Consider the following 57,671-nt stretch of genomic DNA (forward strand, 5'->3'; position numbering starts at 1 on the left):
AAAAGACTCTTCCGAATACCGAATACTGAGTTTAATTTATTGCTGAGTGTTGACTACCAAAACAAGCTTAATTCTCCTAGAGAAAGATGTCTAATGGCTCAAATTTTGAGAAAATTTAAGTAATGGCAGGTTTTGTGGAGGTGGAGCGAATGACGGATACTAATGTGAGAATTGTTTCCCTGATTCCCGGTGGAACAGAGATTTTAGCGGCACTAGGCTTAGTTGATGCTATTGTGGGGCGATCGCACGAATGCGATTACCCTCCAGAAATCCTCAATCGTCCTATTTGTACTGAAGCACGCTTAAACTCCAATGCCTCTAGCAGCCAAATTCACGATCAAGTGAGCAATTTATTGCAATCTGCTCTTAGTATTTACCAAATCAAAACAGATGTTTTAGAGAAATTGCAGCCTACCCACATTCTCACTCAAGACCAGTGTGATGTTTGTGCTGTCAGCTTACACGATGTTGAAAAGGCAGTTGCTACACTCATTGACAGTAAACCGCAGATTATTTCTTTACAACCCAATCTTCTCCAGGATATTTGGGCTGACATTGAGCGAGTCGGTAACACTTTTAGCGTAGACTCTGTGAAAGTCATAGAAAACTTAGAAGCTCGCGTCAAAATTTGTCAGCAAAAAATCCAGGGACTTTCGTTAAATGAACAGCCTACCGTCGCCTGTATTGAGTGGACTGATCCTTTGATGGTTGCCGCTAATTGGATTCCTGAATTAGTTAACTTAGCAGGAGGACAGTCCTTATTTTGCACTACAGGTCAGCCTTCTCCTATATTGCCGTGGGAAACACTATTAACAACCGATCCTGATGTAATTGTTTTTATGCCTTGTGGCTTTGATTTAAACCGCACTCGCCAAGAAGCCAATTCATTAACTCAACATTCAGACTGGGAAAAACTGCACGCTACGAAAGCTGGTAGGGTATATATCACTGATGGCAATTCTTACTTTAATCGTCCAGGGCCACGACTGGTAGATTCTCTAGAAATTTTGGCAGAAATTTTGCATCCAGAAATTTTTCAATACGGCTACAAAGGAACAGGTTGGGAACTTTTGTAAAGAAGAATTCAGGAGCGGGGCCGGAGACTCCGAAAGCTCCGGTCATAACTCAGTATGAATTCGAGTTTGAGTGGGTGATATTATGTCTGTTTGATAGCTTATTAAACTCGGAGAACCCCACCCCGGCAAAGCTATGCTTTGTCTCCCCTCCCCGCATGCGGGGAGGGGTTGGGGGTGGGGTTCTTTTATTACGGTTAATTTTGCGTAGTTTCTTATTAGTTTAAAACCTTGGCGGTTTCCAATCCCCCACGAAGAATAATTCTGAATTCTTCTTTAAGGTGTTTGATCAGAATCTGTCGATGGTTCATGGTTAAATAACAGTAGGCGTGCAGCAAGGATGGCAAATCCCACAGCAGCGATCGCTTTTAACAAGCGCGTAGGTAATAATTCCGCTACTGCACCTCCTGCTAATGCTCCCAATAGACTTGTTAACAGCAATGCGCCTGCTGCACCAAAAAATACTGCACGCGGAGAATTACAACGCCCTGAAAGTGCGATCGCTGCTAGCTGACTTTTGTCACCCAATTCTGATAAAAAAACTGTAATAAAGCTCAGTCCTAAAAGATGCCAATCCATATTATTTAAGGGGGAGTGGGGAGTGGGGAGATGAGGGAGCAGGGGAGGCAGGGGGAGCAGGGGGGGATGAGGGAGAATAACTACTAACTGCTAACTCCTAACTTGTAACTAACCTTTGAATACATCCCAAAAGAGCATTAGGGAAATCACCAACAACATCACGCCTGCTGATTTTTCTACAGTTTTTGGGCTGAGTCGGGTGGCTATCCAACTACCTAAAAGCACACCTAATAAGCTGGTGGTTATTAGCGCAGCCGCAGATCCGATAAATACTACCCACGGGGAATGAGATTCTGCACTCATTAACAGGGTTGATAGCTGAGTCTTATCTCCAATTTCTGCTAGAAAAATGGTTATAAAAGTTGTACCAAAAACTACTAGTGCTGATTGCTGCTTCTGAGGACTATCGGCAACTACAGGCTGAACTGGTTTGGCGATCGCAGGAATTAAGTTGAAATCATTGCTGTCTTTCAGTTTTAGCTCGATCTCAGTCTGAGATATGCCAGAAATTTCCAAAGGAGCAGAATCAAGTTTCACAGGCAATAGTTTGGTTGCGAGGTTGTTTTCATATTTCTATCATATTCTCAGATTGTTGTAATAAATTGCAACTCCAGATATTAAAACGAGCAGTAGGGAGTTCACAGCCCAACAGCTTGATTGAAGCGTAGTATTTCCAAACTGCGATCGCCGTATACTCCTTCTATTTGCTGGCGACAGCAGTCAATAGCAAAATCGTTAACTTCTTCTGGCTCAACCCCATACATATCTTGAAATACTTCTGATTCCACACGACAGAAACGAGGACGATCTGAGTAGATGCGGCATTCTCGCGTGGTATGGTCGAAATTAACGCACCATCCGCCTTCGCCTACCATGCTGAGGTAAAGTTCTAGTTCTGGTGGAGAGAGATACTCATCCAAATCTGGACGATCTGCTGGATCAAGATTACAGCAGGCTCCACATTGTTTTACACATTGCCAAGTTGACATTTTAGATTGGGGAGTAGGGAGTAGGGAGATGAGGAAGCAGGGGGCAGGGAGCAAGGGAGAAGAGTTTTTCCCTCTGCCTCTTTTCCATGCCCAATGCCCCATGCCCCATTCCCAATTCCTCTATTTTACGTTTTTATGTCTTTTCTTATAATTTTGTTAAGTAAATTAAATCTAACAGGCCATGGCCAGATATGATCGATTGCGGGTTTTGTAATTAAGTTATTGAATTTTTTAAGGCAATTGGGAGGAGAAAAGGAAAAATGTTTGACGCTGTATCTGATTTGTTTAACGCTTTTACCAGTATCAATTGGGAAGTTATTTTCCAATTGCTTTCCGTGGCGCTAATTGTGATTGCTGGGCCAGTGGTAATCTTTTTGCTGGCATTTCGCAACGGCAATCTATAAGAGTTCTGAGTGCTGATTCAGAGTTAGGAGTGAGGAGTTAGGAGTGAGGAATTAAATTTTATTCTCAACTCATAACTCATAACTCATAAATCAGCACTCACAGTGTCACAGTCACAAGTGTTAATAATTTAAAATTAAAAATCAGAGACATTTCAGACGTGGATTTAAACTCCGATGGTTCCTGAGCAGTTCGGTAAGCTCAGTGTAAGATATGTCTTACCTCTATAGGGAGGCAAGTTACACATAGCGTACTGCTTTTTAAAGACTGAAACTGATGCTATGGGAATCCGATTTAATTTTTGAATCACTTCTAGAGGTAAAGGATTGGGGACTGGGGACTGGGGACTGGAAAGATGGAATAAGGGTGTACTGAGTTTTGTTCAAAAATCAAATATGAGTCCTATAGATGTAAATATAGGGGTCTTAAATCCTTTAATTTACAATAAGTTAATTAAGAACTCCTAACTCCTAACTGATAACGCCTGAAGGGCAGCTTGGATAATACAGTCATACTGTGGCTGAGAGATATCAACTTCTTTAGCATTCTGACGATTAGTGCCTAGTAAACCGATTATATGTCCTGGCTGCATTGCTAAGACTTTGCCTTCAGAGTTTTTAATTCTTAATTCTGCTTCAATACCGTTTTTATAGAAACCACAAGTATACTGTCGTTGGTTATATTCAAAAGTAGTGCTTGAGGGGGTAGGTGGCGCAGTAAAAAATTGTTGAAGCTGAATTGGCAGTCTGACTCCTATTAACTCTAACTCGATAGTAGTGTTACCGTTAAAGTAATTTTCTCGTAATTTGTAAGCTACATCCACTCGCGGTGGTAAGCGGAAATAGTCGCCCCAACGCCAAGCGATCGCTTTAATTTTATACTCCTGATTATCAATAGTTTGGGCAATTGTCAGCTTAATGTGACCCTTACCGACGATTTTTTGCTCAACCACTTGAACATTAGGTGTCCAAAAAATTGGATCGGGGTTGTCCATACCGCAGGGGTGCAGAGCATTAAGCTGTTGATAAAGCTGCTGATTGATGTGATTGAGGTTGACTTCAGCATCAATTTTGAGCAGAGGCTTGAGATGCTGGGATTCAAGACACTGGTTAGCAAACTCAATCAAACACGATCGCAACTCCTCTAAATTTTCTGCTGGTAAAGAGAATCCCCCGGCCGCTTTGTGTCCGCCAAATTTCCCTAGTAAATCGTGACAATATTCCAAAGCTTCAAACACATGAAACTCTGGAATTGAGCGTGCAGAACCGCGTATATGTCCCTCATCCTCATAAGTACCGATGAACACGGGAACACCGTAGCGTTCTACTAAACGGGAGGCGACAATCCCAATAACGCCATGATGCCAATTGGGTTGAACAACAATTAATATACGGTCATCTTGTAAAGACGCGATATATCGCGTCTCCACATAAGCGATCGCTTCTTGTTCAATTTGCTGACACATCTCCTGGCGAGAGGCGTTGACTTGTTCGCACTGCATTGCTCTTTCCAGCGCCAGCCCCATATCATCTGTAGTCAGCAATTCAATCACAGTTTGGGGATTACCAATCCGGCCAATAGCATTAATTCGTGGCCCCAAGCGAAAACCGATATCTTCAGGCTTTAGCGATTTTGGATTTTGGATTTTGGATTTTGGATTGGGGATTTTCTCCTCTGCTCCCCTGCTCCCCTGCTCCCCTGCTCCCTCATCTCCCCTCGCTTGCACACCACCTACCTGAATTAACGCCTGTATACCAGCTAAGTTGGATTTGGGTAAATGTTGTAAACCGCGTTTCACCCAACGGCGATTTACACCAGTTAAGGGGGCTAAATCTGCGATCGTTCCCAGCGTAAACAATGCTAGCATCGGTTGGATCAAGCCCTTAGTTTCCCCTAGCTGTTGTGCTAGAGACACTGCCAAAATGTAGGCAACACCAACACCAGCAACACCCCGATAAGGTGAGGATTCAGCTATTAGTTTGGGGTTGAGGATAGCGTTAGCTGGTGGTAATTTTTGGGGAATGTCGTGGTGATCGGTGATAATCACTGCAAGACCAAGTTCTCTAGCTCTAGCAACTGGTTCAAACGCAGAGATGCCATTATCTACAGTGAGAATTAATCCCACACCTTCGCTGTGAAATTCTTCAACTATGCGTTTATTGATACCGTAACCTTCGTGCATCCGACTGGGAATAGCATAATCTACTTGTGCGCCCAAAGTGCGGAGACTACGTAAAAGTAGAGCAGTGCTAGTCATCCCATCAGCATCATAATCACCACAAATAGCAATTTTTGTTTGAGAAGCGATCGCATTTTGCAACAACTCCAAACTAATCGCCAAATCTGGGAAATCTTCTAACGGCGAAGGTAAGACTAAAGACTCTGGATTTAAAAATGCTTGTACCTGTTCTGGTGTTTCCATACCCCGATTAATCAACAATTGGCTGATAATGGGTGAAATATTTGTCAAAACCGCCAGATTTTTGGCAAATTCTGGTTTTTGCGGATAAATTTGCCAGCGCTGGTTGGGTAAGCGTCTGCGAGGTTTTGAGAGTTCAGATACAGGTCGTTCTAGCACAATATAAGTTAGGAGTAGAGACGCGATTAATCGCGTCTGTTTTTAATTCAAAGTTGTTTCTTAACTCATAACTAATAACATTATTTGCTATCTAAAATACGTTTATCCTACCATCATCCATAATATATAACGAGCGATCGCCTGGAGAGCGCAAAGTCGGACGCAGTTCAAGCCGCAATGTGCCAAAGTTGGGTTTCGAGATAATTGCTTGTAGTGATAAACCCTTTTCGCTCCAAAATATCAAAGATGTATTTGGCTCTGTACCCTCTATTTCTTCAAAATTTAATTTTTGCCCTGGACTCAAGGATATTGCATCAGTCCCAGAAGGTTTTTGGATTTTTATCAGGTTAGGTGTGCTATTTACCACTTCAACCCGGATGTGTTGCCCAGGTGTAAACTGAATTGGGTGTGACCCACACTTAGAGGCACAAGTTCGAGCTAAAGTAGCACTGGGATTATTGATTGATGCAACTATAACGGTAGCTGTAACTAAAGCCAAGGACAAAAGCTTAAGCATAATACGCAGTATAAGTACTAAACTGAAATATTACTTCAAATTATTACTTTCAAGCCTCAGTATATTTTCCAGAATTACTTTGGTAATTCCCAGTTCTTAAATTACTAATTACGAATTACTTTTATAAACATCTCCTCTCGCACCAATAGCGTAAATTTCAATGTCTTTGGAATCAATATCGACTATAAAAATAATTCTGTTTTTACCTATACGTAGTCTGTAAAATCCTTCCCAATCACCTTTCATCTTTTTGATATATAGTTCTGTAAAAGGGATAATACCTTGGTCTTCGACAGCAATAACAATTCGCTTTATTTGCTCACGAATATTTTCGACATCTTCGGGATTTGCTTTTTATAAAAATTTAATCGCTTTTTTGCGAAATTTTATTGCCATATCTTACCCAATCGCTCATATCAATTACTTCATCCTCAGCATCATCTGAAGGTACACCAAACTCAGCTTCAAGTTCGCGTTGCTCATCATCATTTATATAAGGAATAAGAATTTGGCAAAGGCGAAGTCTTTCTTCTTGCAGAACTTCACGCATAGTTTCTTTAATCAATGCTTTTAATTCTTGAATTTCCACTGTATGCCTTTAATTTGTAGTTAGATGTATATATATTACCTAGTCTCAGCTTGTACGGGGGGAAAGGTTAAAGGGCAAAAGAATAATAGTAGTTCACAACTGAACTTGACTTTTATCTTTCCCCTTCTACTGTGATGCCTCTTTAACCGAAGCGTCCACTAATATAATCCTCAGCTTCTTTAGTTTGAGGAGAACTGAACATTTGGGCTGTAGGATTAAACTCAACTAATTTTCCGCGACGCTTACCATGCTCGTCAATTTCTGTATTGAAGAAAGCCGTGAAATCTGCCACTCTAGAAGCTTGTTGCATATTGTGAGTCACCATGATGATGGTATATTGCTCTTTGAGTTCTAAGCAGAGTTCTTCTACTTGACGGCTAGAAATTGGGTCGAGAGCAGAACATGGTTCATCCATTAATAATACATCTGGCTTCATGGCGATCGCTCTTGCTATGCAAAGTCGTTGCTGTTGTCCACCAGATAATGCAGTACCCTTCTCTTTGAGTTTGTCTTTAACTTCATCCCAGATAGCAGCGCGTCTAAGAGAATCTTCCACCAATTCATCGATGTTACCTTTATAACCGTTAGCCCGCGGCCCAAAGGAAATATTTTCATATATTGACTTGGGGAAGGGATTCGGTCTTTGAAAAACCATTCCGACTTGGCGGCGTAATTTTACAGAGTTTATCTTAGGATCGTAAATATTGCGATCGCGGTAATTCAGTCTACCCTCAACTTTAGCTCCAGGGATTAAATCATTCATCCGGTTGAAGCAACGCAGTAAGGTACTTTTACCACATCCTGAAGGCCCAATAAAAGCAATAATTTGCTTTTCAGGAATCTTTAGATATACATCTAAAAGTGCCAGAAATCCTCCATACAAAACCTTTACACCTTCAACATTAAAGACGCTCTTATCTTGGTCAATTGTGGCACTATCTGATTTACTTTTACTATTGCTATAAGTCATTTGGTTGAACTCCAATATCTGTGAATCTATCCAAATTAGATATTTAATTACCTAATTTATTGAGAAGCGTTGTCGAATATAAATTGCAACACCATTTAAAGCTAAAATCAAAATTAACAACGCAATAATTGTGGCTGCTGCTGCACTAGCAAAACCCGGTTCGGGACGAGTTATATAACTGTAAATTTGAATGGGTAATGCCATGAATCTCTGAAACAAACCAGGGTTAAAGGTGAGAAAACCCACAGCACCTACAACAATTAGAGAAGCTGCATCACCTATAGCACGGGATACAGAGATAATCACCCCCGTCAGAATACCGGGAACAGCATAAGGTATGACATGATTGCTGATAGTTCGCCATTTTGTGACACCTAATCCGTAAGAAGCATTTCTCAGAGAATCTGGAACAGCACGAATTGCTTCTCTAGCTGTCACAATAATTACTGGTAAAGACAACAAAGATAAAGTCAATGCACCGGAAATTAAAGCAGGGCCAAACCCAAGCAGATAATTAAAAACCCCTAAACCGAGCAATCCATAAACGATAGAAGGTACACCCGCCAAATTACTGATATTAATCTCAATAATCGCTGTCCACCAAGCTTTAGGTGCATACTCTTCTAGATATAAAGCTGCTCCAACACCAACGGGGACAGTAACTAAAATCACAATCAACCCTAAAAGAATACTGCTGATAATTGCAGGGCGGATACCACCTTGGTCAGGAAAACGAGAAGGAGTTTCGGTGAGAAAGCCGGGTGACAGAAATCTGCCTAATCCGTCTTTCAAAATATCAAAAAGTAGCAACGCTAGAACAAATAAACCAATCAGCAATCCTAACAAAAAAAGTACTTCAAATACTTTCCCTAATGTGTCTCTCCTTTCAACATTATCGGTAAATTCTGCCGCAGAATTTAGAGAATCATCTTGTTGATAACTTGTAGGCATATCTATTTAGTCGTATTTTTCTTTATAACGATTAGCAATCCAGAAACTAACAATATTCAAAGCAAGGGTAAGTAGAAATAAAACAGCACCTACAGCATATAATGTTTTGAAATTGAGGCTACCGCGCGGACTATCTCCACCAGAAATTTGTGCCATGTAGGCTGTCATTGTTTCTACTGATTCCGCAAAGTTGACAGTTAGTCTTGGTTGCTGTCCGGCGGCGATAAGTACAGTCATAGTTTCACCCACAGCTCGAGAAATACCCAAAATAATCGAGGCTATGATTCCAGAAAGCGCGGCTGGTAAAACTACTTTAAAAATGGTTTCTAGTTTAGTGATACCTAAAGCATAAGATCCTTCTCGCAAAGAACGTGGAACTGCTCGAATGGCATCTAAGCTGATAGAACCAACAGTGGGAGTAATCATCACCCCCATCATTAACCCCGCACTCAAAGCATTAAATATTTCCAAAGGGATAATATTTCGCAGCAATGGTGTTAGGAACAACAAGGCAAAGTAACCATATACTACTGTAGGTACTCCCGCCAAAAGTTCCACTGCTGGACGTAAAATAGCTGCTACTTTGGGTTGAGCATATTCACTCAAATAAATAGCAGAAGATAAACCCAAAGGGATAGCAACTGCCATAGCAATAGCTGTAGTTAAGAAAGTGCCATTAATCAATGGCCAAACGCCAAAATGTTTTTCGGCAAATAGAGGTGTCCATTTAGTATCAAGAAAGAATTGGGCAAAGGAGACTTCTTGGAAAAAACTGAATGTCTCCTGAAAAATAATTACGACAATACCAAAGGTAGTCAAAACCGAGACTAAAGCACAAGCAAATAAAATTACCGCAATAATTTTTTCGGAAATATCTTCAGATGCATTTTTCTCCAGTGATTCTCTAAATTGTAGATAATGATCGTCTTGAGAATTAGTATTTTGCATAAACAATTAACTCACTAAAATTAAACTACTATGCCTGAGACTTTATTTAAATAAAGTTTGTGATCGGTTCACCTGGTTTTGCTTTTTTAAACTTTGTCCCAGTTTCACCAGTAGCAAATTTTTGTTTGACTTTGAGGTAAGCTTCATCAGGTAATGCTACATAACCTACACTATCGACCCACTTCCAAGAATTTTCTAGATAAAAATCTACAAATTCTTTGACTGCTGGCTTGGTATCTAAAGACTTTTTACTGACATAGATGAACAGAGGACGAGACAAAGGTGTATAGATGTTTTTGATCACATTATCCACTGGCACTGGTTTTTCACACTTTCCTGTAGGGCTTTCTACAGCAACTAGATTCAGTTTTTCTTGATTTTGAATATAATAAGATATCCCTACATAACCCAAAGCTGTTGCATCACCTGACACTCCTTGTACGAGAAGGTTTTGATTCTGAGTCGCCGTGTAGTCTGTACGACCATTCTTGGCTTTGCCAGTCACCGCTTGAGTCATATAATCGAATGTTCCAGTATCAGAAGATGGAGCATACAGCTTCAGCTTTTCGTTAGGAAACTTGGGATTAACTTGATTCCATGCCAATATTTTGCCGTCTGATTTTCCGCCCCAAATCTTACCCAGTTCCTTAATAGTTAGACATTTGGCAAAGTTATTTTTACGGTTGGCAATTACGGCGATGCCATCTAAAGCTACAGGCAACTCGATAAATTCAATATTCTTACTTTTACATTTTTTGATTTCTTCATCTCTAATGGTTCGAGAAGCACCAGCTATATCAATATCGCCATTACAAAATTTACTGAAACCACCGCCAGTACCACTTGAGGCAACGCTAACTTGAGCCTCAGGCTTAACCTTACCGTATTCTTCTGCAACTGCTAAAGAAATCGGAAAGCCTACAGCTGCACCATCAATACTCACTTGACTTTTCAATTCTTGCCCGCCGTTACAACCACTGATACTGCTGGCAATAAGCATTAAAGATGTCAATAAAAAGCTATCCTTAAATCTGCTACGAAAGCTCATAAATTATCAATTTAACTAAAATGACTGGGAATTGCTTATGCTTGCCTATCTAAAAGTAGAGAATGCTGCATGAAAAAAATATATATCATGCTTTGCTTGAAGCTTGCACTTTGTCAAAAATTGCTCCATCTCCAAAAAACTTTTTCTGGATAATATCCCAGCCACCTAAATCTTGAGATGTGAATAAAGTTTTAATTAGTGGATATTTTGATGCTACTTCTTGGGTAACAGTGGGGTTAACAGGACGATATTGTAATTTTGCAAATTCCCGTTGAGCTTCTGTTGAGTAAAGAAAATCAACAAAGGCTTGTGCAACTTCTCTTGTACCGTGCTTATCAACGTTTTTATCTACTATTGCTACAGGATTATCAATGGAGATATTCACTTGGGGTACAACATAAGGCAACTTAGCCCCATTTTTACCCGCCAAAATTACCTCATTTTCGTAGTTAATTAAAACATCTCCCTGACCTTTTTGGAAAAATAAATCGCTTGCTTCACGGGCATCTTTTGTCAGAACAGGGGTGTTTTTATAAACTTTAGTTACATAATTTAATGCTGTGGCTTCGTCGCCTCCCGTTAGACTCACCGAACCCCAAAAAGCTAAGAATTCCCAAATAGCAATACCAGAAGTTCTTGGGTTAGCCGCAATCACTTTCACGCCATCTTTTGCCAAGTCTGCCCAAGTATTAATACCTTTGGGGTTGCCTTCACGGGTGACGATCGCAGCAACCGATTTACTAACAATACCATTTCTCGGAGCTTCGGTTTCCCAACCTGATTTAATCAAACCCGCTTGTTGAATTTTGCTGACATCCAGGGGAAGTGCCAAATGTACTATATCTGCTTCTTGCGAACCGTTAATGACAGCAGCCGCTTGAGCGCCAGAACCCCCATAACTTTGCTCAAAGGTAACGTTCTGGTTATGTTCTTGCTTCCACTTTTCGACAAATTTGGGGATTATCTGGTCATGAGCTGCTTTGGTGACAGAAAAAGAAATAAGTTTTAGCTTAACATCATTTTTGCTAGCTGAACTGCTTCCAGAGCAAGAGGCAACTGCTATACTCAAAAAAGCACCTATGAGAAACAGACTCACAAAGCTTTGAACAGTGTGTCTATTGAACCAACTCTTAATTGTGTGTTTATACGAGAGTTGTATAGCCTGCAAAGCTTTCATAACATAAGCCATTACCTCACTTAGTAATTTACTTAATTGTGTCAGTTGTTGCGACTTACTCATCAGAATCACCCCTAAATATACGGTATTTATAGGCAGATACCGTAATTAAGAAAATTATAGGGCATATAAAACAATAGTTATCATCTGGCTGTAATTATTTTTAGTACGTTTTCACTGAGTGAGGAGTTAGCGAGCAAAGTAGCAAAAAGAGTGTTTCATCTCTGCGCTTTCTCACTTCCAAAAGGCTGATTTATTTACAGCATACATACATATTTATGTATAAAATTATCATAATAATTTATTGTTAAGAATTTGGAAAAAACCCAAAACTTTCCTTTTTTGTCCGTGAGATGCCTCTGGGAAATTTTGCTATGCAAAATCTGTCCCTCTCGCCTGTTGTTGATAAGTTTGACGTTTATTTCAACACAGGGAGAGGTTCATCAAACTCACTTAACATTAGTTCAGTTAGTGGTTTAGACAATTCTGAAAAATCGATATAATTCGTAAGACAGATATAAGTATCTTCACTAGTTATTGCATCGTTTACTCTACCCGTATTGCTACAACCAGCTTAGGATAGACTAAAATCATTTTTTGCAAACAATGGTAGAAAAAATTACAGCTGTCTTTAATGGCAAAGTGTTCTATCCGGCTGAATCGATCGCACTGCCAATCAATACCCGCGTGCGAATCAGTATTGAAATTTTACCGCCAAGCGAGCATGAAACAGTATCATTTCTGCAAACGGCGCGATCGCTTAACTTAGATGGGCCACCTGACTGGTGTACCAATATAGATAAATATTTATACGGTAAGTAAACTTTCCATGCATTCTGAAGTCTTTCTTGATACATCCTTTGCCATTGCCTTATCTGCACCGAGCGATCGCTTGCACGACCGAGCCTTACATCTAGCTAGAATGTTACAAGCGGCAGAAACTCGTCTGGTGACAACACAGGCGGTAATGTTGGAAATTGGCAATGCCTTATCCCAACAACCTTATCGTCAAGCGGCAATCATATTATTAAATTCTCTAGTAGCAGACTCAAAAGTAGAAATTGTCCCTCTTTCTCAAGAACTCTACGAACGTGCTTTCGAGCTATATCGAGAACAAACAGAGAAAGAATGGGGATTTGGGGATTGCATATCTTTTATTGTCATGCAATATAGTGGAATCACTGAAGCCCTAACTGCTGATGAGCATTTTCAACAAGCAGGCTTTCGAGCATTACTGCGAGAAAATTTGCCTTAAAGACTAGGGATTGGGTACTGGAGACTGGGGACTGAGCATTAAATCATTAGTTATTCTCTTTTTCCCCTGCTGCCTACTCCCCACTCTCTACTCCTTATTATTTCGTTACAATCGGCTTATGCATTAGGCATTTAAGAGTTATCAGCCATGAAATTGATTTCCGATCCACCGATTCCTGTAAAAATTCAAAAGATGAAGGAACGGGTGCGGTGGATGCATCCAAGTTTTGTGCAACGGGGAATCGATCAAACCAGCATAGTTATTGATGATCGCAGAGAAGATAGTCCAGAATTTTCCTTTATGGTTATCGGTGATTCCGGCACTCAATCGCATTATCGGCAACATCCCCAACGAAAAGTTGCTGAACTAATGCTTTCTCACCGCGATGATTGCAGTTTTGTGTTGCACACAGGTGATGTAATTTATGTGGTGGGTTCCCAAGAGTATTATTCAACAAACTTTATTGAACCTTACCGGGAATTTCTTGTCGGTGGCGACAAGCCGAAAAATATTCCTTATGATCGCATGGTGTTTAATCTGCCATTCTTGCCAGTACCAGGTAATCATGATTACTACGATGTGCCGTTGATGTATCGTTTATTTACTGGAACAACATCTTCATTGCGTCGCCTGTTCCGCTACAAAGATGTTGAGATTGGCTGGCATGGATCGTATCAAGGTAATGCTTATGCACGGGCATTTATGGACTATACAGGGGCGATGTCTTCCCCAGAATTAGAACGTCATTTAGATCAACACTACACTGCTAAGACTGATACAGGGCGCTGTTTGCGTTACAAACCTGGACAGTTTACTCGTTTACCCAATCGTTATTACACCTTTCGTTATGGCGGGATTGATTTTTTCGCACTAGATTCTAATACCTTCAATACACCATCACCCTTACCTGCAACTCAAGAGGGGGAAATTTATCGCCGGGAATTGCAAAAGCGTCGCCAGGAAATAGATCGAGAAGAATTGCAGATATTGGGAATATATGATTGCCTCAACCCCGATAAACCCACTGAAGCGGAACAAATTGATGAACTTAGCGCCAAATTAGACCAAATAAACGAAATCAAAATCGACATTGAGAAACAATTGGCATCTCATAAAATGCCTGCGATCGATTTTGAACAACTCGAATGGTTGCGTAGCAGACTAATCGAATCTTGGAATACCTCCGAAGTACGCGGACGTGTAATCTTTTTCCACCATCCACCCTATGTCACAGAAGCTACCAAGTGGAATCAAGCACAAACCTTGGCGGTTCGTCACCGCTTGCGCTGGGTGTTTGAACAAGTGGCAGAAACTCTTTGTTCTCTAGTTAAAGAACGTCCCATAGTGGATTTGATTTTAAACGGTCACGCTCACTGTTTAGAGCATCTTTGCACAACTGACACCGGATTTGCTGACTCCCACATTAACTGCATTATCTCTGGTGGTAGTGGTCATCGTCCCCGCTATCAAAGGCGAGAGGGGACTGAATTGATGGAGACTTTTAAGGATATTGCAGGTAAACCCACTCGGAAAGTTGCCGATTCAAAGCTTTTTGTAGGTCGTCATGATTATAATTTACAAAACCGCCTGCCTTACTCATGTGTGCGGATTGATGTTCTAGATGGTAGTCCACCCAAGTTTGTCATTAGACCACTTATTACTGAACGGGTTGAAGATAAATGGTATAAGCGCGAACTTGAACCATTTGTGATTTAACAAGAAAGGCAGAGGGCAGGAGGCAGAAGGCAGAAGGGAATTCTGATTCCTACCAAGAAGCCCGTGACCGGAGCGAACTTGGGTTTAAGTCCCCCACCAAAATCTCTGCCACAAGTGGACTGCAATTAGTGTGGGTTGTGAGGCGCACACCATATTGCTACCTTCTGCTCTCAGCATAGCTGCCTTCTTCACAAGATTTCCAGTTAAAAAATATTCCATTGTAGAGTAGGTAGCATAGCTGCTGTGCCACCTTACAAATCTACAAATAATTTGGAATAATTTATTTTTTGCAAGTCTCTAAACAGAATGTGATCGCACCTTCAAAGTTGCACAATTATCTAAAGCTATGGTTATTGCAAGCGTTTATATTTTAATCTTAAATAGAGTTTTGATAATTTCAGATTATGGCAGGACATAGTAAATGGGCAAATATTAAGCGCCAAAAAGCGGTAGTAGATGCAAAAAGGGGAAAAACCTTCACTCAATTATCGCGGGCGATTATCGTTGCGGCTAGGAGTGGCGTACCAGATCCAGCGCTGAATTTTCAACTTCGCACGGCAATTGACAAGGCAAAAGCAGCGAGTATTCCTAATGATAATATTGAACGAGCGATCGCTAAAGGTGCAGGCACTTTTGGCGGTGATAATGCTACTTTTGAAGCGATTCGCTACGAAGGTTACGGCCCTGGTGGTGTAGCAATTTTAATCGAAGCCCTCACAGATAATCGCAATCGCACTGCTGCTGACTTGCGTGTTGCTTTTAGTAAAAATGGTGGCAATCTTGGTGAAACAGGTTGCGTTAGCTGGATGTTTGACCAAAAAGGCGTTTGTATAGTGCAGGGTGTGGTTGACGAAGAACAGCTTTTAGAAGCATCCCTCGAAGGCGGTGCTGAGTCTTATGAGATGACTGAAGATGAGATGGCTGAGGTATTTACAGACATTGGCAACTTAGAAACCCTTAGCCAGACACTCAAAAATCAAGGCTTTAAGGTAACTGATGCCGAATTGCGTTGGATTCCTAGTAATAGTGTAGAAGTTACCGATCCAGATCAGGCGCGATCGCTTTTCAAGTTAATTGATACTCTAGAAAGCTTGGATGACGTACAAAATGTCACAGCTAACTTTGATGTAGCAGAAGAATTGATGGCTTTGAGCATTTCTTAATTAAAATTCACACAGCCATCATAGCCAAATAATACTTCTTTGGATGATGTCCAAAATTTTACATTGTAATTGGAAATGCTAGCAAATATTCCACATAAGTCTTATTTTTTACGAACGTAAAAATAGACACGAAAGATTCATATCAATTACAAACTTATGACATACGCCTATTGGATAGTTAAGTTGTTGATTACCTGATGAGGATTTCCAAGTGAATAAGTTCGCTAAAGCTTTACTTTTGGCTTTAATCTTTGCTGCACCTGTAACCGTTTTTGCATCTCAAGCTCAAGCTAAAACTGTCCATCATAGTAACGTAAAAAGTGCTAAAGTTCATCATACTAAACATCACAGGCATCATGCTAAAAAGATAACTCATAAATAATTACTATTAGTTGTAAAAGTTTCTAATAGCTTTGTATTGAAGAATAATTCAGAAGTCAAAACTTAGGAGCAGAGCCGGAGACGCTCCGCCTTTGGTCAGAATGAAGACGCTCGATGACTCGCTAACGCTGCGCTATCAGTGGGGAATTCAGACCAGCCACAGATTAAAGACTACTAAATATGCAGATTTAGTGGGAGTCTTAAACCTCTGGATTCATCCACTCTTTCGTTCAAAATTCATTCTGAATTCTGGCTCCTGACTCCTGAATTCTGTTTCGATAAAGTTTAGTGTTGGTTTCTCCGAAAGTGTAATTGTATTATTTAACCCTGCTGAAATCCCTATCAATCAGCAGGTTTTTTTTATTAACTTGCTCAAGAGGGCGCGATCGCGTCAAAATAAGAGTTAAGATGCTGTAACTTAACTTAACAATGACCATAACGCAGCTTGAGCAAATTTCCCCTCAACCAACACCGCCAGACTTGCGGGGATATGAATATGATTTGGTAATTGTCGGCGGTGGGATTATTGGGTTAACTCTAGCCTCTGCTTTAAAAGATTCTGGCTTGAGTATCTTGCTGATTGAAGCGAAAGTGGCATCAGCAGCCGTAGCTAAAGGGCAAGCTTATGCAGTTCATCAGCTTTCGTCGCTAATTTACCAAGGAATTGGAGTTTGGGACAAAATGTTGCCTCAAATAGCCAAATATTACCGAGTTCGTCTTTCTGATGCCGATTATCCCAATGTGGTGGAATTTACCACAAATGATATAGATACAGCATTGGGTTATGTGGCGGAACACCAAGCGCTATTGCAGCCTTTGCAAGAGTTTGTCCAAGATTGTGCAAATGTGAATTATCTATGTCCGGCTGAAGTGGTAAATACGCAATACAACAAAGATATAGTAGCGATAGATATTAAAGTTGCCGATCAGTTATACTCAGTTCGCAGCAAATTACTGATAGCAGCAGATGGGGCGCGATCGCCAATTCGTCAAGCTGCTGGTATCAAAACCTCCGGCTGGAAATATTGGCAGTCTTGCATCGTGGCATTTGTCAAACCAGAAAAACCGCACAACAACACCGCTTACGAGAGATTTTGGTCTAGCGGCCCCTTTGCGATTTTACCTTTACCGGGGAACCGTTGCCGCATTGTGTGGACAGCCCCTCACGAAGAAGCAAAAGCTTTATGTGCTTTAGATGATGAGCAATTTTTAAGAGAACTTACCCGTCGCTATGGCGATCAGATGGGGAAATTGGAATTACTAGGCGATCGCTTTGTATTCCAGGTACAACTCATGCAAAGCGATCGCTATGTTCTCCCCCGACTGGCATTAATTGGTGATGCGGCACACAATTGCCATCCTGTGGGCGGACAAGGTTTAAATTTGGGGATTCGGGATGCAGCAGCTTTGGCGCAAGTAATCCAAACAGCGCACCAAGCGGGTAAAGATATTGGTGACATTAAAATTCTTAAAGGTTATGAACGCTGGCGCAAGCTGGAAAACCTGACAATTTTAGGTTTCACCGATTTATTAGATCGGATGTTTTCTAATAACTTCTTACCTGTAGTATTGGTGCGTCGCCTGGGTTTATGGTTTTTGCAGCGAGTACCTGTATTAAAGACTTTTATGCTGAAGTTGATGATCGGTTTGAAGGGACGGATTCCAGAATTAGCAAAACATAAACGCTACACCACAGCAGCTTGAAAAATCTGGTTTGGGGTAAGATTTAATTCAGGAAAAGTTTGGGAAATAATGCGCTCATTATCTCGAAACTTACTTATTTGATATTCCTCATCAACTAAATTACACACAGTGATTGTCGGTTGTTTAGGGTTGCCGATAAAATTACGTCCACCCAAGGCAGCATAATCGACAATCCAGTATTCTGGGATACCCATCTCTTCGTAATCAGCATACTTTAAATAATAATCGTCCCGCCAGTTGGTTGATACAACCTCAATTGCCAAAGGTATTGATGCACCCAAACTAACGGTAGATTCTTTTTTCCATAATTTTTCGTTTGCCAGATTTGCACGATTTAGCACTAACACATCAGGGAAATAACCAGAATCTTTTTCAGGAGGTCTAACTATAACTTGGTTGGGGATAGTGTAAGGAAGGTTTAATCGGTCAATTAAAGCACTAAGCTTTATTGTCAAAAATCCTTTAACATCTTCATGTTCCCCTACTGGTTGCGCCATTTCAAAAATTTCTCCTTTATGTAGTTCGTAGCGGACTCTTCGATTTTCGGATAGCCAATCGACAAATTCCTCAAAGGTTACTAGCTTGGGTATGGCTTGAGTCATGGCTTTTAAAAGTTATTGCTTTGGAAGTATTATCTCTAATTTAGGCGACTGCGGACAGCTTTTTCACCACGCTTATATCGGCGACTCTATTTGTTATTTCGGCGATCGCATAGTAGTATTTTGGAAGCAATGCCTATAGCGGGCTACACCTACGCTAGTTATTAGGCCAAATTTTATTCAACAATATAATCTTTGATTTGCTTGAAGTTCTCAGGGTGTTGAGAACGAATAGTGAAATTGAAAGACAGAGGAAGAAACAATGTCTCCCAAGTTAGCTCAATTAATTCAACAAGCAGAAAATCTTTCAGCAGAGGAACAATTAAAACTAATTGCTCATTTGGCTCAGAAATTGAGTGGGATCACGGAGGTAAATCCAAAACTTCCCCAGCCAGACAATACTCAAGCGAAGGAGATTCCTGAGAGAGGAAAGTCTATTTGGCAAATTGCAGAAGATTTCGTCAAAAATATCCCTGAAGAAGAACTCAGCAAGCTTCCATCGGACGGTGCAGAGCAACACGACCATTATATTTACGGCACTCCAAAAATTGAGGCATGAGGCTCATATTTGCAGATACTTTTTACTGGATAGCATTTGTTAATCCAGCAGATGCTTGGTACAGAAGGGTTAGACAGGCTTTCAAGCAGCTTGAGCCTTGCAAACTGATCACTACAGACGAAGTTCTGGTCGAACTGCTTGCTTTTTACTCAAAGTCAGGTGTTCAGTTGCGGCAAAGAGAAGCCAATTTAGTCAGAGATATTTTGGACAGCCCAGATATTGAGGTTAAACAACAAACTCACGAATCTTTTTTGGCTGGTTTAACTTTGTATGAGAATCGGCTTGATAAAGGTTACAGCCTAACTGACTGCATCTCAATGAACACCATGCAGCAATTGGGAATTATCGAGGTTTTGACCCATGATAAACACTTTTCTCAGGAAGGCTTTGATATTTTATTTCCTGAATGAGAATCGTGCTATTGAAAAATTTGAAAGTTAGATGATTTGCTCCCAGCAGCTTAGTAGCAGCGCAGCATAACTCAATTGTTATCAAAACCATGCTTACGGCCGGCTACGCCTACGCATAGTAGTATTTTGTCAGCGATCGCTTTACTCCTGTTTGTCAAAGTCTTTTTTTTGCATAGACGCTGCATCGGCTTACCGCAGGCTACCACAGAGGCGCAGAGAACACAGAGAGAAGAAAGAGACGGAAAAATTGCTTAACTAAACTGTTATGACATACCAAAGATAGATGCAATAGTATCTAATATGTGTTAATTACTCATTACTGCCAACAGTAGGATTGAAAATTAGTATTTTTCTACATAAAATTAAAAATCTAAAACTAAAAATTGGTAACACTGATGGTTAAGAGTGTTAAAGTTTCAAGAAATTCACCGGAACTTTTCAGCGAGTATTCATGCTGAAGAAATTACAGAAAAAGCAAATTTCGATAATTGCGGGTGCGGCACTGTTTGCCTTTTTAGCTGGCGCAATGGTATCAGCACCTCAGATTGGCAAGTCTCTGGGGAAATGGCTCAAACTGAGTCAAAATCAAACAGAGCAAACATCAGAGGGTAGCATTGCTAAATCAGCCGTCTTTCCACTGGTGTCACAATCTCTGCCAGAAAGGGCGGCAAAACTAGCAGAAATTGCCGGACAGTCGCGATCGCTAGACCGAAATCGCGCTCGTTATCTTTTGGCGAGTGATTACATTGAAAGAACCCAAGCGAAAAAAGCGCTGGTTTTACTAGACGGGCTAGATAGAGACTATCCGCTCCTCGCACCATATATTCTGCTTAAACAGGCGCAGGCACAAGATATCTTGGGCGAGGACGGCAAAGCCTCGGATCTTAGACGAAGTGTGTTGAAACTGTATCCCAAAGAAGCGGCCACAGTCAAAGCACTATATCTGATTGCCCAACCGAAACAACAAGAAATAGCGATCGCTCAATTTCCTTCCAACCCTCTGACTTGGGAAATCATTCGTAAACGCTTGCAAGCAAATCCCAATCAGCCACAATTACAATTGATTTTGGCTAAATATGCCTATGATCAACCTGGCATAGTGGGCGTTTTGGATCAGCTAGTAAAACAGCCTACCCTCAAACCCGAAGACTGGGAACTAATTGGTACAGGCTATTGGGAAAATAGTCAATTTCTCAAAGCCGCTAATGCTTATGTCAATGCACCGAAAACATCGCGTAACCTCTACCGTATCGCACGAGGGTTACAGGTTGGGGGCAAAGATAAAGAAAAAGCAATCGCTACCTATAAACAACTAGTACAGCAATTTCCCAACAGTGAAGAAGCTGGAACTGCACTACTACGACTAGCAGAAACCGCAAAAACACCTAAAGACGGCTTACCTTATCTTGAGCAGGTAATTAGTAAATTTCCCAAACAAGCTAGTACTGCACTGGTACAAAAAGCTAAAATTCTCCAAGCCACTAATAATCAAAAGTCAGCTAGCCAGGCGTGGCAATTACTCATAGCCAAATACGGCAATTCTGATGAAGCGGCAGAGTATCGTTGGAAAATCGCCCAAGGTAAAGCCAATGCTAAAGATTACGTCGGTGCTTGGCAATGGGCAGAACCAATTGTCAACAACAACCCCAACAGTATTTTGGCTCCAAGAGCTGGCTTTTGGGTAGGGAAATGGGCAGCTTCACTAGGCAAACAGCAAGAATCTCAAACTGCTTATGAGTATGTGATTAGCCAGTTCCCATACTCATACTATGCATGGAGAGCCGCTAACATGCTGGGGCTGAATGTTGGCAACTTTGACAATGTGCGCGTCATGAACCCGGAAGTAATCACACCCCAGCGTTCAGTACCGCCTGCTGGTTCTGAGACATTCAAAGAATTATATCTGCTGGGTCAAGACCGCGATGCCTGGTTACAATGGCAGACAGAATTTCAGAATAAACTTCAGCCAACTGTAGCAGAGCAATTTACCGAAGGGTTGATGCGACTGGCAAGGGGAGATAATCTCATCGGAATTGATACAATTTCTAAATTGGAAGATCGAGAAATACCATCAGAAGTTGCCCAATATCAGGCTTTGAGCAAACAGATCAGCTACTGGCAAGCACGTTATCCATTTCCCTATCTGCGAGAGATTGAAAAGTGGTCTATTGAGCGTAAACTTAATCCTCTGCTAGTAACTGCTCTGATGCGTCAAGAGTCGCGGTTTGAGCCAAAAATCAAATCCGTCGCTGATGCTACTGGCTTAATGCAGGTGTTGCCGAGTACAGCTAAATGGATTGCTCCACAAATCAAGGTAGATATCAAAACCATAAATCTAGAAAATCCCAACGATAATATCATGCTGGGTACATGGTATTTGGGTCATACCCACGATCAATATAACAATAACTCACTGTTAGCGATCGCCAGTTACAATGCTGGCCCTGGTAATGTCTCCAAATGGCTGCAAACTCAAACTACACAAGATCCAGATGAGTTTGTTGAACAAATTCCCTTTGATGAAACCAAAAATTATGTGCGGCAAGTATTAGGCAACTATTGGAATTATTTGAGACTTTACAACCCAGAGATTTCTGGAGTCGTAGCAAAGTACTCGACTACACACCCAAAATTGCCGACGCAGTAATTTTGCCCAATGAGATGCTCAAGTTGGATACGTGAGTTTGATTACTCTCTCCCTGCCTAAAAACTCCATCCCGCAAGTGGCGTGGAGTTTTTATTTGTACTTAGCTACCTATATCAATCATTACTACCATTGATCATTGATGTGAACTGCGACTCGACCGCATTAACATAACCTTCATCGTTCAAAACTTGTGCTGGTAACTTATTAGCCTTGATAGCAGCCTGAACCACATCTTTGGCTGTCAGCTTTCCTGTTTGAAATCGAAATATCAAATTACCTGCACTGGGAATACCCTGCTCTTTGAAAGCACCTTGATAAGCTAGAAAGGCAATATTGAAAGGTTGAAGATAGCTGGTTTTAGGCGAATCTCTGTTGATTTGTCCGACACTGTTGTTGTTATTAACTGTTTGAGCGTCAACAATTACAGGTACAAAAGCAATACAAGCAACAATAAGTGCAGAATTTATCAAATTTGTAATTTTCATAATTTTCTCCTTGAGCTAGGTTAATTAGTTTTACCTAGTAACAAAACCTGATTTTTTAGCAATCTTAGAATCTTGATATCAAGTTATTAGATTCTGAACTTTTATTTAATCAAAACTACTCACTCAGACCCATCATCTGATATGCAATAAACGCAGTATCAAAGGATTGGAGATAATTTACCTTCTTGGAATAGCTAGATAAAATGTCAGAGTTGACGGCTGTGTTCATTGATGCGTCATTTTCTTTATTTTTGGCTGTATGAGCGCTAGTGATTTTGGGCATTAAATTAATCTTCTTATACATGTTTTTCCCTTTCAGTTCTAAACTGAAATTCATTTTTTGCTAATTAAGTTTCCATAGCAATATGCTAGGAAATATTCATAAGATAAACAAATACTTTTAATTTTTAATTTGATAAACAAAAGTGATACCAATTAATAGTGGCATGGCAAAATTTTCTATAAACCTTACTGACCATTTGCTTGAAGCTCTGATGAATGGTATCAGTTAGCCATTAAAGAGGATAAAATAAGCCGATCGTGTCAAAATGTTAAGTGTATAGTTTATTTGCAAACTCACTTATGCCGAAAGCAATTTGGAATGGCGCAGTTTTAGCCGAGAGCGATAATACCGTAGTTGTGGAAAACAACCATTATTTTCCTGCTGACAGCATTAACAAGCAATACTTCACAGACAGTAGCACCCACAGTACTTGTCCTTGGAAAGGTGTCGCTAGCTATTACAGTATCGACGTTGATGGGCAAATCAACAAAGATGCTGCTTGGTATTATCCCAGCGCCAAGGAGAAAGCTAAGAATATTGAGGGTTATGTGGCATTTTGGAAAGGTGTAAAAATTGAGGCTTGATACAGGTTCCTGAAAGTATTTTAGTTTCAGGGACATTGATATTATGTCTGACTAATTGCCCATAAATAATTAGCCCACTCAGGCTCATGTCTGCGCGGGCTAATTATTTAAACTATTTGTAGATTGATTTTAATATCTAATTATATCTTTGCCTTGCGAAACGCTCCTTGCTTTCTCTTCGCTAGCCAAGCCAGACTACCAGCAAGTATACTACCAGCGATCGCACTTGGTTCAGGTACTTTTGTCAGCGAAATGCTACTGGCTGTAACAGTTAAAGTGCCTCCTGCTCCTGAATTATTGCTATCACCAGCGATCTCGCTTGGTTCGTTAGGTGGTGCGATTATGAAAGAAGAGTTGATACTTATGTTGCCTCCTAATCCTGAATTATTTCTATCATCAGCCATCGCGCTTGGTTTGCGTACTGGTTTCAATATAAGAAGGTCAGGGATTTTAAGAGTTATGTTACCTCCTGCTCCTGAATGATTGCTACCAGCAGCGATGCCTACGGCGAGCTTCGCTAACGCGCTTGGTTTGGGTACTGGTTTGGATATAGTAGCACCGGGTCTCAATATCAAAGCGCCAGAGTTGATAGTTATGTTGCCTCCTAGTCCTGAATGATTGCTACCAGCAGCGATTGCGCTTGGTTCGGGTACTTTTGTCGGTAAAACATCACTGCCTGTAATAGTTATAGCTTCACTAGCTGTAACAGTTATACTGCCTGCTGCTCCTGAATCATTTCTGCTAACTAGTTGACTATGATCAGTGAGCGTCACATTATTAGCATTAATCTTAATATCGTTGCTGCTAACTAGTTGACTATTATCAGTGAGCGTCACATCACCAGCATTAATCTCAATATTGTTGCTGTTGATAGTGCTATTGATAAGTCTTAAGTTACTATCTATTTTAAAATTGTCGCTGCTAACAGTGCTATTGGTAAAGGTTAGGTTACTAGAATTGTAAGCATTGAAACTACCAGCGATCGCTAGCCCAGAAAATGTAACATCGGCGGCGTTAATGTCAAACACTGGGAAGTGATTATTACTACTGATGGTAAGTAAGTTAGCACCTGGGCCATTAATAGTTAGGTTTTTAGCGATCGCAAGTGGCCCACTTGTTAGGCTAATTGTACTGGGATGACTTTCTAGTAAGAACTCTAGTACGTCATTGTTATTTGCGATGTTGATGGTGTCTCGCAATGAGCCAACGCCACTGTCATTGAGATTGTTAACTGTCAACGTAGCAGCTTGTGCTGATTCCACTTGCATTATTACCCAACCCAGAGCAACAGCTGTGGAAATAGCTTGAGCGACAGCCTTTTTTGTATTATTTTTTGTCACCTAAAACTCCTCGTATTAATTTGTCAAAAAATAAAAAAGCCACTTGTACAATTACATAGATACATCATAATGTTTAAATTTAATTTGCAAAGCGGGTTTTGATAACTCAGAAATTCAAAATCTAATTGAATAATTTTCATAAACCTGTGAAATCTTGCCTTTAATGATCGTGTTCGCTAGACCAATCCTCTGGTGCGTCAATAGTTCCCGTGATCGCTTCCAGCACATCCCAAGCATCGCCTGATGATGATGTTTCTTTGAACTCTTGAATTGTAATTACATAACGCGTGTTAGGTGCTAAATCTAAAAGGACATCTGGGCGCAAAACACCCCCGTCAAATACAACTGTTACTCTCTTGTTCATAAAAAACCTCTGAAACTTGTGCAGCAGTTGTGTGAGCTAATCTAAAGTATCCGAAGCTGACCCGATCGCGCTTCCACAATCATGATAATATAGTGCGAAAATTGGCAGAAGCAAAATTGCACGTAGGCGTAGCCCATTGTAGAAATCGTTATTTGCGATCGTTTTAGAGGATGCTTTCAGACGGTGGTAGTGATCGCATAAGCGTTTGCCCCAAATAGATAAGCTCTGGTAACGAAACAAGTTAATTGATAAGCTTTGCTTAAGCGTTGTTAATGATCGCATAAGTTTTGTCACGAAAACATAAGCGTTCTGAACGAAACAAGTTGTGTTCTTAACGAACGGACAAGTCTTCGTTAACAACGGATAAGCATTCTGAACGAAACAACTTGTGTTGTTAACGAACAGACAAGTTTTCATTACCAACGGATAAGCGTTCTGAACGAAACAACTTGTGTTGGTAACGAACAAACAAGTTTTTGTTACCACGGGAACGTCATTTTAACGTTGCTGCTGCAAAGTACTTAAATTATTCTTGTGAAGAGGATTTTTTTTAAGCTTTGCATCGCACGAGTAACAACATTACGCTGATGCCAAGCTTGATAGAAATCGGGGTAGGGCATATTTTGGGCGCATCTCCAGGCTAAACTGTAGCACTCATCATTCAATTGCCAATAACTACTTAAAGCTTTGACTACCGCAAAGTGATGCTTATTATTCTGTAGAATTGTCCCTAAGCCAGATGCTGCCTGCCTACGGGTGTCGTCATTTACAGTAGTTGATTGCAGCAGTTGCACCAAAGCGGTGATCGCTTTTTCATTGCCAGTGCCGATTTGCCCTAAGCTTTCTGCTGCCCGCTTACGGGTGTTGTCAGCCACAGTAGTTGATTGCAGCAGTTGCACCAAGGTGGCGATGGCAATTTCATTGCCTGGGTCGATTGTCCCTAAGCTTGATGCTACCTCGCTACGGGTGAAGTCATCCACAGTAGTTGATTGTAGCAGTTGCACCAAGGTGGCGATCGCTTTTTCATTGCCTGGGTCGATTGCCCGTAAGTCAGATACTGCTAGGCTACGGGTGTAGTAATCCCCAGTAGTTGATTGCAGCAGTTGCACCAAAGCGACGATCGCAATTTCATTACCTGGGTCGATTTCCCCTAAGCTTGATGCTGCGTGCCAACGGGTGTAGTCAGTCACAGTAGTTGATTGCAGCAGTTGCTCTAAAGCAGCGATCGCAATTTCATTGCCTGGGTCGATTTTCCCTAAGCTTGATGCTGCCAGCAAACGGGTGTAGTTATGCACAGTTGTTGATTGCAGCAGTTGCACCAAAGCGGCGATCGCTTTTTCATTGCCTGTGCCGATTATCCCTAAGCTTTTTACTGCCAGCTTACGGGTGTCCGCATCTTTTGATTGCAGCAGTTGCACCAAGGCTGCGATCGCTTTTGTACGATCTATTTGTTGCAGTGCTGACCTAGCTTTCTTTTCGATTGAACTCAGACTATTAGTTGTGAAGTGAACAATTTGCACTATTATTTCATCTGCTTGAGAACAATCTTTAAACTCGGCAATTCCTGCGGCTGCTAAAAAGTAGGCTTGATACTTATAAAAACCTTTCTCTACATCTTTTATGCCCCACTGACCACACCTGTCTTTAAAGTTTACTAAAGCATCGATAAACTGTTGCTTTTGCTGTTTGAGGTTTTCTTCTTCTCGCCCTAACCAAAGTAATATTGTTTGCTTCCATTGCGGCTCAAAGATCCGATAAGTTCCTTGACTAGGATTTTTGGGAACATGGTTGAGAAAGAAATGCCAATCATCAATTGCTTTAGCAGCAAAGTACTCTTGAAATGAAGCATGAAAGAAAGCGTAAACAGGTTTTCTATTTGTATCTATCCCTACACAGTTCACCCAGCCGCGATTTAGTGCCAATTTCAGCAGTGAATTTTCATCATCAGCATCACCCAAAAACTGATTAACAAAATCCTGCTGCAAGCGAAAACGGGTTGCTTTTTTATCTATTGCTGCTTTAGCTAATTCGCCCAATTTCACATTTAGTTGCTGACGTTGGTCAAAGTTTGTAGCAAATTCGTCTTTTTTCCACTTGTAGAAGTCATCAACAAATTGCTGATAAAGTCCTGCTTGGGTATCCGGTAATTTGCCATCTCCTGCTTGCCAATTCAAGCACAGCAGCGTCAACCGCAGAGGATTTTTCACTAAATCCTGAATCCGTTCTTTACCTGATTCTTTCAAAGCAGTGCATAACTGCTCCCCCTTTTCTAGATTAGTGGCGAACCATTTATGAATAAATCTCTCTACCTGTTGTGGATAAGAAAAATCTAAACTGCGGTAGGTATCAAAATCATCAAGTGCATTAATGGTGCCATCCCACATATTAACCCGACAAGTCAGCACGATTCGCGCTTGAGAAATGAACCCTGCTTCACGGAATTGTCGGGCAATTTCTGTGAGAGGATTAGATGCCGACATTTCATCTAACCCATCTAACAGCAGCCACACATTATTTTGATTAAATAGAGCAACAAAATCATTCTTTAGTTGCTCAGTGGTTTCAGCTTTACCTGTTTTCTGTGCGACCTGAGTTAACCAAGTCTCGAACAGATAAGATTTTAGTTCCTTCTCTCGCAAATCTGCTAAAGATACCCAAATGACAATCGACTGGTCAATCTCATGAGATACCCAATCAGCAATCTGTTGTAATAGTGTTGTCTTTCCTGCTCCTGGTTCGCCAATGATTGCAATTCGCTTACCTTGACTTTTAGGCGTGTTCTTCTGTATGAGAACTTGTTCAAGAAAAGCATCATGCTCAAATGTTTTGGTGATTTCTGTCTCCTTGTACAGTTCTGACCCCTGTTTTGGAGAAATATCACCTTGAGGCTTAGATACTTTTTTGCGCTCAACTAATCCCAGTGGTACGTAAACATCATCAACTTGCAGGGCGACTCCTTCAGTTGATGTCAGAGGATTTGTAGTCAGCTTCCGCCGTTCTGCAAGCATTTCACAGCAGACTTTACGCCAGTCATCGGGAGTTAACTTTGTCCCATCCTCCCCTTGAGACGACTGTAGTCAAAAGTTGAAGTTATTAGTTTGGTTATTTATCTGTCCTTGATTTACAACCCCAATTTTTTCTGCTAGCTGCGTCAGATTTTGAATAGTTGGCTGTTGAGACTTGAGAGTATTTTCGATTTCTTGAATTTTTTGAGTGAGTTTTGGTTCTGCTTTTGCTGCTGCTTCCACTTCCACAACAGCTTGAGCAATTTCTGGGTCTTGTTCTGCTGCTGCTTTTAGTTCCAGCACTGCTTGACCATAATCTAAACGCTGCGGTTCATTTCCTTCTACAGCACTGGTGAGTAATGGCGATTTATTTTTCTGGCGGAGTAATCCGATTAACTTACCACCTAACGTCCATGTGGCATCACCAAGGTTTTCGCCGATTTTCTCCTGCGCTTTAGTCCAAAGTGTAGTTGCGATCGCAGTAGCAACAGCCGTCAGTGTTACAGTCACCATAAATTCACTACAAATTGAATTGACATAGAAATTAGACCTCTTGTAAAAATCCCTAACACCACACTCTTACCCCCTCCTCGCTTGCGGCTATGGTGTACACACATCTTGGCAATGAAACCCAAACCCTGGATTTACCCCCCTTAATCCCCCCTTGTCAAGGGGGGAAATATCCGGTTCTCCCCCTTACCAAGGGGGAGTTAGAGGGGGTAAGAAGGACTTGTATGTACACCGCAGCCTCGCTTGCGGGGAGGGGAGACAAAGCGTAGCTTTAGCGGGGTGGGGTTCTTATTCTTGATTTATGCAAGGGGTCTATTATTTAAATTAATACAAATAGTATTACGCAAAAGCTGGGTAATTATTACTGATATAACCCGCGCAGGCGGGTAAAGTCTCGTATAGCCGCGATTTTAATCGCCAAGGCACTATAAAACAAATGGTGCGTTACGCCAAAGGCCAACACACCCTACGAAAATATATCAAACTAATTATGAATTCTCAATTAGACGCGCCCTTTTCCGCTACATTGCGAATGATTTCCTCCAGGGTTTGGAGTAATTCTTGCTCGTTATAAGGTTTAGAAAAGTAAGCCTGCGCTCCCAATTGCATCGCCAATTGCCGATGTTTATTACTACTCCGAGAAGTTAACATTGCAACTGGAATATTTTTTGTATCAACATCTGAATTTATCTTGCCTAAAAAGCCATAGCCATCAAGGCGAGGCATTTCAATATCACAAATAACCGCCTCAACTTTTAATCCACTATGAAGTTTTTCTAAGGCATCTTGACCGTCTTTAGCTTGCTCTACTTGATACCCTCCTTTTTCAAGAGTTAGTGCTAAAAAGCGGCGAACATTAATTGAGTCATCTACAATCAAAACTGTACCTTTCTGCTTAATAGAGGCTGCTGATACTTTGTTTTCATCAAATATTAAGAACGGTGTCTTTAACCTTGCTGATGGTAATTGAGTACCTTTGGGAGTTTGCCGATTTGTAGCAATCCAATAGAGCAACTCATTGACATTAACTAGTGGCACTACTCGACCATCACCAAGAATTGTGCAATTACTGAAGCCTTTAGGTAAAGGTATATTTCCCTCCACTTGGCGAATAGCAACTTCCTGTTCACCCCAGCAACGGTCTATTTGGATTGCGACTGGCTGACTATTACCTTTAACTACTAAGACGCTGTTAGCATTAATTGCTGCTGGAGTTTCTAACTCTGAGCGATCGTAGCGTAGGCAATTAAACTCTAAATATTGAGTCAGGCGAATCAGTGGTAGCATGTTTCCTTGCCAATTTAGAACTTCGCTACCTGCCATTTGGAAAACTCGCTCGTCTTGGAGTAAGGATATTTCTGAAATGACATCTGTGGGAAATGCTAATAGCATTTTGTTGATTTCTACCAGCAGAACTCGCGCCACGGAAAGGGTAAATGGTAGTGATAAGGTGAAGGTAGTACCAACTCCTGGTTCCGTATCAACTTTCACATCTCCTCGAATCAATTTGAGGTTGTTACGAACTACATCCATACCGACACCACGGCCAGATAATGCTGTAACTTGCTCGGAGGTGGTAAAACCTGGTTCAAAAATTAGTGATAATAGTTCTTCATCACTAGCATTAGCGAGTAGAGAAGCATCTAATCCCATAGCTAAAGCGCGGGTGCGAATTTTCTCTAAAGAAATACCCCAACCATCATCTCGGATAGTAATCAGGGTGCGATTGCTGCGGTGAGTAGCTGTAATTTCAATTAATCCTTGTTCTGGTTTACCCAGAAGGCGGCGGGTGCTAGAGTCTTCTATACCATGATCAAAAGCGTTCCTTAAAAGATGCATTAAAGGTTCGTTTAATGCTTCTAAAATGCTGCGTTCAATTAAAGTATTGCCACCTTCAATTTTTAACTGGACATTTTTCCCATACTCTACATTTAAATCGCGTAAGGCTCTAGGAAAACGTTCAATTAAATCAGACAGAGGCCGCATTCGGATGTGATTTAGCTTTGTTTGTAACTGTTTGGATGTTTTATTTATTTTACGAGCAATTTGGTCTGTATCATCTACACTGAGTTGAACGTCAGTTGTTACTTCTTGTACCTGAACAATGGTTTCCATAACTTCCTGCGATCGCAGGTTTAAATCGTTATAGCAATCCATTTCTAAAGTATCAAATTCCCTCTCTATGCCTTGTGCTTGTTGGTTATTTTCAACTTGCACCTGCACCCCAGCTTGAGTGGAAATTTTGTCATAAGCAATACGTAATTCCTGGTTTTCGCGGTCGAGAACTTGGACTCGCTGATTTAAGTTCCGAACTAGTTTACGTAATCTTTCTAGTTGCGAGTTTAACCCATTTCGTTGGACAATCAGTTCGCCAAATAAATCATTAATTTGCTCTAGTTGTTTGCTGGGAACTCGGACGCTATTTTCATGAGTTTCTCGCTCTTTAGCAACGGCATTTTGCTCTCCTTTACCTTCACTAAATTTGGCATCGGTAGGATTATTTTCTTTAGAAAATATTGTATTATGCTCTGTGACATTAACAGCATTAATATCATCGGCAAATTCTACATCTGCAAATGTAAAACTAGCAGCAATTGCTTCATGATTAGTCCAATTTTCTTTAATGTTTTCTGGTTGCCAAACAGATGTTGAGACTACTTCTGTGTCTGTGGCAATATGTGGTTTTACTTCTGCTGGTAATAGTGGCAGAGATGGCGTATCACTACTATTGAAGTCAAGTTCTGTAGGTAAATTATCTAGTTGATTTGTCAGCACCAAAGCTTGCGATCGCCGCCATGCTTGCAATGCTAACCGGGCAATTTCGGGAATGTGCGAACTGCTAACAGTTTCCAATTGCTGCGTTACTGACTCACAAAGCTTGGTAAAAGCTGCCAACTGGAGCATTTCACCCAAACCGCCCAATTCAGCAGCCATGATCACAACTTCTTCATGTAATCCCGGCTGTTCGCTATCTGCCAATATAGATTCTAGACGCTGCAAACACTCTTCTACTTCGGTGCCAAATAACAAGGAGATAACGTCTTGGCCATCTTCTGGAGATAGCATGGTTGAGGCATCTTCAGGGGTGGGATCACCCAAGCGATCGTGTAACTCATCAAAAATTGGGTAACAAAAGGTTGCTAACCACGCATCTTCGACAACATTTCCTTGTGCAAGCAATTCGACAATTTGACGCAGCCAGTCAACTCCAGATAGCAATAAACTTTGTAACTGAGTATCAATTTCGAGAGAATTTTTTTTAGTTTTTAAAACTTTAAAAGAATCTTCCAGACGATGCGCTAAATCACTTAACGATTTAAATCCCATCATCCCCGCGCCACCTTTGATAGAATGAGCGGCCCGGAGTGCAGCATTGATTTTATCTAAATCTATGCGGTTACTAGTATCGATTTCTAGTAATACCCCTTCTAAGGTATTTAAGTAATCAATTGCTTCTTCCAGAAACTGCATCTGGATTTCTAGTTCTTTGTCTTGTAACATAGTTTTTGTCCTTAGTCATTGGTCATTAGTCATTAGTCATTAGTCATTGGTCATTAGTCATTAGTCATTAGTAAAAGGACATAGACGCGCTAGCGGCTTCCCGCAGGGTAGGACAAATGACAACGGACAAATAATAAAAGTCATTGGTCACTAGCAAATAGCAAAGCACGGAGGACAAATGACAAATGACAAACTTAACTAACTTTGAAAGCCTCGACAGTCTCTTGTAACTGATGGGAAATCTCTACAGTTTGTTGTAGAGATTCGGAAACTTGACGAGAAGAATCGCTAGTGCGTTGTGATACAGCAGCGATATCTTTCATCAATTGGCTAACACTTTGCGATGTTTCAACTTGAGATGCAGTTGCAGTAGAAATCGACTGCACTAACGAGTCAATTTCACGCGATACATCTAAAATTTCACTCAGACTTTGTTTAGCCTCCTCCACAATTCGAGTTCCTTCTACAACTTGGCTAGTACCTATTTCCATCGCCTGTACCACTTCACTGGTTTCTCGTTGAATATTTTCAACAATTTGTTCAATTTCTTGGGTTGCTGCGGCACTTCTAACAGCTAGTTCGCCGACTTCTTCAGCCACTACGGCGAAACCTTGACCTTCTTCACCCGCACGCGCTGCTTCAATACCGGCGTTAATGGCTAATAAGTTAGTTTGAATAGCGATTTGGTTAATCAACGAAACTACGCGAGAAATTTGTTGCGAAGATTCTCCCAAACGTTTCACTTTTTTAGCAGTTTCACCCACAGTTTTCCGCAAAGACAAGATGTTTTGTACTGTTAAATCCATCGCTTGTCCACTCTTAGTAGCGGTGTGAGCCGCATGATTGGCAACGAAAGCAGCTTTTTCGGCGCTTTCGGCTACACCTTTCATAGATAGGGTCATTTGGTCAACAGCATCAAGGGTGCGGTTGATTTCAGCAGCTTGGGTGAGTGCTTCCTCTGCTAAATGGCGGATAGCTCCTTCGTTAGAGCCAATGGCAGTATTAACATGGGTAGCAGCTGCTTGAACTTGGGTAACAATATCCCGCAGGCTTTCGACAATGGAGTTGAAAAAGTCGGCAACAGTACCTATTTCCCCAGCCGTCACGTCTGCACGTACAGTCAAATCGCCTCTGGCTGCACCTTCTACTTCATTGAGCAGTTGTAAAAGTTGCTGTTGCAGTGTTTCTTGTTGATGCAGTTCGTCGCCAGAACCGATTACTGTAACATTCCTGGATTGTATCTCTTCTAATAACTTGGCTTGTTCTAAGGCATAGCCGATTTGAGTTGCTATCTGTTGAAACAAGTCAATTTCCGGCTGTTGCCAAACACGAGGAGTTTCGCACTGATGAGCAATTAATAAGGATACAAGCTGTCCTTGGGCAAGAATTGGTACGATCAAATTACCTTTGACAGCAAATTTTTCCAAAAGTTGGATGTAACCGACGGCATTTTTCAGGCTTTGGTCTTGATGAATGTTTGCAATTGCTTGCACCTGTCCATACTGATCAGTTTCTATATAACGTTCCCGAAAATAAGGATCGTCAATTTTGATTCCGAGCATTTCCGGCCAATTATCAGTTACCGATTCAGCAACGACAACGCCATTCCTAGAATTTTGATTTAGACTATAAATGATTACCCGGTCTGTTTTTAGCGATCGCTGAACTTCTTTTACTGCTGCTTGATAAATATCTTCAGTTTTGAGAATTTTCCGAATTCGCAGGGTAATATCTGTTAGTAGTTTTGCCCCTTCAACGTCTAGTTCTTGTTCTTTAACTAAGACTTGCAATTGTTCGGCCATCTGGTTGATGTTTGCACCCAATACCCCTAATTCGTCTTCTCTTTCGATTTCCAGACGGGTATTAAATTTACCTTGACCAAGCTTTGCTAATGCCGCAGTCGCATTTAAAATTGGCTGTGTAGTAAGTTTAGCTAACCGAGATGCGATCGCAGCTACAATCAATGCTGTAACTGCTGTGCCAATGCCTATAATCCACAACAATTGTCTTTGCGGCTCAAATACAATTGCTGTGTCTGTAGATAAAAGTACTTGCCAGTTTAAATCTGGTAAGCCATCTAACTTAGTGCCTGGTACGTAGCTGACTAGTTCTTCTTTTTTGCCAGTTTTGGGAACTTCTATAAAACTATCTACCTTATTGGCTGCTACCAGTTTAGGTAAATTAGAATACTCTGCCTTTGCCTCTTTCCCTAATAATTCCTTTTGGGGACTCAAGAAAACTGTTCCCGAAGCATCAAGCAAATGGTATTGTTGCCCATTAGCTACGTAGTTTTTGATGACTTCCTCTAAAGATTTTACGGGCATTCGTGCCCTTACCACACCAATGGTTTGGCCCGTCCTTATCTCTTTCACAGGTGCAGCTATATAAATACTCACTACACCAGTATTTTTTGCTGCTTCAGGTTTACTGATAATAGGAGTATCTTTTTGTAAAGCCTCTCGAAAGTAGGTACGGTCTTTTTGGTTGTCTAGGGGTTCGCCTGTGGATTGGACAATCAACTTACCTTGGCGATTAAAAACAGCAACGCTGTCATAAGCTTTGTAGGCTTTGATAACTCCATCTAAGATTGCTTGTTTATCTTGAGTGGTGATACTTACACTAGCCTGGGGACTTGTCAAAAAAAGTAAACTTGATATTACCTGAATATCTCCGTACCGTCCCAACATGAAACGGTTAACTTTATCACTTAACCCAATGGCTTCAGTTTGTTGAGACTGGGTAATTTGCTTAGTAATTGATTTGTTGGCAAAGCTAAAAGCGATCGCACCGATGCCCAATACTGGTATTGTACCGATTGCGATCGCTAAAATAGTCGCTTTCTTAGCCAATCCGAATTTTGTAAAAGAGGCAATAGCCTGATTTAGTAAAGAATTATTAGCCGTTTCACTAGTAGTCTTAACTGGTAGCTTTATGGCACTACCATTTATTTTTTGGGATGAAATCAGTGATGCTCGATTTTGAGCGCCACTACCTTGATTCGTATTGGTTTTATTAAACATAAAAGTAATTCTCCTGACTATGTGAATAAGAACACTAAAATCCTTTTTAGGAATACACTCTAATCACTGCGGAGAATAGCAGACTGCACAATTGCCTGAGCATCTAATACCAGTAATATTTCTTCTTGTTGCACAACGCATCCACATAAATAAGGAACTAAACTAGATGCTACTTGTCCTATAGGAGAATGAATATCATCAGAGATAAACTTAGTCGTACCTTTTATTTCTTGCACAACTAAACCTAACACCAATGATTCTACTTGGATAATGATTGCACTGTATTGTCGCAGTCGATAATCTAGAGATTCTAAATTGAGCATTCGTGGCAAATCAACAACCCAAATTATCCGACTCCGCCAATTCATTAATCCTAATATACAGGAGGGCATATTAGGCATTGAGGTTACAGATTCAATAGGTACAATAATTGCTTCTTGCGTATGTTTCATTGATAAAACAGCAGCAGTTTGTTGATTTAGCTGAAACTTCAGATAACCATCTACTAAATTATTTTGGGTTTCTTTTGAAGGAAGTGTAATGTTTATACTAGTCATTGATTTAAATTACCACTGATTTAATAGTACGTAGCAAAAGTTCACGAGTATAAGGTTTAGTTATATAGGCATCTGCACCTTGTCTCATTGCCCATAAACGATCAATTTCTTGATTTTTGGAACTACAAATTACAATTGGTACTTTTGCTGTAATCGGATTTCTTCTTAGATAACGGCACAATTCAAATCCGCTCATTTCTGGCATTACTACATCAGTAACAATCGCATCTGGTTTTTCTAATACAGCTTTTTCTAAACCTTCTTTTGCACCACTTGCCTTAATTACGTTGTAACCACTTTCTTTTAAATAATGGCTCATTAACTCTAATTCGCTGGGAGAATCTTCTACAATCAAAATGGTGCCAAGTAAAGTCAGACTCACTATTAAATCTCCTAAACAAATAAATTAAGTATATTAGCATTTTTATTAGAATTCAGGAGTCAGAACTCAGAATGGAATTAGCATAGCTTGTTAGTAGCTTACTAACTTCCTCAAGTTTAAATTTTAATTCTGAAGTCTCACCATATTCCAAATCATTTGAAAGAATTAGATAATAACGACATTCTTCTAAAGAACCTTGTGCAATGTTTAAAAAACGTCCTTTATCTGCTAATCCTTTTTTCTTAAATCCCTCTGCTATATTTGCTGGTATAGAAATTGCTGCCCGTCTAAATTGAGAGGTAAGCCCATATATTTCTGATTTAGGAAAGTTAGCAGTAAATGGATACACTAATAAAATAAATTGATGTGCTTTCTGCCAAACTATCAAATCTTGAAATGTCTTTGCTGGCTGTCTCATTCCTTCTAACTCCTGAATTCTGACTCCTGAATTCTGACTTTTAAATTAACCAAGATGTTTATAAACCATTTTTAGCAATTCTGATTGTGTAAAAGGCTTAGTCAAGTATCCTGACGATCTGACTATTTTCGCCTTTGCTCTATCGATAAATCCTGTTCTACCAGTAACCATAATGATAGGTGTATGTTTAAAAGCTGAATGTTTCCGTAATAAGGAACATAGCTCGTAGCCATCTAAACTTGGCATCTCAACATCTAGCAAAATCAGGTCGGGTTTACTCCGAAGAATTTGCATTAAAGCCTTCACAGGATCGTTGATCATCACAACTGTAAATGTGTTTTCATCCAAAAAATGTTTGATGGAATTTAAAACTGTTTGGCTATCATCAATGCAGGCAATTGTATATAGTTTTTTACCAGCAGGTAGCTGAGTAGTTTTATAATTTTCAGGAAGATCAAAATTGATTGGTAACGGAAACTTTTGCCCAATTTTTATTTGCAGTTGTGGCTGAACTTGAGACGGTTGTATTTTAGACAAAACTTGGGAACCCCCACCAGCCGGAATTGATGACTGGATATTTTGCCGATTTCGTAACTGCTTTTGACAATGTTCAACAAGTAATCGTAAATCCAGGTGACAGAACTTTGGTAATTCATCCAAAGAGCTTTCTGGGCTGAATTCATAGCTACCTTCTTTTAAACATAGAAATGATTCCAGTACTTCTTTTGCTAATTCGTCTATCAGGCTTGCTGCTTGCACAGAGGTGATATAGTCCTGATTTACTAACCAACAAATAGCTTGGTAATCCGCATTGGGTATTGATTGATGTTCATTCTTCGTTTCAAACATCAGCCGCATCTGCACACGAGCGGCGCTGTTAAGAGCAGGAATTTGCTGGCTCAAGCGCCGCAAGTGACTGTCAAGCCGCTCAAACAGTTTATCTGAATAGGAGGCATAAGTAAGTTTACCGTCCTCTAGATAAATTGACCAAGAAACTATTCCAGTAAATATGTTTAAGCACCCTGTAACACGCCGACTGGTTAATTGTGCCAACAGAGATAGCGGATGTAGTTTCTGGAACAACCTGTAGCTACCTATAGGAGTTGTGCTCATTTTGCTTTTACTTCAGCTAAATTCGATACGTGTAAGCTAAATTCGTACAGAGTTATTCCAGAATTGAGATCAAGTAAAAAGCATCAGACTTTTGGATTTTCAAGTACATCAGCTTATTTCTAGATTTAGTGGTGAAACTCAACGAAAACAGCATCATTTTGAAATGATCAAATCTCAGTAAATTCGTAAATTATTATTAATTTACTTACTGTTACTGAGATTTACAGACATTTTTGGACAATTAAGACATAAAAATGTCAAGACTAGATGAAGCCACTTTCCATTGAGTAACCCCAATCTGACTACAGGAATAATACTGATTTTGTAGATAGGGATATATTTGAACTTCTGTATTTACACTGAAGTGAACTCTATTTTTTAAGCAGATAGAACTAGATGAAGCCACTTTGCATCGAGTAACTTCAACTTGACCACAGTAATAACACTGGTTTATTGATAATAGTAAATTGATTTTTTTATATGTTTTAGTTTCATGAACAGAGATATAAGGCTTACGCGAAATATCTCTCAAACTCTCATTTCTTCATGTCGCGCCAGTTGCTAAAGATCGGGCAAGATCCCTGTAAGGGCGCACTGGCTTCTCTGCGCCTCTGCTGTAGCCTGCGGCAAGCTCTCTAGGTTCTTGGGTGATACTCATTCGCCCTCGGCGTTCTTCTGTGCGAGATGCTGCGCGTTGGGGGAAGCCTCTCGTAGAGATAGCGGTTCGTTCCCTTATTTTTATTCACAACTCATTTAGGATTGCTATATGGAGAACGAACAATTTTTCTTACCTTACCATCGCTCTTAGAGGTTACATAGATTTCCCCTTGTTCGTCTACCCCAAACCTCACATCAGAACGTTTACTACCAACGATTTCTAGAAAAGAAGCTTCTTTTTGACCATCAAAGAGTCTAAGTTCTTTAATCTTTGCCTGTTTACCATTAACAAGTTCATTTACAGGTACATGAAAAAAACGTCCATCGTTGCCAAAATCTGCAAAAATATATTGACCTACTAATTCAGGAATGGCTTTACCTCTATAAACATAACCGCCTGCGATCGCAACCGCATAAGAACCTTTCCAATCAGCAGGTTTATCATGGTCATATTGAGCAACTGGATATGTGTAACCATACTTGGCATCATCTTGAGGTAAAGGAAATAGAACATTCTGATTCTTTTCATTTATCACCCACCTTCCCTCACGATTCCCCCATCCGTAGTTGGCGCCTTTGCTCCCAAGATTGATTTCTTCAATCAAAGCTTGACCGATATCAACAATTAACATTTTGCCTTCGCCACCTGTATCCCAACTAAAACGATGGGGATTACGTAACCCATAAGCCCAAATTTCCCCTAAAGTTTGGCGGTTATTATCCTGAGCAAAAGGATTATCTTTAGGGATGCCGTACTTACCATTAGCGCTGTTCCTACCAAAAGGATCTATACGTAGAATTTTTCCTAGAGGTGTACTCAAGTCTTGTCCATTATCTAGAGGATCTGTATTGCTGACAGGAAAGCCGTCACTTCCTCCGTCTGCTGTAGCAATGTACAACATTCCATAATCAACATCTCTAGGTTTAGAATTAGGATTAAAGCCCAATTGCCCGACATTATGGTCTGGATATGGCTGTTCAATCCGCAGAATTTCTCGAAAAGTTCCAGAAAAAGTATTAGCAGCAGGATTAGTAGTTTTCCATTCTAGAACTACGTCATGGTGAGAACTTTCGATGATTTTACCTGTCCTATCAATAATCTTTTTTCTCACAGGAAAATCAGGAATGGATTTATTTTTGTCTTCACTGTGTACAGTATAAAAAATTCCATTTTGCCTAAATTCTGGATGGAAAGCGAAATAAGAGAAACCTTGTTGAGTGCTTTTATCACTGAAACTTAAAGATAGTAATCGCTGTAAATCCATGTAAACTGAGGCTTGATTATTTTTAATTACATAGAGTTTGCCACGCATATCATTGACGAATAACCTGCCACTACCATCACCTGTATTGGCTAACAGATTCAATCTTGCGATTTTCTCTTGCCTTGGCGCTATAACACTTTTGGGTATTTGTACAACTTCTTGTATACCTACGGAAATCTGTGATTTTTCAATCTTTTCAGGAATGGGGTCTGTAATTTGAGCTGAAGAAATATTAGAAAACACTAAGTTGAAAAGCAAGGCTATACAGATACCAATTGAAAAGTATAATTTTTTCATTATTCAGTTATTAATAGATTTTAGTTTATGGAATCTAGATTTATTAAGAATATAAAACTAGCCTCAATTCCCGTAACTATGGGAATTAGTATTATCTTGATGAGTATTTTGTACCCTTGTCAAGGGGAAAGAACTAAGACTAAATTAGTATCATTAAATACAATAAATACACGTATTCAAGACTCGCATCAGCAGAATGCAAGTATAACTGTTACTGAATGGGGTAAAGCTAAAAATGGTCAATTAGTAAACCTTTTGACCTTAATTTATCGTCATACTACCACACATAAGTTTTATATAAAACAAGATAATTTACAAAGTATTCTTGAGAAGGATACTCAAGTTGAAAGAATTGCTATAAATTTAAAATTTACAGAAGGGCCGCTTTGGCATCAAGATGGTTTTCTACTATTTAGTGATATTCCTGCTAATACAATTTATCAATGGCAACCTCATCAAAAATTGCAGATTTTCCGCAGTCCATCTGGTAATGCTAATGGCAACACCTTTGACCTTCAAGGGCGTTTAATTACTGCCGAACACGCTAACCGTCGTATATCTCGTACAGAGAAAAATGGCAAATTAGTCACACTTGTTAGCCATTACCGAGGAAAACGACTTAATAGCCCAAATGATTTAGTAGTGAAATCAGATGGAAGTATCTACTTCACAGATCCACCCTATGGTATTAAACCACAACAAAAAGAATTAGGTTTTTATGGTGTTTATTGTCTTACATCAGATGGGAAATTAACTCTATTAGCTAAAGATTTTGTCCGTCCCAATGGCATCACCTTTTCTCCTGATGAAACCAAACTATATGTAAATGATTCTGAAGCAGGCTATATCCGTGTCTTTGATGTTAATTCCGATGGTCTTTTGAAAAATGCACGTATTTTTGCCCAACAGAAATATCCTGGGAAAGAAGGGGTTCCAGATGGAATGAAAGTAGATATCAAAGGAAATGTTTATAGTACAGGGCCTGGAGGAGTGTGGGTTTTCTCACCCGTAGGCAATCTACTAGGTATCATTGAAGTTCCAGAAGTTCCAGCTAACTTGGCGTGGGGAGACAATGATTATAAAACTTTGTACATCACGGCGAGAAATAGCTTGTATCGTATTCGCCTTAAAAACCCAGGTGTTCGACCAGGAAAGAGTTTCGCGCAGCGTATTTGATAAAATGAGCCTAGAAAATTGACAAAATAAAGAATCTACAAAAAATATCATAAACTCATTGTTTTTTAGAAAATACAATATGTTTACGACAATTTATATTTTATTTATCGCGTGATTAAGGTATTTATGTCAATGGCAATTATCTGTCATTAACGAAAAACAACTAGTTACTGCACAGAATAACTACTAGCCTAGATCAGGCAATTCGATTTATTAGAAATGCGGATGAAAGGACTTGAACCTTCACTCCTCTCGGAACTAGAACCTAAATCTAGCGCGTCTGCCAATTCCGCCACATCCGCATCAGTTTACTATCATACCATGAGAAATTATTTTTGGGAATAGGGAGTGGGGAATGGGGAATGGGAAGCAATACTTTTCGGATAAACCTAATAATCTCTCTTTTGGTCTGGGAAAAGGTTAAAGGGCAAAGGTAAATTCAAATCCTTTCCCTTTCCCCTTTAACCATTTCCCCTCTTAGTGAACTCTTTCCCCTCTGCTCCCTGCTCCCTACCCCTCTGCCTCTTCTCCATGCCCAATTACATAACCGCAACACGAGGCAGACGATGCTTAAACCCACAGAGAATTTCCCAAGAAATAGTGTTTAGTTGTTCTGCCCAATCGTCTGCTGAAATTTTTTCTTTTCCCTGTTCCCCTAGCAAGGTGACTATTTCCCCTTCTTGGATATTAGGTATAGCACTCACATCCAGCATCAACTGATCCATTGTAATTGCCCCAATTTGCGAAACTCGCTGACCGCGAATTAACACCTGCATTTTGTTGGAAAGGTTACGAGGCACACCGTCAGCGTAGCCAATTCCGACGACGGCGAGGCAAAGTTCACGCGGGGCAATAAATTTATGCCCGTAACTAACACCTGTTCCTGCGGCAATTGTTTTAACTTGGGTGACTCTTGCCTTAAGTTGCAACACCGATTTGAGATTGATCGCATTTTGTAAATGGGTTGCTGGGTAAAGTCCGTAAACTGCTAAACCGACTCGCACAATGTCGTAGTGCAATGCCGGATTTGTCAATGCAGCAGCTGAGTTTGCCAAGTGCAAGCAGGGTGGCTCAATTCCCATTGCTTTGATTTGAGCGATCGCTTCCTCAAATCGTCTATGCTGTTCTTCCATTGCCGTAGTATCAGGATCATCTGCTGTTGCCAAATGAGAATAAATACTGGCAATAGATAGATGTGGTAAGCGCTGTACTAATTGCACAAATTCACCAGCTTGCTGCCAATTAGTTCCCAACCTAGACATTCCCGTATCTAATTTGATGTGTACGGGTATGGCAGAATCATAGTTTATGGATTCTAGAGTATCAGAAAATACTAAAGCTTGTTTAGGACTACAGAGTGTGGGCTGAAGTTTCCAATGTGCGATCGCATGAATCTGCTCTGGTGTATGAGTTGCTCCTAAAATCAAAATGGGTGCTTCAATCCCACCTTCTCGCAATTGAATAGCTTCTGGAACTGTAGCGACTCCCAGCCAACTTGCTCCCGATTCGATTGCAGTTTGGGCGACTGTTATTGCTCCATGCCCATAAGCATCAGCTTTTACTACTGCCATCAACTCAGTACGCGGCGATAAAAACTGTATCAATTGCTTTACATTGTACGACAACGCCTCTAAGTCAATTTCTACCCAGGCTCGTTGCGAAAACCACTCATAGGTGTCGCACTGCTGATTAGGAACTACACCAGGGATTTGTTTACGACTTAACATTTGTACTGACTCCTATCCCACCACGGCTAAACTTCCAAGTTATCCATATACGCTTACTAAAGCGAGATCAGATTAAATAGGAAGTGTAACCTTCATATTGGAATGGATACAAGATGTTGCGGTAGTAAAGTAAAAATTAAGAATTATCAGTTGGGAGCAAAGCCAAGGACACTCCTTACTTCTCAACTTCTTACTCATAACTTAATTGCCGAATTATTCCGAAAGTATAATTTATTCTCATCTCCCTAGTAGGATGTATTTGTGTTAACATTTATGTAAAGCTAATACCCTGAGCGCAGATAAATGGGGAAGGTTTTAGTCTTAAACGCCTCTTACGAACCTCTCAATATAACGAGTTGGCGTCGTGCTGTGGTTCTTTTAATTAAGGGCAAGGCAGAACGCGTGGAACATAACGGCAAATTCCTATACTCGGATTTTCCGTTGCCGACCGTAATCAGGTTGCGTCATTACGTGCGTGTTCCTTATAAAGAAATTCCTCTGACTCGTCGAAATATATTGCACCGTGACGGTCATGCGTGTCAATACTGTGGTTATACAGGGGATGAGTTGACCCTAGACCATGTAATACCGCGATCGCGCGGCGGGGGTGATACCTGGGAGAACATTGTGACCGCTTGTGTGCGTTGCAATGTCAAAAAAGGCAGTCGAACTCCCCATGAAGCTCACATGCCTTTACGTCATCCTCCTCGCCAACCTTATAGCAGTCTCTATTTCGAGGTCAGTAAACATCTTAAGAGTGGACTGCATACAGAGTGGCAAAAGTATGTTATAGGGCTTTGAGCAAAAAAAGCAGAGGAGCAAAGGAGAAAGAAGAAACATCTTTTTGTTTTGAGACAGTGCCAATAAATTTAGTTATCGATTGTTGAAAAATTGATGGCTATATAGCTTGCAACGAATGAATGCGATCGCGTCTTGCAAACAGGCGCAATATCTCAACGCTCAAGCCTCTACATTTATGTATGGGGCTTGCTCCCTAGCTTATGTCTTCTTGCACTAGTACAAGTTGGCGGAAATAAACCTACTATTTCATTACAGCCAGAAAGCCCAAAATTATAGGTTTTTGACGTTTTGACTTTTGACTTCCGCCTTGTGGTACAGGCTTGGCTCTAAATTATCAGAATTTTCAAAGGGGATAAAAAACACGCATTGTTCAATAAAATAATTGTTAATTGCTCAATACTCACAAAAATGAGAGTATTGAGCATAAAAAAATTTCAAATATCAAGGAGTAGACCTAAAGTATAAGATAGAAATTATACCCTAAGTCAGATTAAAATCCCACTCATTGAATTTAGAAAGACAAAAAAAGCTCCTTAAACAGATTTATGCTGTCAGATAAAGCCCTATATACTAAACTTTTTTGTTTCCAGCACCTACAGACCTAAGAGTGGAATTTACGTCATTATTGGTCATTGTTGAGCGCTGCTGTGACTGACAAAAATATACTTAGATGTATAGTGCAATGTTCTGAGATTTTTGCGAAGATCAAAATAATGTGGCTAAATTCAGTGAATTGCTGATTATAGTATTTCTGAATTAAAGGAGCCTCACACTTTAAAAAAGTTCCCTATGTACTTGAATTCTCCCGTTACTCAGTTTGAGAGTTTGTCATCGATCACAGAGCCAAACCCAGAGGAACCTGAAATAGAGAAAACGCCAGTGGAAGTTTCATTTAAAACTCCGTCATTACCGCCATCGGTAGGCGATGGAGCTATATATCTTAATAACCGTAGTAATTCCCTGGCACAACAAAAGTCAGAAGAACTGCAAAGAACCCTTCTGGCACACCGACACGATCGCCAACTGGTAATTCTGCAAGATTTTCCCGATCCTGATGCCCTTTCCTGTGCCTGGGCTTATCAGTTAATAGCCCAGCAATATGATATCAAATGTGAAATCATTTATGCTGGCGCATTAAGTCATCAAGAAAATATTGCCTTGGTAAGGTTGACTAATTTACCTATCCAACGCTGGACGCCGCAAACCTTGAAAACCAAGGATTTGTCATGTTATCAAGGTTTTGTCTTAATTGATAACCAGGGAACCACTTCACAGCTACTCTCAGCAGTGCAGCAGGCTAAAATTCCTCTAGTAGTCCTCATTGACCATCACAGTATCCAAGGCGATCTGCAATCAGAGTTTGAGGATATCCGCCCTTATGTCAGAGCGACGGCAACCATTTTTACCCAATACCTGCAAACGGGATTATTAGCATTAGATAGCAGCATAAATCAACACGTCAAATGTGCAACTGCTTTGATGCACGGCTTGCGATCGGATACAAATCGGCTCATGCAAGCGCAAGAAGAAGACTTTATGGCAGCTGCTTATTTAAGCCGATTTTATGATGCCCAACTGCTAAACGCCATTTTACAGGCGAATCGTTCCAAGCGGGTAATGGATGTGATCGAGCGATCGCTAAAAAATCGCATCGTCCAAAATAACTTTTCCATCGCTGGTGTTGGTTACTTACGCTACGAAGACCGTGACGCCATCCCCCAAGCGGCTGATTTTCTCGTCACCGAAGAAAACGTTCACACCGCCGTAGTTTACGGCATTGTTCACGATGAAGACGAAGAACTAGAAATAGTCATTGGCTCCCTGAGAACCAGCAAACTTACCCTTGACCCCGATGAATTCATCAAAGAAGCCTTTGGACAAGATAGTGCAGGGCGCTTTTTCGGCGGTGGAAGAACAAGCGCAGGCGGCTTTGAAATTCCAATGGGCTTCTTATCTGGCAGCAACGAAAATTCCGCTTATGCGAAAATGAAATGGGAAGTATTCGACGCTCAAATTAAGCAAAAACTGCTGAGGTTGGTTAATCCTAGAGATAATCCGATTCAGTCGGAGTAGAGGGAGAAGGAGATGAGGAGAACTCCTAACTCATGCTGGAGTCAAAGTGTTTGGTTATATGAGCGCGTTATTATGATCCTAAATAAAGCAGCGCATATATTATTATGTACCAACTCACTTTGACTATTCCAGAAGAAACTATATTGGCTCTCAATGTAAAACCAGAACAGCTACAAGGTGAAGTTCTTCTCGCTGCTGCTATGAAGTTATATGAACTTGGCAAACTCTCTTCAGGAGCAGCAGCTAATTTAGCGGGTATTCCCAAAGTTGTATTCCTTTCACAACTAGCAAAATATGACATCAACACCTTCAAACTCACTGAGGCTGAACTGATTGAGGATCTAGCTCGTGCCTGATGTGATTGTTGATACTTCAGCAGTGCAATATCTCTACCAGCTTAACTTATTTGATTTGTTATCTAATTTGTATAGTCAAGTAATTATTCCACCTGGTGTGGCTTTTGAGATAGCGCAAGGGCTTGCTCTTGGTGTTTCGCTACCTAACTTGAATACTTTTACATGGGTAAAAACTGTTCCTGTCTCTGCCGAGTAACTAATTCCTACTTTACCCAATTTCAGTAGTTGAACCTGCTTCTGAGTCACCTAATCGTAACTAGAACACCTAACGCCGCGTTGCATCGGACAGATCGCATATCAACGAATACGTAATAATGATTAAGATTAGGATAGATTAATTCACACCAAACGTCAATCCTAACAACGTCAATCCTAACTAAGTACGGGTTACGACCCGCTACGCTAATAAAATTCAAAGTATGGAACTATACTTAATTCGTCATGGCATTGCCGAAGACAAGGGATTAGGCATCAAGGATGAGGAGCGCAGCCTTACCAAGGAAGGAAGGCAAAAAACTGAGAAAGTTGCCCAGAAACTTGTTAAATTGGGTTTAAGCTTTGACTTGATTCTTACCAGCCCCTTAGTGCGGGCCCGCCAAACGGCTGAAATCCTGATAGCAGAAAAACTAAGCTCCAAATTAGAGGAATCTAGCCACCTCGCCCACGATGGTCAAATTTCTAGTTGGCTAAAAGACTGGTTAGAGCCAAGAAATTATTCCCAAAATACCCAACTGGCACTGGTTGGACACGAACCTGATTTGACCAATTGGGCGGAAATTCTTCTATGGGGCGAAGTAAAAGGAAGCTTAGTCTTGAAAAAAGCAGGTATGATTGGGATAAAACTACCAGAAACAGGTTCTCCTCTGGGTCGGAGTCAGATGTTTTGGTTGACACCACCCAAGTACCTGCTATAACAGTTTTTCAACATTTCCAATTGTTGTTAGAAGGGCTACTGTTATAGCGACAATAATTTCTGGTAAGTTAGCTTGATCAGATATTTCATAAAGCGAATGGTGGTGCCATGATGGTGTGCGAATACAAGCCTGGTTTAGAAGGCATTCCCGCCGCCCAATCAAGTATCAGCTATGTTGATGGGCAAAAGGGAATACTAGAATATCGTGGCATCCGGATTGAGGAACTAGCAGAGAAAAGTACATTCCTAGAAACTGCTTATCTCTTAATCTGGGGCGAACTGCCAAGCAAGGAAGAATTGAACGCATTTGAGCATGAAGTTCGTTATCACCGCAGGATAAAGTACCGCATTCGGGACATGATGAAATGCTTTCCTGAAAGCGGTCACCCAATGGATGCGCTGCAAGCCTCTGCTGCTGCTTTAGGCTTGTTTTATTCGCTCCGGGATTTACATAATCCTGCTTACATTAGGGATTCAGTGGTGCGCCTGATAGCTACCATTCCCACAATGGTAGCAGCGTTCCAACTGATGCGGAAAGGCAATGACCCGGTACGTCCCCGTGATGACTTAGATTACTCCGCCAATTTTCTATACATGCTCAACGAGCAAGAACCCGATCCTTTGATGGCGCGGATTTTTGATATCTGCTTGATACTTCAGGTCGAGCATACAATGAATGCTTCCACTTTTAGTGCCAGGGTGACAGCTTCCACCTTGACTGATCCTTACGCTGTGGTTGCTAGTGCCGTGGGAACTCTGGGAGGGCCTCTACATGGTGGAGCCAATGAAGAAGTAATTCAGATGTTGGAAAAAATTGGTTCTGTAGAAAATGTCCGTCCCTACATAGACCATTGTCTGCAAACTAAATCTAAGATTATGGGCTTTGGACATCGTGTGTATAAAGTAAAAGACCCACGAGCCATAATTTTACAAGGACTAGCGGAACAGCTCTTTGAAAAGTTTGGGCATGACAAATTCTATGATATTGCCCTAGAAATGGAACAAGTGGTAGGAGAAAAACTCGGTAGCAAAGGAATTTATCCAAATATTGACTTTTACTCAGGTTTGGTGTATAGGAAGATGGGAATTCCTACAGACTTGTTTACGCCAATATTTGCGATCGCTCGCGTTGCTGGTTGGTTAGCTCACTGGAAAGAACAACTAGCAGAAAACCGGATTTTCCGTCCTACCCAGGTTTACAACGGTCGGCATGAAGTTACTTATACCCCCATTGACCAACGGTAAATGGGCAGGGCGCAGGGGAAAATGAAGAAGGAGAGGGCAGGGGGCAGGGGGAAAAGGGGAAACTTTCTCGCCGGCAAAGCGCACTTTGCCCCAATTCCTCTTTTCCATCCTCCCTGCCCCCTGCTCCCTGCCCCCTTGCTTCTTCTCTTGTCCCCTCATCTTCTCAATAGCAATCTCAATGCCAACCATAAGTAGAAGTTCTCATCTCGCTTCAGGGTGCTCAAACCATCCAACGATATACTAGGCATGGGAATTAGCAACAAATCTTCAATCAAGCGTCATCTGGGCAAAAATTAAAAATGCGTGAATTTACAGGTATTAATTCAACTAATAGTTGTAATTCACTATGACTCGATGTCTTAAAGAGTGGAAACATGAACTCAGGAATTGACCTCCAAGGAACTTTTATTGAATCCCTCCGGGATTTAGGTTTACCAGCAGGAACAGCCAAAGCGATTTGGATGCCACTGCCAATGATACTGATGCTGATTGGGGCAACAGTGGGGGTATTAGTTGCTACCTGGCTAGAGCGAAAAATTTCCGCCGCCGCACAGCAGCGAATTGGCCCAGAATACCAAGGGCCTTTTGGGTTGCTGGTACCTGTGGCTGATGGTTTGAAGTTGGTATTTAAAGAAGATATAGTACCAGCCAAATCTGACCCTTGGCTGTTTACTCTTGGGCCAATTATTGTTGTGATTCCGGTGTTTCTATCATTCCTGATCGTCCCTTTTGGGCAGAACATCGTAATTAGCAATGTGGGCATGGGCGTATTCTTGTGGATTGCCTTGTCAAGCATTCAACCCATTGGTTTATTAATGGCTGGCTACGCATCTAATAATAAATACTCCCTCTTAGGGGGGTTGCGGGCAGCAGCGCAATCTATTAGCTATGAAATTCCTTTGGCACTGGCGGTATTAGCGATCGCTATGATGTCTAACAGCCTCGACACCGTTGATATTGTCAATCAGCAGTCTGGTTACGGCATTCTGGGCTGGAACATTTGGCGACAACCAATCGGTTTCCTAATCTTTTGGATAGCCGCCCTAGCTGAATGCGAACGATTACCCTTTGACTTACCAGAAGCGGAAGAAGAAATCGTCGCAGGCTATCAAACTGAATACTCAGGTATGAAATTCGGTCTTTTCTACCTGGGTTCTTACGTTAACTTGATCCTTTCTTCCTTACTAGTAGCAATTCTCTACCTGGGCGGTTGGGACTTTCCCATTCCCCTCAACCTCATCGCTGGTTGGTTGGGAGTCAGTGAACTAAATCCCGTGTTCCAGATAGTAACTGCTGCTTTGGGGATTACGATGACCGTGTTCAAAGCCTATTTACTAGTGTTTGTCGCCATCCTGTTGCGCTGGACAGTGCCACGGGTACGGATTGACCAACTGTTAGATTTAGGATGGAAGTTTTTGTTGCCAGTTGGCTTGGTTAATCTTCTATTAACCGCCGCCCTGAAACTAGCCTTTCCCTTCGCCTTCGGTGGTTAGTCATTAGTCATTAGTCATTAGTCATTAGTACAAATGACTAATGACCAAGGACAAAGGATAAAGGACAAATAACGCTGATAGCTTAAAAAGAGAGATTGATACACAATGCTAAAGTTCCTGAAACAAGTTGGTGATTACGCCAAAGAAACAGTACAAGCTGCGCGTTACATTGGTCAGGGACTTTCTGTCACCTTCGATCACATGCGGCGGCGTCCAATTACCGTACAGTATCCTTACGAGAAACTGATTCCTGGCGAAAGGTTTCGCGGTAGAATTCACTTTGAATTTGATAAGTGCATTGCCTGCGAAGTCTGTGTTCGCGTTTGTCCAATTAACCTGCCTGTAGTAGATTGGGAATTCGATAAAGCCAGCAAAAAGAAAAAACTCAATCACTACAGCATTGACTTTGGAGTTTGTATCTTTTGCGGTAATTGTGTGGAATTTTGCCCCACTAACTGTCTATCTATGACAGAAGAGTATGAGCTTTCCACTTACGATCGCCATGAATTGAACTTTGACAACGTAGCGCTAGGTCGTCTGCCCTACAAGGTAACAGATGATCCAATGGTTACACCACTGCGCGAACTAGTTTACCTACCCAAAGGCGTCCTCGAACCACATGGACTACCCGCAGATGCACCGCGTGCTGGTGCGCGTCCAGAAGACCTGGTAGAACAAACGGAAAAATAAATGTAATTTGTCATTTGTCCATTGTCATTTGTCCTTTGTTATTTGACCAATGACTAATGACCAATGACTAATGACCAATGACTAATGACCAATGACTAATGACTAAGGACAAAAAACAGTGAATCTAGCGGAAGGAGTACAGTTTGTATCGCTTGGCATATTAGGCGTGATGATGATTGGGGCGGCCATTGGTGTAGTGCTGTTCTCCAACATCGTCTATTCTGCCTTTTTGCTGGGGGGTGTCTTCATCAGCATTGCGGGAATTTACCTGTTGCTAAATGCTGATTTTGTTGCAGCTGCACAAATACTGATTTACGTTGGGGCGGTTAACGTGTTGATTTTGTTTGCCATTATGTTGGTGAACAAGCGGGAGAGTTTTGTAGCATTTCCCAACTCTTGGGTGCGGAAAGTATTAACAGGTTTAGTCAGTGTAGGATTGTTCGGTCTTTTAAGCACGATGGTGCTGGCTACTCCTTGGGCTTACTCAGCCGCTCCTGTGGCGGGTGGCGAAAGTTCTATAGTTTTAATTGGAGAACATTTCTTCACTGACTTTCTACTGCCTTTTGAACTGGCTTCTATTTTGCTGCTGATAGCAATGGTAGGAGCAATTATTTTGGCACGCCGCGAGTATTTGCCAGACCTGTTGACACCATCCAAACTGGGGCAAACTGTTTTGACTTTGCAAGAACGTCCCAGAGAACTAGTATCAACAACCAGCGAAACAAAAGAGTAATATTTGCGACCTGGGTCGTAGATAAATAGCCAGATTTTTCAGGAGGGATATTCAGATTCATGCAACTCCAGTACTTTTTATTACTAGCAGCAGCTTTATTCTGTATCGGCATCTACGGTTTAATTACTAGCCGCAACGCTGTGCGGGTGCTGATGTCAATTGAGTTACTGCTCAATGCTGTTAATCTGAATTTAATGGCATTTTCCAACTTCCTCGACTCAACATTAATTAAGGGTCAGGTTTTCACAGTGTTTGTGATTACCGTGGCCGCAGCCGAGGCGGCGGTGGGTTTAGCGATCGTGCTTGCCATTTATCGCAACCGTGATACCGTCGATATGGAGCAGTTTAATCTCCTGAAATGGTAATTGTGCGTGCAACTCAAGCAGGTAATTATTGCTTATAAAGCACGGGATGCCCGGAGTAAACAATGGGCAGAAATCTGTGCTAAACAACTAGAAAGCCGCGAGTGCCAGGTGTTGATGGGGCCTAGCGGGCCGAAAGACAACCCCTATCCTGTCTTTTTGGCTTCGGCGGCTCAACCAATTGATCTCGCCTTGGTACTCGGTGGCGATGGTACTGTTTTAACTGGTGCCAGACATTTAGCCCCAGCTGGCATCCCGATTCTGGGAGTGAATGTGGGAGGTCATCTGGGGTTTTTAACTGAGTCGGTGGAAGAGTTTCAGGATACTGAGAAAGTTTGGGATCGACTGTTTGAGGATCGCTATGCTATCCAACGACGGATGATGTTACAAGCTGCTGTATATGAGGGTCACGGGTCTAATTTAGAACCAGTTAGTGAGCATTATCTGGCTCTGAATGAGTTTTGTGTTAAACCTGCTTCCGCAGATCGAATGATTACTTCAATTCTGGAAATGGAAATTGACGGTGAGGTAGTCGATCAGTATGTCGGGGACGGGTTGATTATTTCCACTCCCACAGGTTCTACAGGTTACACCGTTTCTGCTAATGGGCCAATTATGCATGATGGTATGGAGGCGATTACCATCACTCCTATTTGTGCAATGAGCCTTTCTAGTCGTCCCCTGGTTTTACCCCCTGGTTCTGTGGTGAGTATTTGGCCTTTGGGGGATTATGATTTGAGTACCAAGCTGTGGACAGATGGGGTTTTAGGGACTTCAATTTGGCCGGGACACCGCGTTGATGTGCGGATGGCAGATTGTCGGGCTAAATTTATTATTTTGCGCGAGAACAATTCCTACTATCAAACGTTGCGGGAGAAGTTGCTTTGGGCTGGTACAAGGGTTCACTACAGCAATAATCACCGTAATTAATTAAGTATTTTAGAGTGCATTTACCGCAGCGATCGCATATTGCAATTAGATCACCGCAAGCATCGCAACCAAAATCATCCCAAGCCCCTGGATTCATCCGGGGGCTTTCTGCCCTAATTTAGACTTTCTTTTCTGATATGACTTGTATTTATAGCGTACATCAAAGGAAAATTTTGTATCTTATTGCCAGATTTTTTCGGAATTAATGTCCATAATAAAAGCACTCTACCTCTAATCCGAGAGAGTAAAAAAGCTGTCTAGAGGTTCTTTCATCAAAAACCGTCTCAATCACACTTCAACACATTAATGCATAATGTGAGCTATTTGTATATTACCTAAATCCTAGTAGAATATTTTCGCAAATCTAAGTAGGAAGATAGATGGAAGTTTCTGGATGCAACATCAATTACCAACTGAATCCTCCTGCCCCCCTTGAAGATTTCCCCGTCCTTCAAACTGAAAAATATACCCTACGCCTGGCATCAACCAAAGAAGAATTAGAATCAATTTTTCGGTTGCGCTTTGAAGTTTTTAATCTGGAACTAGGCTTGGGATTTTTTGCTTCTAACTTTACCAAGATGGATATAGATAAGTTTGATGCGGTTTGCCATCATTTAATCCTAATCTCCAAACAAACGGGTAAAACTATTGGAACTTATCGGATGCAAACCTATACAATGGCTTCTCAAAGACTAGGCTTTGATGCTGCCGATATATTTAATCTTAATGCGATTCCCAATTCTGTGCTTCAAACATCAGTTGAAGTTGGACGTGCATGTATAGCTAAAGAATACCGCAATATTCAGGCACTTTTACTACTCTGGGAAGGATTGGCAAATTATCTCATTTGGAGTAAAAACCAATATTTTTTTGGCTGTGCATCATTATTAACACAATGCCCTTCAGAAGCTACTTGCACTTATGATTATTTTCAGCAAAATGGCTTGATGCATCCAAGTATTTTGGTTTATCCAAATTCACGATTTTGTCTAAAAATGCCTCATAAATGTCCAGATTCTTTCAATGTTGAAATACCTAAAATTTTGCAAGCATACTTAAATATTGGAGCTAAAATATGCAGTATTCCAGCTATTGATCGGCAGTTTAAAACTATTGATTTTTTAACTATATCTAATGTTGCAGAGTTTGCCAGATGGCGTTATCCAAATCCTTTCAAAAAACCCTTACCACTGAGGGTTTGTCACGATTAATGCCACTGCTGCCGTGTTATCCAAGGGACGTGAGAAAAAATATCCTTGTCCACATTCACAGTTCAACTTTCTCAAAAATGCTAGCTGCTCTTTTGTCTCCACTCCTTCGGCAGTCACATCCATACCTAATTTGTGTGCTAGTGTGATAATTATCTCAATAATTTCTAAATTCTTGCCATTAGCATCTATCGGGCTGACAAAGGAACGGTCAATTTTCAACACACTAATCGGAAAGTTATGGATACGGCTTAAGGAAGAATAGCCTGTACCGAAATCATCAATTGATAACTTAATGCCCATCTTACGAAGTTCTGAGAGTGCAGCATTTGCCTCATGGCCATTCTCCATAATTGCACTTTCAGTAATTTCTAACATGAGACTGCCAGCATCAAGACCAGTCGAGTCCAAAATTTCTCCAATCTGCTCAATTAAATCCGGTTGAGAAAATTGCTTGACTGAAAGATTGACGCTGATTTTCTCTAATGAGTTTGTCTGATGGCTCACCTGCCAGCTTCGCATCTGGCGGCACGCCTCATGTAATGCCCAGTAGCCAACCTCGACAATCAGTCCGCTTTCTTCTACTAGGGGAATAAAATCTGTTGGAGAAATCAAACCACGCTCTGGATGGTTCCAGCGCAGCAGAGCTTCAAAGCCTGAAAGTTTGCCATTAGCGAGGGAAACAATTGGTTGGTAATAAAGCTGAAACTCGTGGCGTTCGATCGCTCGCCGTAGATCGTTCTCTAACTGCAATCTGACCAGAGCTTTAATATACATTTCTTGGTTGAATAGTTCATAGCGAGCTTTGCCCAACGCCTTGGCTCGGTACATAGCCGTATCAGCGTCCCTCAACAAGTTTTCTGGTTGGTCATAGTCTAATGTCGAACTTAAGGCGATGCCAATACTTGCCGTTGTAAATACTTCTTGTCCGTCAAGTTCAAGGGGTAATGTCAATTCTTGTTGAATTCGTTCAACTACTTTGATGGCTTCTGACACATTCTGGAGTTCGTCAAGCAGGATTGTAAATTCGTCTCCCCCAAGTCGTGCGGCTATATCCGTGGAGCGTATACATACTTCTAATCTATTTGCAATAGCAATTAGAAATTGGTCTCCTTTTAGGTGTCCGAGACTGTCATTGATCACCTTAAACCGATCCAGGTCGAGAAATAGTACAGCAAATAAATAATTCTTCTGTCGCTTGGCTCGCTGGAGTGTGTGTTTTAAGCGCTCCATAAAGAAAGCTCGGTTTGGTAGACCTGTCAGTGCATCGTGAAACGCATTATATCGTAACTGTTCTTCTACCTGCTTCCGCTCATTAATTTCAGCTTCTAATTGTCTGTTAACTTCTAAGAGTCCAGCAAATGAATCTCGTAATTGAGTAGCCATTTGATTATGAGCCTGAGCAAGAACTCTTAGTTCGTTAATACCCTCTACTGTAACGGTTTGGTCTAATTTCCCACTAGCAATTTCTTTAGAGGCAAAGCTCAAACAGAGAATTGGTTGAGTAATCCAATGAGAAGTAATCACTCCTATGGCTATAGCTAATATCAACGCCCCTAAACACAGCAAAATAGTGGTTTGGGTGTTGGCTTCGATATGCTCCATAAAGTCGGCTTCTGGAACCACCACAATAATCACCCAATTTAGCCCACAGTCAGCTGTAAAGGGCATTAACTGTACAAATTGCCGCTTTTGATCAATTTCAAATTCTAGCTGTTGACTAGAAGAAATGTTTCTAAAAGTACCAAATTTTGACTGCAAATACTGTGTTGTTAGATGAGTGATCCGATCGCTACTAGCGATCGCTCTAAGCCGTTTAGATGTCTTTTTTCCTCCCTCATTATTCAAGATAAAAGGTTGCTCTGGCGTTGAAGTTGCTACCAAATCTCCAGAATGCTCGATAATAAATGTCTTTCCTGAGCGACCAATCTTTAAACTGTGCAAAAACTCACTTAGTTGCGAGAGAGATAACGTTGCATTCGTCACTCCAAGCAAGCCACCTGTCTGGTCATAAAGAGGTTTAGTTGCACTGAACGCTAGCCCTGATGAAGAAAAATATGAATAAATTTCTGTACAAGTCGTTTTACCTGCTTTGACAGCATTTGTGTACCAAGGGCGAGTGCGAGGATCAAAGGTTCGTTTAACTTGAAGTAATTTGACAATATTACCTTGATTATCAGTGGTGTAAGTATAGTAATTGTTACCCGTTGATTGATCTTTTCTTCGGATAACTAGTGAACCATCATTAAGGCGATCAACCGAATGAATATCTCCTTGTGTACTTGCAAAAGCGATCGGCTTTAAGGGTTTGAACAACTGCATTTGATGCCATAAATGGTGTTCTAAACTTTTTGTATTTTTTAAACTTAACTCACCAATATGGACAGAATTGGCATTCATCTGAGTTACCAGTTGGGGTATTTCTATGTAAGCGGTAAGATGTTGATGAATCCGAGCTGTAACTTCATTTTGCAGCTGAGTAGCAACATCATTAACAGCTTTCTGACCATTTTTTAGAGATAAAAATGCTGTTAAGCCTACAGCACTAGAGATTTGCAGCACGAAAGGCACTACAAGAGCTACACGGAGTGGCACTCTCAAGAACCCTTTTGGAATCGAACGCAAGAAATTCTGCTGTTGCATCTGTGCGATTTTAGCCTCCGATAGCTTAAAAGCAAGGTTTATCTTCTCTTGCCAAGGGAGTATTATCAATCTGCTGATACAGCTACTTTAAAATGCTACCTCAAATTCTAATCAGTTAATAATATCGCTCCTTCTACAGACTGTCCTGGATTGGAGGCAAAAAACAATCCTTCCTTCGCCCTTAAGCAATGCTCTTTTCACCGGGTAGAGAATTGAGAACTATAATCAGCAAAGCGATCGCTCAATGCACGGTAGCTGTAGAGTTGGCTTACTACAAATGCGGCTACACTTAGTGTATTTTACACTTCATTGATATCTAAGTTTTAAAACTAAATCCAGTTTTGCGAGATTTGATACAACCTTGTCCAATTCTTTTCGTAATTAATGAAGAAGAGGTATTGATTGCCAATCTTCCCAATTAAATAAAAGTACGGTTGGCGATGTTTAACAAATAGGCTTTGCTTGAAGTCTTAGCAATGTCTAGGATGAAGGTATTTGCGACACCTTATCTAGTACGCTTAATTAGATGATTTGAGAAAACATTTTAGGAAACCCACTTATGCGCCATCTCAAATTTGCTCCGAGCTGGTTGCGATTTTTAATTATTTTCTTATTGACAATGGGTATATTGTTTCGCTATTTTAACCTTGATAGCAAAATTTACTCGTATGATGAAACTTATACTTCATTGCGGATTTCTGGTTACAGAACAACTGAAGTAAAACAACAAATTTTTAATAATCGTGTCATTACTAGAGAAAGCTTTGCCCAGTTTCAAGGTGTAAATCAACAAAAAAGCTTAAATGACACAATCATGAATTTAGCAAAAGAAGATCCTTACCATTCACCACTTTATTACATAATAGCCAGATTGTGGATGAACATATTTGGTAATTCGGTGACGGCGATTAGAAGTTTATCTGCCTGCATCAGTTTGCTGGTTTTTCCTTGTGTTTATTGGCTATGCCGAGAATTATTTAATGTACCATTATCGGTTCCTGGTGTAGCGATCGCACTCATAGCGATTTCTCCAATTCAACTAGTTTATGCCCAAGAAGCACAAGAATATATTCTCTGGTTAGTCACTATATTAATATCTAGTGCGTCTCTGCTGCGAGTAATGCGGCTGGAATCACAAGATAAAGATGAGCTAGCAAAAGAACAGAAACAGCCAGATTTATTCGCTATCTGGAGTATTTATGCAGTAACTTTAGCTATTAGCCTTTATACATGTCTTTGGAGTGCATTCGTAGCACTTGCTCATGGAATTTATGTAATTATCGCT

General features: G+C 40.9%; 53 protein-coding genes and 1 tRNA gene (1 of these 54 cut by a window edge). 25 read left to right on the forward strand and 29 right to left on the reverse strand.

Going from position 1 to position 57,671, the window contains the following annotated elements; genetic code table 11:
- Window positions 1-149 precede the first annotated feature (149 nt).
- The gene (locus tag RMZ43_RS03150; RefSeq protein ID WP_322654743.1) at window positions 150-1,076 is read left to right on the forward strand and encodes a cobalamin-binding protein; all 927 of its coding nucleotides are present in this window, start codon (window positions 150-152) and stop codon (window positions 1,074-1,076) included.
- Window positions 1,077-1,349: 273 nt separating this feature from the next.
- Here RMZ43_RS03150 and RMZ43_RS03155 read toward each other — a convergent pair whose 3' ends face one another.
- The 3 genes from RMZ43_RS03155 to RMZ43_RS03165 all read right to left on the reverse strand — a co-directional run bounded on the left by RMZ43_RS03155 (window position 1,350) and on the right by RMZ43_RS03165 (window position 2,641).
- Entirely contained in the window at window positions 1,350-1,652 is a 303-nt protein-coding gene (locus RMZ43_RS03155; protein ID WP_322646839.1) for a TMEM165/GDT1 family protein, read from the reverse strand.
- Window positions 1,653-1,760: 108 nt separating this feature from the next.
- Window positions 1,761-2,189 (reverse strand): TMEM165/GDT1 family protein, encoded by a 429-nt coding sequence (locus RMZ43_RS03160; RefSeq protein WP_322654669.1) that lies wholly within the window; start codon window positions 2,187-2,189, stop codon window positions 1,761-1,763.
- Between the two features lie 101 nt (window positions 2,190-2,290).
- Window positions 2,291-2,641, reverse strand: a complete 351-nt coding sequence (locus RMZ43_RS03165) for a YkgJ family cysteine cluster protein (RefSeq protein ID WP_322646837.1) — start codon at window positions 2,639-2,641, stop codon at window positions 2,291-2,293.
- A 260-nt stretch (window positions 2,642-2,901) separates the two neighbouring features.
- Here RMZ43_RS03165 and psb30 point away from each other — a divergent pair, with 260 nt between their 5' ends.
- Window positions 2,902-3,045: a photosystem II reaction center protein Ycf12/Psb30 gene (gene psb30 / locus RMZ43_RS03170; protein WP_114086065.1), complete on the forward strand. Its 144-nt coding sequence runs from the start codon at window positions 2,902-2,904 to the stop codon at window positions 3,043-3,045.
- 461 nt (window positions 3,046-3,506) lie between these two features.
- On the opposite strand, the gene RMZ43_RS03175 is transcribed toward psb30, so the two are convergent.
- The 8 genes from RMZ43_RS03175 to RMZ43_RS03210 all read right to left on the reverse strand — a co-directional run bounded on the left by RMZ43_RS03175 (window position 3,507) and on the right by RMZ43_RS03210 (window position 11,884).
- Window positions 3,507-5,621, reverse strand: coding sequence for a single-stranded-DNA-specific exonuclease RecJ (locus tag RMZ43_RS03175; RefSeq protein WP_322654668.1), 2,115 nt, complete (start codon window positions 5,619-5,621; stop codon window positions 3,507-3,509).
- A 91-nt stretch (window positions 5,622-5,712) separates the two neighbouring features.
- On the reverse strand, window positions 5,713-6,138 hold the full coding sequence (locus RMZ43_RS03180; protein WP_322654667.1) for a hypothetical protein: 426 nt from the start codon (window positions 6,136-6,138) through the stop codon (window positions 5,713-5,715).
- A gap of 364 nt (window positions 6,139-6,502) precedes the next feature.
- Window positions 6,503-6,727: a hypothetical protein gene (locus tag RMZ43_RS03185; protein WP_322646834.1), complete on the reverse strand. Its 225-nt coding sequence runs from the start codon at window positions 6,725-6,727 to the stop codon at window positions 6,503-6,505.
- A 142-nt stretch (window positions 6,728-6,869) separates the two neighbouring features.
- Window positions 6,870-7,697: a phosphate ABC transporter ATP-binding protein PstB gene (gene pstB, locus RMZ43_RS03190; RefSeq protein WP_322654666.1), complete on the reverse strand. Its 828-nt coding sequence runs from the start codon at window positions 7,695-7,697 to the stop codon at window positions 6,870-6,872.
- Between the two features lie 51 nt (window positions 7,698-7,748).
- A complete protein-coding gene (gene pstA, locus RMZ43_RS03195) occupies window positions 7,749-8,648 on the reverse strand; it encodes a phosphate ABC transporter permease PstA (protein WP_322646832.1) in 900 nt (299 codons plus the stop codon).
- A 6-nt stretch (window positions 8,649-8,654) separates the two neighbouring features.
- Entirely contained in the window at window positions 8,655-9,596 is a 942-nt protein-coding gene (pstC, locus tag RMZ43_RS03200; protein ID WP_322646831.1) for a phosphate ABC transporter permease subunit PstC, read from the reverse strand.
- A 46-nt stretch (window positions 9,597-9,642) separates the two neighbouring features.
- On the reverse strand, window positions 9,643-10,644 hold the full coding sequence (locus tag RMZ43_RS03205) for a PstS family phosphate ABC transporter substrate-binding protein (RefSeq protein ID WP_322646830.1): 1,002 nt from the start codon (window positions 10,642-10,644) through the stop codon (window positions 9,643-9,645).
- An 85-nt stretch (window positions 10,645-10,729) separates the two neighbouring features.
- Window positions 10,730-11,884: a sulfate ABC transporter substrate-binding protein gene (locus tag RMZ43_RS03210; RefSeq protein ID WP_322654665.1), complete on the reverse strand. Its 1,155-nt coding sequence runs from the start codon at window positions 11,882-11,884 to the stop codon at window positions 10,730-10,732.
- Window positions 11,885-12,427: 543 nt separating this feature from the next.
- Here RMZ43_RS03210 and RMZ43_RS03215 point away from each other — a divergent pair.
- From RMZ43_RS03215 to RMZ43_RS03235, 5 genes are all read left to right on the forward strand, one after another.
- Complete coding sequence (locus RMZ43_RS03215) at window positions 12,428-12,643, forward strand: hypothetical protein (protein WP_322646828.1); 216 nt, start codon at window positions 12,428-12,430, stop codon at window positions 12,641-12,643.
- A gap of 7 nt (window positions 12,644-12,650) precedes the next feature.
- On the forward strand, window positions 12,651-13,076 hold the full coding sequence (locus RMZ43_RS03220) for a type II toxin-antitoxin system VapC family toxin (protein WP_322646827.1): 426 nt from the start codon (window positions 12,651-12,653) through the stop codon (window positions 13,074-13,076).
- 147 nt (window positions 13,077-13,223) lie between these two features.
- A complete protein-coding gene (locus RMZ43_RS03225) occupies window positions 13,224-14,792 on the forward strand; it encodes a metallophosphoesterase family protein (RefSeq protein WP_322654664.1) in 1,569 nt (522 codons plus the stop codon).
- Between the two features lie 404 nt (window positions 14,793-15,196).
- On the forward strand, window positions 15,197-15,955 hold the full coding sequence (locus RMZ43_RS03230) for a YebC/PmpR family DNA-binding transcriptional regulator (protein ID WP_322646825.1): 759 nt from the start codon (window positions 15,197-15,199) through the stop codon (window positions 15,953-15,955).
- 810 nt (window positions 15,956-16,765) lie between these two features.
- Entirely contained in the window at window positions 16,766-18,040 is a 1,275-nt protein-coding gene (locus RMZ43_RS03235) for an FAD-dependent hydroxylase (RefSeq protein ID WP_322654663.1), read from the forward strand.
- Here RMZ43_RS03235 and RMZ43_RS03240 read toward each other — a convergent pair.
- Window positions 18,022-18,642: a Uma2 family endonuclease gene (locus RMZ43_RS03240; protein ID WP_322654662.1), complete on the reverse strand. Its 621-nt coding sequence runs from the start codon at window positions 18,640-18,642 to the stop codon at window positions 18,022-18,024. The two genes, RMZ43_RS03235 and RMZ43_RS03240, sit on opposite strands and share 19 nt — an antisense overlap.
- 259 nt (window positions 18,643-18,901) lie before the next feature.
- Here RMZ43_RS03240 and RMZ43_RS03245 point away from each other — a divergent pair, with 259 nt between their 5' ends.
- The 3 genes from RMZ43_RS03245 to RMZ43_RS03255 all read left to right on the forward strand — a co-directional run bounded on the left by RMZ43_RS03245 (window position 18,902) and on the right by RMZ43_RS03255 (window position 22,255).
- Complete coding sequence (locus RMZ43_RS03245; protein ID WP_322654661.1) at window positions 18,902-19,198, forward strand: hypothetical protein; 297 nt, start codon at window positions 18,902-18,904, stop codon at window positions 19,196-19,198.
- Window positions 19,195-19,608, forward strand: a complete 414-nt coding sequence (locus RMZ43_RS03250; RefSeq protein ID WP_322654660.1) for a type II toxin-antitoxin system VapC family toxin — start codon at window positions 19,195-19,197, stop codon at window positions 19,606-19,608. Before RMZ43_RS03245 ends, RMZ43_RS03250 begins: the two co-directional genes overlap by 4 nt.
- A gap of 451 nt (window positions 19,609-20,059) precedes the next feature.
- On the forward strand, window positions 20,060-22,255 hold the full coding sequence (locus RMZ43_RS03255; RefSeq protein ID WP_322654659.1) for a transglycosylase SLT domain-containing protein: 2,196 nt from the start codon (window positions 20,060-20,062) through the stop codon (window positions 22,253-22,255).
- 113 nt (window positions 22,256-22,368) lie between these two features.
- Here RMZ43_RS03255 and RMZ43_RS03260 read toward each other — a convergent pair whose 3' ends face one another.
- Both RMZ43_RS03260 and RMZ43_RS03265 read right to left on the reverse strand, forming a co-directional pair.
- Window positions 22,369-22,740: a hypothetical protein gene (locus RMZ43_RS03260; protein WP_322654658.1), complete on the reverse strand. Its 372-nt coding sequence runs from the start codon at window positions 22,738-22,740 to the stop codon at window positions 22,369-22,371.
- A 115-nt stretch (window positions 22,741-22,855) separates the two neighbouring features.
- A complete protein-coding gene (locus RMZ43_RS03265; RefSeq protein ID WP_322654657.1) occupies window positions 22,856-23,023 on the reverse strand; it encodes a hypothetical protein in 168 nt (55 codons plus the stop codon).
- 299 nt (window positions 23,024-23,322) lie between these two features.
- Here RMZ43_RS03265 and RMZ43_RS03270 point away from each other — a divergent pair, with 299 nt between their 5' ends.
- The gene (locus tag RMZ43_RS03270) at window positions 23,323-23,607 is read left to right on the forward strand and encodes a DUF427 domain-containing protein (RefSeq protein ID WP_322654656.1); all 285 of its coding nucleotides are present in this window, start codon (window positions 23,323-23,325) and stop codon (window positions 23,605-23,607) included.
- 140 nt (window positions 23,608-23,747) lie between these two features.
- On the opposite strand, the gene RMZ43_RS03275 is transcribed toward RMZ43_RS03270, so the two are convergent.
- From RMZ43_RS03275 to RMZ43_RS03330, 12 genes are all read right to left on the reverse strand, one after another.
- Window positions 23,748-24,947, reverse strand: a complete 1,200-nt coding sequence (locus tag RMZ43_RS03275; protein WP_322654655.1) for a PEP-CTERM sorting domain-containing protein — start codon at window positions 24,945-24,947, stop codon at window positions 23,748-23,750.
- A gap of 160 nt (window positions 24,948-25,107) precedes the next feature.
- Window positions 25,108-25,311: a hypothetical protein gene (locus RMZ43_RS03280; protein ID WP_322654654.1), complete on the reverse strand. Its 204-nt coding sequence runs from the start codon at window positions 25,309-25,311 to the stop codon at window positions 25,108-25,110.
- A 36-nt stretch (window positions 25,312-25,347) separates the two neighbouring features.
- On the reverse strand, window positions 25,348-25,593 hold the full coding sequence (locus tag RMZ43_RS03285; RefSeq protein WP_322654653.1) for a hypothetical protein: 246 nt from the start codon (window positions 25,591-25,593) through the stop codon (window positions 25,348-25,350).
- Between the two features lie 239 nt (window positions 25,594-25,832).
- Window positions 25,833-28,319 carry an NACHT domain-containing protein gene (locus tag RMZ43_RS03290; RefSeq protein ID WP_322654652.1) on the reverse strand — a complete coding sequence of 829 codons (2,487 nt, stop codon included), beginning with the start codon at window positions 28,317-28,319 and terminating at the stop codon, window positions 25,833-25,835.
- A 69-nt stretch (window positions 28,320-28,388) separates the two neighbouring features.
- The gene (locus RMZ43_RS03295) at window positions 28,389-28,829 is read right to left on the reverse strand and encodes a hypothetical protein (protein ID WP_322654651.1); all 441 of its coding nucleotides are present in this window, start codon (window positions 28,827-28,829) and stop codon (window positions 28,389-28,391) included.
- 495 nt (window positions 28,830-29,324) lie between these two features.
- A complete protein-coding gene (locus RMZ43_RS03300; protein ID WP_322654650.1) occupies window positions 29,325-32,327 on the reverse strand; it encodes a hybrid sensor histidine kinase/response regulator in 3,003 nt (1,000 codons plus the stop codon).
- 194 nt (window positions 32,328-32,521) lie between these two features.
- Window positions 32,522-35,347, reverse strand: a complete 2,826-nt coding sequence (locus RMZ43_RS03305; protein ID WP_322654649.1) for a methyl-accepting chemotaxis protein — start codon at window positions 35,345-35,347, stop codon at window positions 32,522-32,524.
- A 59-nt stretch (window positions 35,348-35,406) separates the two neighbouring features.
- Complete coding sequence (locus tag RMZ43_RS03310) at window positions 35,407-35,904, reverse strand: chemotaxis protein CheW (RefSeq protein ID WP_322647399.1); 498 nt, start codon at window positions 35,902-35,904, stop codon at window positions 35,407-35,409.
- Between the two features lie 4 nt (window positions 35,905-35,908).
- Window positions 35,909-36,286: a response regulator transcription factor gene (locus tag RMZ43_RS03315; protein ID WP_322654648.1), complete on the reverse strand. Its 378-nt coding sequence runs from the start codon at window positions 36,284-36,286 to the stop codon at window positions 35,909-35,911.
- Between the two features lie 52 nt (window positions 36,287-36,338).
- On the reverse strand, window positions 36,339-36,704 hold the full coding sequence (locus RMZ43_RS03320) for a four helix bundle protein (RefSeq protein WP_322654647.1): 366 nt from the start codon (window positions 36,702-36,704) through the stop codon (window positions 36,339-36,341).
- A gap of 45 nt (window positions 36,705-36,749) precedes the next feature.
- Window positions 36,750-37,817, reverse strand: coding sequence for a response regulator (locus RMZ43_RS03325; RefSeq protein ID WP_322654646.1), 1,068 nt, complete (start codon window positions 37,815-37,817; stop codon window positions 36,750-36,752).
- 749 nt (window positions 37,818-38,566) lie between these two features.
- Window positions 38,567-40,036, reverse strand: coding sequence for a PQQ-dependent sugar dehydrogenase (locus RMZ43_RS03330; RefSeq protein ID WP_322654645.1), 1,470 nt, complete (start codon window positions 40,034-40,036; stop codon window positions 38,567-38,569).
- Window positions 40,037-40,063: 27 nt separating this feature from the next.
- Between RMZ43_RS03330 and RMZ43_RS03335 the strand changes: the two genes are divergently transcribed.
- On the forward strand, window positions 40,064-41,212 hold the full coding sequence (locus tag RMZ43_RS03335) for an SMP-30/gluconolactonase/LRE family protein (RefSeq protein WP_322647404.1): 1,149 nt from the start codon (window positions 40,064-40,066) through the stop codon (window positions 41,210-41,212).
- A gap of 220 nt (window positions 41,213-41,432) precedes the next feature.
- Here the strand turns inward: RMZ43_RS03335 and RMZ43_RS03340 are convergent.
- Both RMZ43_RS03340 and alr read right to left on the reverse strand, forming a co-directional pair.
- Window positions 41,433-41,514: transfer RNA gene (locus RMZ43_RS03340), tRNA-Leu, on the reverse strand.
- 237 nt (window positions 41,515-41,751) lie between these two features.
- The gene (gene alr, locus RMZ43_RS03345) at window positions 41,752-42,939 is read right to left on the reverse strand and encodes an alanine racemase (protein WP_322647405.1); all 1,188 of its coding nucleotides are present in this window, start codon (window positions 42,937-42,939) and stop codon (window positions 41,752-41,754) included.
- 303 nt (window positions 42,940-43,242) lie between these two features.
- Here alr and RMZ43_RS03350 point away from each other — a divergent pair, with 303 nt between their 5' ends.
- The 12 genes from RMZ43_RS03350 (at window position 43,243) to RMZ43_RS03405 (ending at window position 53,746) form a co-directional block, all read left to right on the forward strand.
- On the forward strand, window positions 43,243-43,740 hold the full coding sequence (locus RMZ43_RS03350) for an HNH endonuclease (RefSeq protein ID WP_069070622.1): 498 nt from the start codon (window positions 43,243-43,245) through the stop codon (window positions 43,738-43,740).
- A 789-nt stretch (window positions 43,741-44,529) separates the two neighbouring features.
- Entirely contained in the window at window positions 44,530-45,813 is a 1,284-nt protein-coding gene (locus RMZ43_RS03355) for a DHH family phosphoesterase (RefSeq protein WP_322654644.1), read from the forward strand.
- A 104-nt stretch (window positions 45,814-45,917) separates the two neighbouring features.
- Window positions 45,918-46,169, forward strand: coding sequence for a UPF0175 family protein (locus tag RMZ43_RS03360; RefSeq protein ID WP_322647408.1), 252 nt, complete (start codon window positions 45,918-45,920; stop codon window positions 46,167-46,169).
- Complete coding sequence (locus RMZ43_RS03365; RefSeq protein ID WP_322647409.1) at window positions 46,162-46,365, forward strand: hypothetical protein; 204 nt, start codon at window positions 46,162-46,164, stop codon at window positions 46,363-46,365. The genes RMZ43_RS03360 and RMZ43_RS03365 overlap by 8 nt, the downstream gene beginning before the upstream one ends.
- Window positions 46,366-46,588: 223 nt before the next feature.
- The gene (sixA, locus tag RMZ43_RS03370; RefSeq protein WP_322647410.1) at window positions 46,589-47,083 is read left to right on the forward strand and encodes a phosphohistidine phosphatase SixA; all 495 of its coding nucleotides are present in this window, start codon (window positions 46,589-46,591) and stop codon (window positions 47,081-47,083) included.
- Window positions 47,084-47,190: 107 nt separating this feature from the next.
- Complete coding sequence (locus RMZ43_RS03375; RefSeq protein ID WP_322647411.1) at window positions 47,191-48,327, forward strand: citrate synthase; 1,137 nt, start codon at window positions 47,191-47,193, stop codon at window positions 48,325-48,327.
- A 374-nt stretch (window positions 48,328-48,701) separates the two neighbouring features.
- On the forward strand, window positions 48,702-49,820 hold the full coding sequence (gene nuoH / locus RMZ43_RS03380) for an NADH-quinone oxidoreductase subunit NuoH (RefSeq protein ID WP_118168008.1): 1,119 nt from the start codon (window positions 48,702-48,704) through the stop codon (window positions 49,818-49,820).
- Between the two features lie 105 nt (window positions 49,821-49,925).
- On the forward strand, window positions 49,926-50,510 hold the full coding sequence (gene ndhI, locus RMZ43_RS03385; RefSeq protein WP_322654643.1) for an NAD(P)H-quinone oxidoreductase subunit I: 585 nt from the start codon (window positions 49,926-49,928) through the stop codon (window positions 50,508-50,510).
- Window positions 50,511-50,628: 118 nt separating this feature from the next.
- Window positions 50,629-51,243 carry an NADH-quinone oxidoreductase subunit J gene (locus RMZ43_RS03390; RefSeq protein WP_322647414.1) on the forward strand — a complete coding sequence of 205 codons (615 nt, stop codon included), beginning with the start codon at window positions 50,629-50,631 and terminating at the stop codon, window positions 51,241-51,243.
- A gap of 59 nt (window positions 51,244-51,302) precedes the next feature.
- The gene (gene nuoK, locus RMZ43_RS03395; RefSeq protein ID WP_006199065.1) at window positions 51,303-51,608 is read left to right on the forward strand and encodes an NADH-quinone oxidoreductase subunit NuoK; all 306 of its coding nucleotides are present in this window, start codon (window positions 51,303-51,305) and stop codon (window positions 51,606-51,608) included.
- A gap of 6 nt (window positions 51,609-51,614) precedes the next feature.
- A complete protein-coding gene (locus RMZ43_RS03400) occupies window positions 51,615-52,535 on the forward strand; it encodes an NAD(+) kinase (protein ID WP_100898810.1) in 921 nt (306 codons plus the stop codon).
- A 380-nt stretch (window positions 52,536-52,915) separates the two neighbouring features.
- Window positions 52,916-53,746, forward strand: a complete 831-nt coding sequence (locus tag RMZ43_RS03405) for a GNAT family N-acetyltransferase (RefSeq protein WP_322654642.1) — start codon at window positions 52,916-52,918, stop codon at window positions 53,744-53,746.
- On the opposite strand, the gene RMZ43_RS03410 is transcribed toward RMZ43_RS03405, so the two are convergent.
- Window positions 53,720-56,386, reverse strand: a complete 2,667-nt coding sequence (locus tag RMZ43_RS03410; protein ID WP_428850695.1) for an EAL domain-containing protein — start codon at window positions 56,384-56,386, stop codon at window positions 53,720-53,722. The genes RMZ43_RS03405 and RMZ43_RS03410 overlap by 27 nt on opposite strands.
- 559 nt (window positions 56,387-56,945) lie before the next feature.
- Between RMZ43_RS03410 and RMZ43_RS03415 the strand changes: the two genes are divergently transcribed.
- On the forward strand, window positions 56,946-57,671 hold the 5' end (the start) of the coding sequence (locus tag RMZ43_RS03415) for a glycosyltransferase family 39 protein (RefSeq protein ID WP_322654640.1). It continues 927 nt past the right edge of the window; the window shows 726 of its 1,653 coding nt (coding positions 1-726); its start codon is at window positions 56,946-56,948; its stop codon lies off the right edge, out of view.

This window comes from Nostoc sp. CmiVER01, assembly GCF_034531135.2.
Taxonomy (GTDB): Bacteria; Cyanobacteriota; Cyanobacteriia; order Cyanobacteriales; family Nostocaceae; genus Nostoc.

Bases quoted from the DNA above. Each gene is read 5' to 3' on its own strand.
- RMZ43_RS03150 (WP_322654743.1), top strand. From the start codon at position 150: ATGACGGATACTAATGTGAGAATTGTTTCCCTGATTCCCGGTGGAACA.
- sixA (WP_322647410.1), top strand. From the start codon at position 46,589: ATGGAACTATACTTAATTCGTCATGGCATTGCCGAAGACAAGGGATTA.
- pstB (WP_322654666.1), bottom strand. From the start codon at position 7,697: ATGACTTATAGCAATAGTAAAAGTAAATCAGATAGTGCCACAATTGAC.
- RMZ43_RS03165 (WP_322646837.1), bottom strand. From the start codon at position 2,641: ATGTCAACTTGGCAATGTGTAAAACAATGTGGAGCCTGCTGTAATCTT.
- RMZ43_RS03320 (WP_322654647.1), bottom strand. From the start codon at position 36,704: ATGAGACAGCCAGCAAAGACATTTCAAGATTTGATAGTTTGGCAGAAA.
- alr (WP_322647405.1), bottom strand. From the start codon at position 42,939: ATGTTAAGTCGTAAACAAATCCCTGGTGTAGTTCCTAATCAGCAGTGC.
- pstC (WP_322646831.1), bottom strand. From the start codon at position 9,596: ATGCAAAATACTAATTCTCAAGACGATCATTATCTACAATTTAGAGAA.
- RMZ43_RS03350 (WP_069070622.1), top strand. From the start codon at position 43,243: ATGGGGAAGGTTTTAGTCTTAAACGCCTCTTACGAACCTCTCAATATA.
- RMZ43_RS03405 (WP_322654642.1), top strand. From the start codon at position 52,916: ATGGAAGTTTCTGGATGCAACATCAATTACCAACTGAATCCTCCTGCC.
- RMZ43_RS03335 (WP_322647404.1), top strand. From the start codon at position 40,064: ATGGAATCTAGATTTATTAAGAATATAAAACTAGCCTCAATTCCCGTA.
- RMZ43_RS03270 (WP_322654656.1), top strand. From the start codon at position 23,323: ATGCCGAAAGCAATTTGGAATGGCGCAGTTTTAGCCGAGAGCGATAAT.
- RMZ43_RS03290 (WP_322654652.1), bottom strand. From the start codon at position 28,319: ATGCTTGCAGAACGGCGGAAGCTGACTACAAATCCTCTGACATCAACT.
- RMZ43_RS03210 (WP_322654665.1), bottom strand. From the start codon at position 11,884: ATGAGTAAGTCGCAACAACTGACACAATTAAGTAAATTACTAAGTGAG.
- RMZ43_RS03305 (WP_322654649.1), bottom strand. From the start codon at position 35,347: ATGTTTAATAAAACCAATACGAATCAAGGTAGTGGCGCTCAAAATCGA.
- psb30 (WP_114086065.1), top strand. From the start codon at position 2,902: ATGTTTGACGCTGTATCTGATTTGTTTAACGCTTTTACCAGTATCAAT.
- RMZ43_RS03325 (WP_322654646.1), bottom strand. From the start codon at position 37,817: ATGAGCACAACTCCTATAGGTAGCTACAGGTTGTTCCAGAAACTACAT.
- RMZ43_RS03375 (WP_322647411.1), top strand. From the start codon at position 47,191: ATGATGGTGTGCGAATACAAGCCTGGTTTAGAAGGCATTCCCGCCGCC.
- RMZ43_RS03250 (WP_322654660.1), top strand. From the start codon at position 19,195: ATGAGGCTCATATTTGCAGATACTTTTTACTGGATAGCATTTGTTAAT.
- RMZ43_RS03295 (WP_322654651.1), bottom strand. From the start codon at position 28,829: ATGGTGACTGTAACACTGACGGCTGTTGCTACTGCGATCGCAACTACA.
- RMZ43_RS03330 (WP_322654645.1), bottom strand. From the start codon at position 40,036: ATGAAAAAATTATACTTTTCAATTGGTATCTGTATAGCCTTGCTTTTC.
- pstA (WP_322646832.1), bottom strand. From the start codon at position 8,648: ATGCCTACAAGTTATCAACAAGATGATTCTCTAAATTCTGCGGCAGAA.
- nuoK (WP_006199065.1), top strand. From the start codon at position 51,303: ATGCAACTCCAGTACTTTTTATTACTAGCAGCAGCTTTATTCTGTATC.
- RMZ43_RS03155 (WP_322646839.1), bottom strand. From the start codon at position 1,652: ATGGATTGGCATCTTTTAGGACTGAGCTTTATTACAGTTTTTTTATCA.
- RMZ43_RS03235 (WP_322654663.1), top strand. From the start codon at position 16,766: ATGACCATAACGCAGCTTGAGCAAATTTCCCCTCAACCAACACCGCCA.
- RMZ43_RS03220 (WP_322646827.1), top strand. From the start codon at position 12,651: ATGCATTCTGAAGTCTTTCTTGATACATCCTTTGCCATTGCCTTATCT.
- RMZ43_RS03280 (WP_322654654.1), bottom strand. From the start codon at position 25,311: ATGAACAAGAGAGTAACAGTTGTATTTGACGGGGGTGTTTTGCGCCCA.
- RMZ43_RS03240 (WP_322654662.1), bottom strand. From the start codon at position 18,642: ATGACTCAAGCCATACCCAAGCTAGTAACCTTTGAGGAATTTGTCGAT.
- RMZ43_RS03355 (WP_322654644.1), top strand. From the start codon at position 44,530: ATGTACTTGAATTCTCCCGTTACTCAGTTTGAGAGTTTGTCATCGATC.
- RMZ43_RS03300 (WP_322654650.1), bottom strand. From the start codon at position 32,327: ATGTTACAAGACAAAGAACTAGAAATCCAGATGCAGTTTCTGGAAGAA.
- RMZ43_RS03205 (WP_322646830.1), bottom strand. From the start codon at position 10,644: ATGAGCTTTCGTAGCAGATTTAAGGATAGCTTTTTATTGACATCTTTA.
- RMZ43_RS03180 (WP_322654667.1), bottom strand. From the start codon at position 6,138: ATGCTTAAGCTTTTGTCCTTGGCTTTAGTTACAGCTACCGTTATAGTT.
- RMZ43_RS03285 (WP_322654653.1), bottom strand. From the start codon at position 25,593: ATGCGATCATTAACAACGCTTAAGCAAAGCTTATCAATTAACTTGTTT.
- RMZ43_RS03360 (WP_322647408.1), top strand. From the start codon at position 45,918: ATGTACCAACTCACTTTGACTATTCCAGAAGAAACTATATTGGCTCTC.
- ndhI (WP_322654643.1), top strand. From the start codon at position 49,926: ATGCTAAAGTTCCTGAAACAAGTTGGTGATTACGCCAAAGAAACAGTA.
- RMZ43_RS03260 (WP_322654658.1), bottom strand. From the start codon at position 22,740: ATGAAAATTACAAATTTGATAAATTCTGCACTTATTGTTGCTTGTATT.
- RMZ43_RS03230 (WP_322646825.1), top strand. From the start codon at position 15,197: ATGGCAGGACATAGTAAATGGGCAAATATTAAGCGCCAAAAAGCGGTA.
- RMZ43_RS03410 (WP_428850695.1), bottom strand. From the start codon at position 56,386: ATGCAACAGCAGAATTTCTTGCGTTCGATTCCAAAAGGGTTCTTGAGA.
- nuoH (WP_118168008.1), top strand. From the start codon at position 48,702: ATGAACTCAGGAATTGACCTCCAAGGAACTTTTATTGAATCCCTCCGG.
- RMZ43_RS03225 (WP_322654664.1), top strand. From the start codon at position 13,224: ATGAAATTGATTTCCGATCCACCGATTCCTGTAAAAATTCAAAAGATG.
- RMZ43_RS03310 (WP_322647399.1), bottom strand. From the start codon at position 35,904: ATGACTAGTATAAACATTACACTTCCTTCAAAAGAAACCCAAAATAAT.
- RMZ43_RS03265 (WP_322654657.1), bottom strand. From the start codon at position 23,023: ATGCCCAAAATCACTAGCGCTCATACAGCCAAAAATAAAGAAAATGAC.
- RMZ43_RS03255 (WP_322654659.1), top strand. From the start codon at position 20,060: ATGCTGAAGAAATTACAGAAAAAGCAAATTTCGATAATTGCGGGTGCG.
- RMZ43_RS03215 (WP_322646828.1), top strand. From the start codon at position 12,428: ATGGTAGAAAAAATTACAGCTGTCTTTAATGGCAAAGTGTTCTATCCG.
- RMZ43_RS03245 (WP_322654661.1), top strand. From the start codon at position 18,902: ATGTCTCCCAAGTTAGCTCAATTAATTCAACAAGCAGAAAATCTTTCA.